Origin of the sequence: Tsuneonella deserti, from assembly GCF_014644315.1 — a bacterium.
Taxonomy (GTDB): domain Bacteria; phylum Pseudomonadota; class Alphaproteobacteria; order Sphingomonadales; family Sphingomonadaceae; genus Tsuneonella; species Tsuneonella deserti.
In genome coordinates, this window is the sequence record NZ_BMKL01000001.1 from 399,383 (window position 1) to 440,000 (window position 40,618).

Below are 40,618 nucleotides of genomic sequence, written 5' to 3' on the forward strand. Positions count from 1 at the left end.
AGTAAGGGGCCGACCTTTCGGCCAGCCCCCCCTTGGTTCAATCACTCGAATTCAGTTTCCACACGAGCCAACGCCTCTATGATTTGGTCATAAAGGTGTTCGGCGTCACCGTCCCGAGGCTTCCGGCCGAGTCTGCGGAAATACATCACCGCAGCCGTGTAGATCATCTCTTCCTCGGTCATTGGCCAGCGGTGCCCCTGCCCGCGTCTAACAGGGCCTGTAGGGCTGCTAGCTGCGCACGACGCTTAGGAGACATTTCGCCCCCCATAACCGCCTCGTAAGGTGGATCGTCACGCTCCCTGATTGCTGGGGGCAACTCAGGGTCGGAGGAATCCACCAACCAAAGTCGGTCCACCGCAGAAAGAGCGTCGCACTCCTTCCAGGCACGCTTGATGTCCTCATCGAGCGAACTTTGGATGGCATCCGCTCGGATCATGCATTCGACTATCTCGGCTTCCAACCGAGCGATTTTTCGACGGAGGGTATTGATCCGCTCTGGCGCTGTGCGTTTGTCCTTAGCTGCGAGCGCTCGCCAGTCCTTGTAGCGGTGAATGCCAGCGGACCATTGAGTGGTAGCAGCACAAGCCGCATACCCACTTTGCACCGCAACGGCGCAGAGGTTTTCATACTCGGACTCATAAACGCCGAACGCAACGGCTCCTAGTAACTCGAACATTTGCTCAGCCGACAGCAAGCCCCGCGAGTAGTCGGCCAGCTCCCGAACTAGCTGCCCCACTTGGTGGTGCTTCGTTTCAGTTAGTGCCATGCGCCTCACTCCAAAGAGTGAGCTGGGGCCGAAGCCCCAGCTCAATTATGCCTCGACAGTGCTCTTGGAGCGCGACCGGGACAGCTTTGGAGGAAGCGGCACCTCCATGTAACGCGGATCGTTCCGTACCTCTTGAACGAGCTGCTGATCGACAGGCCGGAGTTCCTCTTCCAGCATCCCGATCACCGTGTTGTGCACCGCCAATCGCTTGAAGAGGTCTTTCGAGTGTTCCTCAAACGCTTCGACTGCACCTTTACGCAAGGACGACAGCGACCTCAGCACCATGTCATTATTAGTGCTGATAAGCCCACGAATGACCCACTCCTTGCGATCGCCGTCCCAGCTTGCTGCCAAGCTGATAAGGTCGCCGCTGTCGGACTTTGGGTCGATTTCGTGGAAGGACGGAGCGGTGATCGTTCCTAGGTCCTTGCCGTTGAGGAACCACTTGAGCGCCTTGTCAGTCTCAACCTTCTCCTCGTCGACCTCCTTGTATTTGTCGCGGTCGGCGAGTTCGGCGGCTTTCAGCTTGGTGTGGACCCTTTGAGAGCTTGGGTCCGTCCAAGTGAACCTGTCCAACTCCGTTGCGATGTCTTCCTGCTTCCAGCCCTTGTCCCGCATGAGACGAAGGATGTTGCCGAACTTCCATGCACTTTTGTTAGGCTTCGTTCCGTGCTTCGTCGCGGTGCGGAACAGTGCTCGGACAATCGGGCCAAACTCATTCTGCCCTTTGCGTGCAGCGGTGATGCTGTAGCTGTTGAGCAGTTGAGCCAGAACTTCGGGCACCGCCAGCAGCGCTGACGCGATGCCGTAGGCTTCCGCAAGGAGCACGTAGTTGCGAGCGTGTGTGCTCGCTTCCAACGCGGTCCTCGAAGACTTCTTATCAGCCTTCTCTGACGACAAGGCGGTCTTGAAACCGCCGTGGTAGGCAGCAACAGCGGTCAGAGCTTCTTCTAGTGTTTTTATCTGCATGGTAATCCACTCCGTAGCAGTAGCCTGCTACACGCCCGATCCGGCCTATGCCGGTGGGTTACCGCGACAGGAATCGAACCTGACTACCTTGCGGTAGAACCAACGCGGTAAAGTGGACGGCCAACTTCAACGTGAAGCTGCCGCCACATGTAATGTGGACGCGAGTAGATGCAGAGATATCAAAGAGCCGCTGGGCTTACGGGAATTACCGCTCACCCACGACCGTCCTAGGCCAGTTTTCTGGTCCGTCCAGCGATATTAGCGGTCAACGGTTTATAGTGACGAAGCCGTCACTATAACGCGCTGAGAAGGACTCTTGCGTTTACCTATTGCGACTTAAGGTTTAGGGTTTTGCGCAGCAAAACCTGAGGGAAGAGCCGGATATCCGCTTCACTATTAGTGGCGGCGAGCCGAGCGTGAGATAGATGAAGGAAACTCGACCAGAGCGTCCTTTACTTTTTCGATTGACGCTACTCCCGACAGAACACTTCGCGGAAGCAGGTGGCCAGATAACGGTCGGCGATAATCACCCTCATCTCGTTTGAGTCTTCACCGAGGCCTTTATACTTATAGAGCATCGGTTCGTCGTCGCATGGCCAATTCGCAAATGGCCACAAGCCAGCCGTATCGGCCACGGGCTTTTCAATCCCGTCGAGGACGCGGTTGCAGAAGATGTCTACGATATCGAGTGCGCCACGGCTTATCTCGCGCACCTTTTCCAGTGAGGTCGCCCCGCTTGTGTCGGCGCGAAAACTGAAAATCGCCCCATCGCTCCGAGTTTCGAGGTATTCCGCGGCAACCTCTGATCCTGAAACCATCCATCGTCCTCCGGGGTAAGCGTCGCAGTCACAGATGAGCCGCAACTCCAACGGGACGGTGTGATAATTGGGATGGCGACAATTGCGACCTCCGCAGGGCCACGCCGTCAAAGGCGTGCGGTGATCTCAGGCTTGGTAGCTGGAGTGAATTTGAGTTGCAAAGCGCTCCCTGCATGCTTGGGCGTAGAGCCCATCTTGCTGGCGTGATCTAAGTTTGTTCCAACTAGGCCGTCGCAGCAGCTGCTCGATTGAGTACCGGGGGGAAGCATGAATTTTCGGACAAGCACGCCGATCACGTCGGGAGCCATTCCGAGACCTGGAAAGATCTCCCTGCCGGTGAAGCCGCTGCATCCGGCAATTTCTAGCGGCGCTAGCGTCGCTCTGGCACCACCTCGCGTACGAACGGGTCTATCCCGCTTGCCTCCTTCTTGAGGCGCGTCCATTCGGCCTTGAAGATACTTCGCGCCTTGGTCCGAAGTGCCAAATCTGCGACTTGAGATGCTTTTTCATCATAGCGGTCCATGGCCGACAACAAGGCGAAATGCTCATCCTCATCGTGGTTTAGCCGCATCTCAACGCGAGCTCGCAGCATCAAAAGCCTAGTCCTCAAGAGGCGTTCTTCCGCTGGGAGATGATCAGACGCTGCGCCTAGATCACGGTGGAGATTCTCTAAACCCTTGAGCTGCGACCGGACCGAAATGAACTCAGCCACATCGTCTCGGATTGCGTCTATCCATTTCTGGCGATTTGCGCTCACCACGGCTGCACGCGAGGTTCGAGCGCCTGTATTCACCATCGCCCGGATCGTGTCGGTCGCGTTGCGTCGGTTTACGAGAACGGCACCCCAGGCGCCGCCCGCTGCGAGCAAGGCTATACCGGCGGATACGGCGGCGATGATGGTAGCCATCGCTCGGCACTATCAGTCGAGGTAAACAGTGCAAACGTTTGTCGCCGCCCGCCTGCGGTTCTTATACCGCCGTTTCTCATTTTGAATGGGGGACAACCTAGTCGCAATCATGGAGGAGGCTGAGTAGCAGGAGCGAATTCCACACGGTCCTTGAGCTTGGCGCCTGCCGGCGAAAGGAGTCCGCTCCATTGAACCGGATGATGGGTAAGGACTGTCTTAACAAAGGCGGTGCCAATCCCTGTCCGTTCCAATCGGCGTCCACATGGATCGTGCGGGACTTTGAGGATGCAAGATTTCCGACGGCCTTCGAATAAACTTCCCAGACAGCATAGACGTCGCCGCCGGGACCGACTGCCACCAAGCGATAGCAGAATGGGTATCCCTCTTTCAGGGCGGCTCTGTGCTGAGAATCAGGCCACGCGCCTTCCGCCGAAGCCGTGGTAAGTGCGTCCGCCACGTCGAACCATCCGACTATCTTGAAGTCGAACAACATCCCAGCCGCAATAAATTGCCGTTGCTCGGCTGGGCTGCCGCCTCCGCAGCTCGTTCAGCGTCGCCCACAAACTTTCTGGGGGGCAGCGGAGGAATGTTCGGAACGCTCATGGTCGGCGATTAGGCAACGTGAGCCGTCCATGGAAGGAGGTTAAGGCTTGGGCACGTATCGGCGCATGCATTTGCCGAGGCCAGTGGTGACGAGGGGTGTCGCGTCCGCTTTCCACCCCTGAAGCGGACATCCGCTAAGGTAATTGAGACCTCGTCCTTTTGTCCAGCCTGAGCTACGGCGGCAGCGTGAGCGTGGTGCGTTGCCCGCTACAAACGGAGCAGGTTGTGCCCGCCGGCAGCCGCGATCTCGAGCGCGCGCTTGGCGGTTTCCTGCCCCTTCACTTGCTTCAGGTCGGGCCCGAAGCCAGGCTCAGCGACTTCACCCGGGGGCGGCTCGGGCAGACGCTGCGTACCTTTCAGATGATTGAGAAGGCTGACAAGATCGGGCGCGGCGAGCACCGGCACTCCGCTCGCCCAGCGCGCCTCGCTCCCCTGCGCGGCAGGACAGATCAGGCCGGCCTCCTGCTCGCTGGCATGGATCGCGGCGAGAAGCACGCCGGGGGAGGGCGCGATTCGGCCGTCGAGTGCCAGTTCGCCCACTGCCACCCAGTCACCGAGCTGCTCGGCATCGGTCACGCCCATGGCCGCCAGCAGCGCCAGCGCGATCGGCAAGTCGTAGTGGCTGCCTTCTTTCGGCAGGTCGGCGGGCGACAGGTTGATGGTGATCCGCTTGGGCGGAAGCGACAGGCCCATCGCCGAAAGCGCCGCCTGCACCCGCTCCTTGCTCTCGCCGACTGCCTTGTCCGGCAGGCCGACGAGGTTGAAGCGCGGAAGGCCGGGCGCGACCTGGCATTGCACCTCGACGGCGCGCGCCTCCAGACCGAGATAGGCTACCGTCCTGACCAGTGCGACCACGAAACCCCCTGCAAACAGCGGCTTGTGGCGACATTCGTTAGGCGAGTCGAGTGGCGGGGGCAGGCGTGGTGAACGAATTCGCAAGCATGTCGCTTGGGAAATCGGCAAGCCACACGGGTGCACGATCGGCACATGCGCCGCGCCGCCGCCCTGTCCGCAAGCATTTTCGCTGTGCTCGCCGTGCCCGCATCCGCACAGGGGCGGACAGTCACCACCATCGTCGAGGAATGGGTCGAGGTGGACGCGGGCGCGGAGCGGCTGTTGCCGGCCGGTCCGTCAGGGGTCATGGCAGGGCCGGCCTACGGGCCGTTCCGGGTAATCGACGAGAGGCGCGCCGCGCTGGTCGATGCGACGGATGCGTTTTCTCCGGCTCAATTCAAGGCGATGTTGCGCGAGCATCCCGGGATCGCCGCGATCGAGATGATCGAGTGTCCCGGTACCGACGACGATACCGCCAATCTGCAGCTCGGGCGCATGATCCGCGCCGCCGGCATTGCCACCCATGTTCCGGCTCGCGGATCGGTGCGCTCGGGCGCGGTCGAACTGTTCCTGGCCGGAAGCTCCCGCGTCATCGACGACGGGGCCGAGTTCGCGGTCCATGCATGGCAGGACAGCGACGGGCTGGAACCCGGAGACTTTGCCGCCGACTCGGCGGTCAACCGCGCCTATGTCGATTATTATCGCGAGATGGGGCTTGCCCGGCCGCAAGCCTTTTACGACATGACCAACGCGGTGCCCAACGATACCGCTCTCTGGCTGACGGCGCAGGACATGCGTGCGTGGCTGGGCGAGGGGCGGGATGGGGACGTGACTGTCGCCGCGCCAACCGCCGCGCTAACCGCCGCGCCCACCATCGCCTATCTTGACTTGGGGGCCAGGCTCCCCTAGTCGCGCGCCCTGTCAGGCGGTCGCCCCAACTCCAGCATTGGGCGGCGGCCCCTTTTTTGTTTTATAGCATCCGAGGTTCCGATGAAGCGGACGTTCCAGCCCAGCAATCTCGTGCGCGCCCGCCGCCACGGTTTCTTCGCCCGCAAGGCTACTCCCGGTGGCCGCAAGGTCCTGCGCGCCCGCCGCGCCCGCGGCCGCAAGAAGCTCTGCGCCTGATTTTCTGGCGCCTCGGGCGCCGGTGGCTGCCTGAGCAGCCTTGGCTCCAGGCCTAACCGACCGACGCGCGTTCGCGCTTGCGGGCTCCCGATGCGGGGGCCCGTTTGCTTGTGCGTCTTTCATATGGTGTGTTAGCCGACTATATCTCCTGAAATGAGCGTGGATACCATCCGCAAGCGGGCCGACTTTCTTGCGGCGAATCGCGGGATCCGGGTCGCGCGGCCGGGTTTCGTGCTGCTGGCCCATCCCAACGGCGGGCGCGGAGCGCGGTTTGGCGTCACCGTGACCAAGAAGATCGGCAACGCGGTTGTGCGCAACCGGATGAAGCGTCGCTTCCGCGAATTGCTGCGCGCGGTCCTGCCGGCGCGAGGGCTTGCCGATCACGATCACGTCCTGATCGGCCGCGATGGCGGCGTAGAACGCGATTTCGACAAGCTTCGCGCGGAGCTGGACGAAGCGCTCGCGCGTGCTGCGGCGGGCCAGGGCGATCCGCCGCGACGCCGCAGGCCCACCGGCCGATGAGGCAGCTCCTCGTCCTTGTCGCCCGCGCGTGGCAATGGGGGCCCAGCCGGGTGCTGCCGCCAAGCTGCCGCTACGCGCCCAGCTGCTCTGCCTACGCTATCGAGGCGCTCGAAAAGCACGGGGCATTGAGGGGTGGATGGATGGCATTGAAGCGTATAATGCGCTGCCACCCGTGGGGCGGGCACGGCTACGATCCGGTGCCGTGAAAGCAATTCGCCTCCAGATGACGACACGAACGGAATCATCCTCTTGAACAACCAGCGCAACCTTTTCCTCGCCGTGGTGCTGTGCGGCCTGCTGCTGTTCGGCTGGGAAGCCGGGATGAAGTGGTTCTATCCTGCGCCGGCCGTGCCAGCGAAGGAGAAGGTGGAAACCTCCGCAGCCCCGGCGCCGGGCGATGAGCCCGCGAAGATCAAGCGCACCCGTGAAGGCGGCCTGACCGATCCGGCGGCCGAAGCGCTCGAGCAGCGCGACCTTGCGACCGTCCTGAAGAGCCCGCAGCGCGTGCGCATCGCCGCGCCGGAGATCGCCGGCTCGATCGACCTCGTGGGCGCTCGCATCGACGACCTGACGCTGACGACCCATCGCCAGACGGTCGAAAAGAATTCGGGCCCCGTCCGCCTGTTCAGCCCATCGGGCACTCCGGCGCAGCATTTCGCGCAGTTTGGCTGGATCGGCACCGGGGTGAAGGTGCCCGACGGCAACACCGTCTGGCAGGCGACAGGCGGCCCGCTCGCCCCCGGCAAGCCGGTCATGCTGACGTGGGACAACGGCCAGGGCCAGCGTTTCGGCATCGAGTTCACGATCGACGACAAGTACCTGATTACTGCCAAGCAGACGGTCGCCAACCTCGCGCCGGGCGCGGTGGTGGTTCGGCCCTATGCGGTGATCAACCGGACCAGCGCCACAGCCAGCCTCGACCAGTGGACCATCCATTCCGGGCCGGTGGGCTATTTCGGGACCGGGGTCGATTTCGGCACCGACTATGACGACATCGCGGAAGCCGGCCGGATCACGCCCGAAGGCAAGGCCGGCTGGATCGGCTTCACCGACATCTACTGGCTTTCCGCGCTTGTCCCGCAATCCAACGCGGAGGTCGACGCCGACTTCCGCGGGCTCGGCAAGGACTTGTTCCGTGCCGACGTGATCTACGATCCGCTGACCGTCACGACCGGCCGCCAGATCGCCCGCACGACGCAGCTATTCGCCGGCGCCAAGGAAAGCGCGGTTCTCTCCTCCTATGCCGAAAACGGCATTACCGGGTTCGACAATGCGATCGACTGGGGCTGGTTCGGCATAATCGAGAAGCCAATCCTGTGGCTGCTGCGCACGCTTTACGGACTTGTCGGCAACTTCGGCCTCGCAATCATCCTGCTGACGCTGATCGTGCGCGGGGCGATGTTCCCGATCGCGCAGAAACAGTTCGCCAGCATGGCCGCGATGCGCGCGGTCCAGCCGAAAATGAAGGCGATCCAGGAACGCTACAAGGACGACAAGCCGCGCCAGCAGCAGGAGATCATGGCGCTTTACAAGACGGAAGGCGTCAATCCGCTCGCCGGGTGCCTGCCGATCCTGCTGCAAATTCCGATCTTCTTCGGCCTGTACAAGGTGCTGATGCTGGCGATCGACATGCGCCACAAGCCGTTCGCGTTGTGGATTCGCGACTTGTCGGCGCCCGATCCGGCGCACATCCTCAACTTGTTCGGTCTGCTGCCGTTCACGCCGCCCAGCTTCCTGGCGATCGGCGTGCTGGCGGTGCTCCTCGGCATCACGATGTGGGCGACCTTCCGGCTCAATCCGCAGGCGATGGACCCGATCCAGCAGCAGATGTTCTCGATCATGCCCTGGGTGCTGATGTTCGTCATGGCGCCGTTCGCGGCGGGCCTTCTGATCTACTGGATCACCTCCAACATCCTGACGCTGGCGCAGCAGAAGTACCTTTATTCGAAGCATCCGCAGCTTCGGGCGCAGGCCGACAAGGACAAGACCAACCGTGAACGCGCCGCCGCGCGCGATGCAAAGGCAAAGGGGTGACCGACGACGAAGCCGCAGCCGCCGCTGAACTTGAGGAGCGCGCGCGCAAGCTGCTGACGGGGCGGGTGGAATTCCTGCTGTCGGCCCCGCAGCTCAAGTTCCTTCCCGACCCGGTGGTGCCCGAGATCGCCTTCGCGGGCCGTTCGAACGTCGGCAAAAGCTCGCTGCTCAACGCGCTGACCGGGCGCAAGTCGCTCGCGCGCGCTTCGGTGACGCCGGGGCGCACGCAGGAGCTCAATTTCTTCGAAGTCGGCGACCCGCTCGAACTACGCCTGGTGGACATGCCAGGCTATGGGTTCGCCAAGGCACCGCTGAAAGTGGTCGATCGATGGAAGGCGCTGGTGCGCGACTACCTGCGCGGGCGCCAGGTGCTCAAGCGCACGCTGGTGCTGATCGACAGTCGCCACGGGGTGAAAGACGTCGATCGCGACATGATGAAGATGCTCGACGAAGCCGCGGTTGGCTACCGGCTGGTCCTCACCAAGACCGACAAGATCAAGGCGAGCGAGCTCGCGGAAGTCCAGGCCGCGACCGAGGCCGAGGCGAGGAAGCGTATCGCCGCATTTCCCAACGTTCACGCGACCAGCTCTGAAAAGGGCATGGGCATCGCCGAACTCCGGGCCTCGGTTCTGGCCGACGCGGAGAGCTAAGAACGGCGCCTGTTCCGGAACGAAGCGGCGGCTCGCTCGCTTCGCCCCGGAAACGATGGAGATGCCGATGACCGACCAGCGCGCCGCTACCCTATACCGCATGGTGCTGCCCGATCACACCTGCCCGTTCGGCGTGCGGGCCAAGGCCGTGCTCGAGGACAATGACTTCGCCGTCGATGACCGGATCCTGCGCACGCGCGAGGAAGTCGACTCGTTCAAGGAGGAGCAGGGTGTAGAGACGACGCCGCAGGTCTTCATCGATGGCGAACGGATCGGCGGCAGCGAGGAATTGGAAAGTTATCTCGCCGGGAACTGACTCCCCTCAGTTTTGGCACGTTAATTGCATACAGCATTCAGAAAGCCTTCGCCTGCTAGGGCGAGGGCATGGACCTGGACTTGCAACCCACCCGGCGCGCGTTCCTTGCGGGCGCCGGCCTGGCAGTGGCCGGAGCGGCCGCGCCCATTATCTCCGGACTGGCCGGACGTCTGTTGAGCCCTCCTGCGCCGGCGGTTCCCGCCGTGCCTTCGGTGCTGTCGGAACCCACGCTGCCCGATCCCAACATGCCGCGCCTGTTTCCCCGCGCAATGGCCTCGCTCGAGACGCATGCAGGCCGCATCGCGCACCGTGACGTTGTCGGGATAGTCGATTTTTCCCAGGCCTCGCGCGAACCGCGGCTGCACCTGGTGGATCTCGCTAGCGGCAAGGTGAACACGCATCTCGTCGCGCATGGCAGCGGTTCGGATCCGGACCGTAGCGGATGGCTGCAGCGGTTTTCCAACCAGCCCAGCTCGAACGCCTCTTCCCGCGGGGCCTATCTGACCGGCGAGGCCTACGTCGGCAAACATGGCCGCTCCCGCCGCCTGCACGGGCTCGATCCCGACAACAACATGGCCCAGCCGCGTGCGATCGTGATCCATGCGGCCAGCTACGTGAGCGAGGCGATGGCAGCTGCGCAAGGCCTCATCGGGCGCAGCCAGGGGTGCTTCGCGGTTTCGGACGCCGCGATCGGCGAAGTTCTCGAACGGCTCGGGCCAGGCAGGCTGATCTTCGCCTGGAAATAATTCCCGGTCAGGTGGCGAACAGGCTGTCGAGGGTGGCGAAGGCTTTCATCTCGATCGCATTCCCCGAAGGATCGCGCAGGAACATGGTCGATTGCTCGCCGGGTTCACCTTGGAAGCGGGTATAAGGCTCGATCTCAAAGGGGACCTCCGCAGCCCGCAGCCGCGCTGCGAGTGAATCGAAATCTTCCAGCGTCAGCACGACGCCGAAGTGGGGCACCGGAACGCCGTGTCCGTCCACGTGGTTGACTGCCGCGTCCGGCATCCTGGGCGGCGCGAGGTGGGCGACGATCTGGTGACCGAAGAAATCGAAATCGATCCATTTGTCCGAGCTGCGTCCTTCCGGGCAGCCGAGCAATGTCCCATAGAATTCTCGCGCGGAACCGAGATCGTGGACGGGGAAGGCGAGGTGGAAGGGGCGCAGGCTCATGCCTTGTCTCTAGCGGGGTTTTCGTTTTCCTACACCGCGCTGGTTTGCCAGCTTTGCGCAATGGACCTTGCCGAAGCCCGCCGCATCCTCGTCGATTTCGCCGCGGTGGCCCACGCCGAGGATGAAAAGAAAAGCTCAGGACTGTGGTCCAAGCGGTCCACCGTTCAGCCTCGACACTCCCGTGATGAACGCCTAGGGCGCGGGGCGGCGGGACAACAGGGCATCGACGTGAAGCTGATCATCGGCAACAGGAACTACTCGAGCTGGAGCTTGCGCGGCTGGCTCGCGTGCAAGCAATCGGGCCTCGCCTTCGAGGAACTGACGGTCAACATTTCGGGCGAAGAGTGGGAAGCCGCCAAGCGCGAGATGGGCGAGGTCCAGCCCTCCAGCGGAAAAGTGCCGGTGCTGTGGGATGGCGACAGCGTCATCTGGGACAGCCTGGCAATCCTCGAATACCTCGCCGACAAGGTCGGCCGCGACCGCTTCTGGCCCAAGGAGGACGCTGCGCGCGGCATGGCCCGCGCGATGGTCGCCGAAATGCATTCGAGCTACCTTGCGCTGCGGCGCAACTGCCCGATGAACGTTCGCCTGCGGCACGACGGCCTCGAGCTGTCGGACGCGGCGCGAGACGACATCGTCCGCATCCTGCAATTGTGGGCTGAGGCGCGCGCGCGCTTCGGCCGGGGCGGACCCTTCCTGTTCGGCACTTTTGGCGCCGCCGACGTGTTCTACGCCCCGGTGGTCAGCCGCTTCGTAACCTATGGCATCCGGGTTCCGGGCTTCGCTCAGGCCTACATGGAAGCGATGTGGGAACACGAGTGGATGCAGGCGTGGATCAGGGCGGCCGAGGACGAGCAATGGGTGATCGAACAGTGGGACAGCGTACCCGTCGCATGATGGCGCGCCTCGTCTCTGCCCTGCTGGCGCTGGCTGCGCTGCTGCAGCCCTCGCTGGCGCAGGCCTGGGGCTGGTACGGCCACCAGACCACCGCGCGCATCGCACTTGCCAACGTGCGCCCCGAGACGCGCGCCGCGATTGCCCGCCTGCTCGCGCATGACCGTGAGCTCGGCACCCCGCAGTGCCGCATCCGCGATCTGGCCGACGCCGCGACCTGGCCCGACTGTTTGCGGGGCGAGGGCTGGCGCTGGGGCTACACTTTCTCCTGGCACTATCAGACCGAACCGGTCGGTGAACCGTACGATCCGCGCAAAAACTGCGGCGGCGGCAATTGCGTGCTCGCGCAGATCGAGCGCAACCAGCGTATCCTTGCCGACGAGAGCCTGCCGGCCAATGTCCGGCTCGAAGCGCTCGCCTTCATGGTTCACTTTGCCGGCGACATCCACATGCCGCTCCATTCGGGCGACAACGACGACAAGGGCGGCAATGCGGTCGAAGCGATTTACGGCATCGCGCCGGGCCTGAACCTTCACTCGGTGTGGGACAGCGCGCTGGCCGAGCGCGCGATTTCAGGTGCCACCCCCCCGCTCGTGCGCCGCTATACTCCTCATGAACGCGCCGCGCTGGGTGGCGGTGTACCGGCTGACTGGGGCCGCGAAAGCTGGGAGTTGGCGCGCACATTCGTCTATGCAAACGCCCTCGGACGCGAACTTGCGCCGGGCGAGAAGTCTCCCGAGGAAGCAACCCTTTCGCAGGAAGCGATCGTCGCTGCCATACCGGTGGCGGAACGGCGCATCGCCCAGGCCGGGGTCAGGATAGCTTCGCTGCTCGATACAGCCTTTGCCGCGGGCCCGCTTCCCGGGACAGCGCGATGACCGACGTCGCAGAACTCGCCGAACGGTTGATCGCTTGCCCGAGCGTCACTCCGGCTTCCGGGCTGGTCTTCGATGCGCTCGAGGCGATGCTCGCCCCGCTTGGCTTCGAAGTCGACCGCTTCGTGGCGGGCGTAGGCGCCGACGCGGTGGAGAACCTGCTGGCAGTCCGTCGCGGCCCGTCCGGAAGTCGGCACTTCGCCTTTGCCGGCCATCTCGACGTGGTTCCACCGGGGGAGGGATGGTCGACTGCGCCGTTCCTGCCCGAGCGGCGCGGCGACCTCCTCTACGGGCGCGGTGCGGTCGACATGAAAGGTGCGATCGCCGCTATGGTCGCGGCCGTCGCGCAGGTCCCTCGGGAGGCGGGGACCGTCAGCTTCATCATCACCGGGGACGAGGAGGGGCCGGCTCTTCACGGCACCCGCGCGCTGATCGATCGAATTCGCGCGCGCGGAGATCTCCCCGACCTGTGCCTGGTAGGCGAGCCCACTTGCGTTACGCGGCTGGGCGACATGGCGAAAATCGGCCGCCGCGGATCGGTCAACATCTGGCTCGAGGTCGAGGGGACACAGGGGCACGTCGCGTATCCTCACCTGGCGGACAACCCGATCCCGCGGCTGGTGGCGATGCTCGCGGAACTCGACGCGTTGGTGCTCGATCAAGGGACCGAATGGTTCCAGCCTTCGAACCTGGAGATTACGGATCTCGAGGTCGGCAACCCGGCGCACAACGTGGTGCCGGCAACGGCAAAGGCGCGGATTTCGATCCGCTTCAACGCTCTCCACACCGGCGAGCAGCTGTCCGAGCTGGTTTCGGCCATCGCCGCGAAGCACGGCGGTACCGCCCGCGCGGTGGTGAGCGGAGAGGCGTTCCTGACTCCGCCGGGTGCGTTTTCCGACATGCTCGCCAGCGCGATCGAGGCCGAGACCGGGATCGTTCCCGAGCTGTCGACCACCGGCGGCACTTCCGACGCGCGCTTCCTCAAGGACCTGTGCCCGGTGATCGAATTCGGGCTGCTCAACGCCACGATGCACAAGCTGGACGAGGCGGTTGCGGTCGCGGACCTCGACCAGCTCGCCCGAATCTATGCCAGGATCGTCCAGGACGCGCTGATTGTGCCCGCCACGGGCGGCTGATAGCAGCGGGCACGAACAGGGGAGAAGATATCGCAATGGTCGCCACCACCATGCCTGACACGACGCCGCGCCGGGGGCCGCTCGGCTGGATGCTCTATGCGCTCAGCCGCCACCTCACCGCGTCTATCATGGTCGGCATGGTGCTGGGCGTAGTCGTCGGATGGTTGGTCAACCAGCAACTGCTCACCGGCATCATGGATGCCGAACACTGGGCGCGCAGCTTTCAGATGCTGTCGACCATCTTCCTGAATCTGATCAAGATGCTGGTCGCCCCCCTCGTGCTGGCGACGATCGTGTCCGGTCTTGCGCACATGGGCGATAGCAGCGCCGTCGGCCGGATCGGCTTCCGCGCGATCCTGTGGTTCATCGTCGCCAGCCTGATCTCGATCAGCCTCGGCCTTGTGATGGTCAACCTGTTCCAGCCCGGGGCCGGGGTCGACGTCACAGCCCCGGCGCAGGCCATCGGAGAGGTCAAGAAGCTCGATTTCTACGAGTTCATCGAGCACGTCTTCCCCAAGAACGTGGTCGGGGCGATGGCGGACAACAACGTCCTGCAGATACTGGTCTTCGCGCTGTTCGCAGGCGTGGGGCTGACGGCCCTTGGCGAGCGCGGCCTGCCGCTGGTGAGGGCCGCCGACACGCTTGCCGAACTGATGCTGGAGATTACCGGCTACGTCATGCGCTTCGCGCCGTTCGCGGTGTTCGGCGCACTTGCCAATGTCGTGGCCAAGAACGGGCTCGGCATTCTTGGTACGTATGCCCGGCTGCTCGGCGAATTCTACTTCGCGCTGGCGATCCTGTGGGTGATCCTGCTGCTTGCCGGCTGGGTGGTACTGCGCGGCCGCGCTTTCCAGCTCGTCCGCTACATCCGCCAGCCGGTGCTGATCGCGTTCAGCACGGCATCGAGCGAGGCGGCGATGCCGCGTTTGTTCGAGCAGCTCGACCGGTTCGGCATTCCCCGGCGCATCTCGGGCCTGATGATCCCGCTTGGCTACAGCTTCAACCTCGACGGTTCGATGATGTATGCCAGCTTCGCGACGATCTTCATCGCGCAGGCCTACGGGGTCGACCTCTCGATCGGAACGCAGATCGCCATCCTCCTCACGCTGATGATCAGCTCGAAGGGCATTGCCGCGGTCCCCCGCGCGAGCCTGGTCGTTATCGCGGCTACCCTGGTGATGTTCGACCTGCCGGCAGAAGGCATCGCGCTGGTGCTGGCGATCGACCAGTTCCTCGACATGGGCCGCACCGCCACCAACGTGTTCGGCAACGCGGTCGCGACCAGCGTCATCACCAAGTGGGAAGGTATGCTCCAGCCGATGCGCGATCCCGATGCGGACGAGGACGTTGCGCCGAGTCGTACATCGTCGGAAGGGCGGCAGGGCTTGAACCTGGATCCGGACGCGAACCTCTAGGAACCGGTCTTGGCAGCGGGCGCGGGCGTCTTGGGGCGATAGGCGCACAAGTCCGCCACCGCGCAGCGCCAGCACTCGGGCACGCGCGCCTTGCAGGTATAGCGGCCGTGCAGGATCAGCCAGTGGTGGGCGTGGCGTCGGAAAGGCTGGGGTACGCGTTTGTCGAGCTTCGCCTCGACCTCTTCGGGCGTCTTGCCGCGAGCCAGGCCGGTGCGGTTTCCGACGCGGAACACGTGAGTGTCCACCGCGAACGTTTCCTCCCCGAAGGCGCAGTTGAGCACGACGTTCGCTGTTTTGCGTCCGACGCCGGGCAGGCGCACCAGTTCCTCGCGGGTCGCCGGCACCTGGCCGCCGAATTCGTCGACCAGCATCCGGCTGAGCGCGATGACGTTCTTCGCCTTGGTGTTGAATAGGCCGATCGTCTTGATGTGCTCCTTGAGCCCCTCTTCCCCCAGCGCGATCATCTCCTGGGGCGTGCGGACCTCGGCGAACAACCGCCGGGTCGCCTTGTTCACGCCGACGTCGGTGGATTGCGCGCTCAACGCGACGGCCACGACCAACTGAAACGGACTGCCGAACTCGAGCTCTGTCTCCGGGGATGGGTTATCTTCGGCTAGACGGCGGAAAAACTCGAAAATCTCTGCCTTCGTCAAAGACCAAGCACCTGTGGCATCTCGTAACGGCCGGGACGGCGCCCGAGGAGCCAGGCAGCGCCCGTGACCGCGCCCCTGGCGAAGATCATGCGATCCTCGGCAGAGTGCGAAAGAGTGATCCGCTCCTGATCGCCCAACAGCAACACGCTGTGTTCCCCCGCTACCGTGCCGCCTCTCAGTGAGCCGAAGCCGATCGCTCCCCGTTCGCGTGCGCCGGTGTGCCCGTCGCGCCCGCGTTCGCTGTGCGCCGAAAGCTCAATCCCGCGGCCTTGCGCCGCCGCCTCTCCAAGCAGCAGCGCGGTGCCCGAGGGGGCGTCCACCTTCATCCGGTGATGCGTCTCGACCACTTCGATATCCCAGGCCGGCCCCAGCCGGGCGGCCGCCTCGCGCACCAGATGGGCCAGCAGGGTCACGCCAAGGGACGTGTTGCCCGTCTGCAGGACAGCAATGGCACCGGATGCCGAATCCAGCGCGGCCTGGTGCCGCTCGTCTAGGCCGGTCGTGCCGACGAGGATCGGAACGCCGGCGCCGATGGCGGCATGAAGATTGGTCTCGAGCGCCGCGGGTGAAGAGAAATCGACCAGCACTTCGCTCGCTTCGGCAAGAATGGCGGTGTTGCCGCCCTGGTCGACCCCGCCAGCGCATTCGTGGCCGGCCTCGGTGATCGCCCTGACGAGCGCATGGCCCATGCGTCCCTCGCTGCCGATTATGCCGATACGCGCCATTGCCACTCCCAGATCGCCATGCTTCATGCGCGACATGGGCACCATCCGCAACATCGTCATCCTCACCGGGGCCGGCATCAGCGCGGAGAGCGGGATCGACACTTTCCGTGCCGAAGGCGGATTGTGGGAGCAACATCGGATCGAGGACGTGGCGACGCCGGAGGCATTCGAGCGCGATCCCGACCTCGTGCTGCGATTTTACGACATGCGGCGGGAGTCGATCCAGACGAAGGAGCCCAACGCAGCGCACCTCGCCTTGGCGCGGCTCGACCGGGAATGGGCTGGTGAGCTCCTGATCGTCACCCAGAACGTCGATGATTTACACGAGCGGGCCGGAGCGCAGCGGGTCCTTCATATGCACGGGGAACACCTGAACGCATGGTGCACGGACTGCGACGCGCGTAGCCGCTGGACTGGCCCCTTGAAACAGCGCCCCGCCTGTCCCGGTTGCGGGGCGCGCGCGTTGCGGCCCGATGTCGTGTGGTTCGGCGAGATGCCCTACGGAATGGACAAGATCTACTCCGCGTTGCGCACGGCGGACCTGTTTGTATCGATCGGCACGAGCGGCGCGGTCTATCCCGCTGCCGGTTTCGTGCGCGATGCGAGGGAGCTTGGAGCCGCAACGCTCGAACTCAACCTGGAACGCAGCCAGGGATCCGGGTGGTTCGATGAAAGCCGTCTTGGTCAGGCGAGCGAACTTGTACCTGCGTGGGTGGACGAGCTTCTAGCCCCCCGGTGAGCCGCACCGGCCGCATTCGAGGTCCGGTGCAATGGTCATGGCGCGCATGCTAGCGGCGAGCCCATCAAGCAGGTAAAGCTTGCCCCACGGGGGCGCACCCAATCCACCGGTCCGTTGGAGGAGCACGCGGATCGCTTGCAGGGCCGCGAAAGTCCCGACCCACCCGGCCATTGCACCCAGCATACCGTCGTCGGCACAAGTGTCGCAGTCGTCGGCATCGAAGGCGTCGCCAACGAAACAGCGATAGCATGCCTCGCCCCCAAGGTGCCCGGCAAAGGCGCCGACTTGGCCCTGGAAGCGGCCAACCGCGGCAGACAGCAAGGGAATGCCACTTGCCACGCAGGCGTCAGACACCGCGAGCCGGGTTGCAAAATTGTCGGTTCCGTCGAGCACGAGGTCGGCGCCGTCGATTGCTTCGGTCGCGTTGTCCCGATCGATCCGCCGGTCGTTCAAAGCAACCTCGATCTCGCTGTCGAAGTTCGCCAGCCAGCGGCGGGCGGAAACCGCTTTTCCGTGGCCGATGTCGCGTTCGGCGTAAATCGTCTGGCGTTGAAGGTTGGAAAGCTCGACCTTGCCATCGTCGATCAGTGTCAAACGGCCGATCCCCGCGCCTGCGAGATACTGTAGCGCCGGGCTGCCGATCCCGCCCAGGCCGACGAGTGCAACATGTGCTTCGGCGAGTGTGAACTGCCCCGCGCCGCCAACCTCCGGCAGGACGATGTGGCGCGCGAACCGGTCGAGCCTCTCGGGCGAAAAGGTCGTCACGATCCGCGTCGTTCCTTGTGGAAACCCTGCATCCCCAGCCACCACTGCATGGCGATTACGGCGCCCTTGATCGGTTGGAGTCCTGCAATCACCATGGCAGTCGCGAGGGGCAAGACGAGGGCGCCGGCCACCAGCGGACGCATCTCCAAGTCCCCGGCAAGGTAGATAATCAGCGGCGCCAGAATGTGACCGGTGAGCAATATTGCGATGTAGGCCGGAATGTCATCGGCGCGTGCGAGCGACCAGTCCTGCCCGCAGGCCCGGCAGCGTTCGACCGGCTTGAGCCACTTGCGGAACAATTCCGCGCAACCGCACCGAGGACACCTGCCGGCCGCCGCGCGGCGGGCTGCTTGCAGGAACGTCGCCGGAAGCGTCTCGCAGGCCGGTTCAACTGGATGCATTGCGCCCCATAGCAGGGCCGGGTCAGCTTTCCAGCTGGCGCAGCAGGCTGCGCACGTCGCCGTCCATGTCGGCATCGCGCTGCCGCAGGTCTTCGATCAAGCGCACCGCGTGGATCACCGTCGAGTGGTCGCGACCGCCAAACTTGCGGCCGATTTCCGGGTAGCTGCGCGGAGTCAGCACCTTGGCAAGGTACATTGCCACCTGCCGCGGCCGGACCACCGCTCGTGCGCGGCGCTTGGAGCCCATCTCGGCGCGGTCGATGCGGTAGAACTGGCACACTGTGCGCTGGATCTCGTCGATGGTGATCCGGCGACGGTTGGCCGAAAGAATGTCGGTCAACTGCTCTTCGGCGAGCTGCAGCGCGACCTGCTGGCCGGTCAGCTGGGCATAGGCGATCAGCTTGTTGAGGCCGCCCACCAGTTCACGCACGTTGCGGGTGATCGTGCGGGCGAGGAAGTCGATGACGTCCTCGGGCACTTCGAGCGGAGCAAAGCGCACGAGCTTTGACTGCAGGATCGAACGACGCAGCTCGATGTCGGCGGCCTGGATATCGGCGACTAGTCCCATCGACAGCCGGCTCAAGAGGCGCGGCTCGACCCCGTCCAGTGCTTGCGGCGCTCGGTCGGCGGCGAACACCAGTCGCTTGCCTTCGGCGAGCAGAGCGTCGATCGTGTAGAGCAGCTCTTCCTGTGCGCTCGCCTTGCCGATGATGAACTGGATGTCGTCCACCAGCAACAGGTCGAAGCTGCGCAGCCTCGCCTTGAACTCGATCGTCTGATTCGATTTCAGCGCCTGGACGAACTCGACCATGAAGCGTTCGGCGCTGCAGTAGAAGATACGTGCGCGCGGGTGGGCCAGGAGGTACGCATGGCCGATCGCGTGAAGGAGGTGCGTCTTGCCCTGACCGGTGGCGCCCTTGAGGTAGAGGGGGGAGAACTGCGGAGCCTGGCTCGCGGCCATCCGCTGCGCCGCGTTGCAGGCGAGCACGTTGGCCTCGCCGGTGACGAAGGCGGCGAAAGTCAGGGAAGGGTCCAGCCCGACCGAAGAGGTGAAGCCGCGATCGCCGATGGTGCCCGCGGCTACCGCGATCATGCTGGTGTCGCCATCGTTCGCCGGGCGGCGGCCGTCAGCCAGGCTCAGCTCGGGGAGCTTGCGGCGACCGGGGTGCACCGTGATGCGCAGCTGGCGCACTTCGCTGCGAGCGATCTTCCAGGCGAGACTCAGCCGATCGTGGAAGCGGTCGTTGACCCAGTTCGCGGAGAACTCGGTAGGGAGGTATAGCTCTAGAGTACCCGTTTCTTCGCACAGGCTGCCGACCTGGATCGGCTTGATCCACTGGCTGTGGATTTGCTGGCCGAGATCCTTGCGCAGTCCCTGGCTGATGTCGGACCAATCCGCCGCAAGGTTGATCGCCTCCAGATCCTCCATGCCGTCCCCGCTGTTGCGCCGAGCAGCTTGGTTGCCGCTACTGATGCTATCCATTTCCAATCGCCGCCCGTTCATCTGAGCCTTGCTCTCGCCAGGCCCGTTTCCCCCGTGGACACAGCTTCGCAACACCGCGAAACCATTACGGAATCGAGGGCGCCAAGGCGATCCAGTCCTGCAAGAGCCCGGGCCATCCAGCCCCGGGCGAGACACTTCTTTTCATCTTCGGCAGCAGGCTGGCAAGGGAGAGCCCGCAAAAAAAGTGAAATAATGGCGGTTGACTCGAGCAAACCCGCACGGTTTCATTCAAGTCTCTGAAAACGCACGGTAAACTGGAATTGTGACATGCGAATCGCGGGATTCCCGCGATTCTGCAAAAACCCGCCAGCACAAACGAAGACGCCGGCGCGTTTCCGCGCCGGCGTCGTTCGCTTTTGTTCTGGTAGCCGCTGCGAACGAACGCAGCGAAGTTGCGAATCAGAGACCCGCGACGCGCTTCGAAAGCCGGCTCATCTTGCGACTGGCGGTGTTCTTGTGCAGCACGCCGCGCGCCACACCGCGCGCCAGCTCGGGCTGGGCGGCCTTGAGGGCGTCTGCGGCGGCCTGCTTGTCGCCGCCGGCAATCGCCGTTTCGACCTTCTTCAGGAAGCTGCGGATGCGGCTGACGCGGTTGGTGTTGATCTCCGCACGACGATCGTTGCGGCGGATGCGCTTCTTGGCTTGCGGCGTATTGGCCATATCTGTCCTCGATGGGCCGCGGTTGTTACGGCCGAAATCCTGGCGTTTGCGTGGGCTATCGCGGCGAGCGGACCCGCCGGGAAAGGCGCGCCCCTAGCCGAGGAGCGGCGAATCGTCAAGCTAGCGCTGGCAGCGCGGACAAAACCAGGTGCTTCGCCCACCCTGGGGCAGGCGCCGAATGGTGCCGCAGTCCGGTCGCATGCAGGGCTCCCCCTCGCGCCCGTAGACGGCGAAGGAGCTGGCGAAATACCCCAGCTGGCCGTCCGGGCGCGCATAATCGCGCAGCGTCGATCCACCATCGACGAGGGAGCGTTCAAGCACGTCGCGGATGGCGGGGACCAGCCGCTCGAGCGCGGGCAGGGAGACCTTGCCGGCGGCCTTTCGGGGGTCGATCCGCGCGTGCCACAGGGCCTCGCACACGTATATGTTGCCAAGTCCGGCGACGATGCCCTGGTCCAGCAGGAGCAGCTTTACCGCCTGCTTTCGGCTCGCGAACGCTTCCTTGAGGTGGCGGGCGGTGAGATCCTCGCCAAGCGGTTCCGGACCCATTCCGGCGAAGGCCGGCCACTGGTCGAGCGCAGCTGTGTCGACCACATCGACGAATCCGAACCGCCTGGCGTCGTTCAGTGCGTATCGATGGTTCTCCGTCTCGAGAACCAGGTGGTCGTGCTTGTCGAGGTCTTCGGGATCGATCCGCCACCGTCCGCTCATGCCAAGATGGAAGATAAGCGTCGCCTCACGGTCGGTATGGATAAGGCCATACTTCGCGCGCCTGCCGAGACCGGTGACCCTTGCACCGGTGAGTCGCTGGACGAGGTCGGGGGGAAAAGGGCGGCGCATGTCCGGCCGGTTGACCGACACTCTCTCGATGCGCGCACCGTCGAGCGAGGCGGCCAGTCCGCGCACGGTGGTCTCTACCTCGGGAAGCTCGGGCATGGAGCGCGTCTAACACCCTTTGCGCCCTTCGCAATTGCTCCTAAGGCGCCTTCCATGAGCGAGACGGTTTCTTTCGGCTATCAAGAGGTTCTCCCGGAGGAGAAGACCCGCCGGGTGGGCCAGGTATTTTCGGGCGTCGCGGCGAAGTACGACGTGATGAACGACGCGATGAGCGCGGGCCTCCACCGGCTGTGGAAGGATACGTTCGTGCGCCGGGTGAAACCGCGGGCAGGGGAAGCCATCCTCGACATGGCCGGGGGCACCGGCGACATCGCCTTCCGCCTTGCCGACCGCGGTGCCAGCGTGACGGTAGCGGACATCAACCAGGAGATGCTCGACGTCGGCGTGGAGCGCGCGCTCGAGCGCGGCATCGACGGTCTCGTCTGGAGCCGCCAGAATGCCGAAAGCCTGAGTTATCCCGCACGTGTGTTCGACGCCTATACGATCGCCTTCGGCATCCGCAACGTGACGCACATCGACCGTGCCTTGGCGGAAGCGCACCGCGTTCTGAAGTACGGGGGCCGGTTCTTCTGCCTGGAGTTCTCGACCACCCAGTGGCCGGGCTTCGGGGACGTCTACGATTTCTACTCGCACAAGGTCGTGCCCCAAATCGGGCAGGCGATCGCGGGAGATGCGGAAAGCTATCGTTATCTGGTGGAATCGATCCGCCGCTTCCCCTCGATGCCCGAATTCGAACGAATGATCCGTCAGGCAGGATTCGTGCGCACGAAGGTTGAACCGATCCTTGGCGGCCTGGTCGCGATCCATTCGGGGTGGAAAGTCTAGCGTGACCCGTCCCGCGACGCACATCTGGCGCCTCCTCAGGTGGGGTCGCGCACTGGCGCGGCACGGCGCGTTGCGCGGCATCGAAAACGATCCCAACACGCCCACTCCGGTCAAGCGTCTGGCGCGCGTCGCGCGGATAGGCACGATCCAGCCGCGCGAGCCCGATTATGCCACCGCGTTCCAGGACATCGGCCCCGCGGCGATCAAGCTCGGCCAGTCGCTCGCGACCCGCCCCGATCTCGTGGGGGACGCGGCGACGCACAACCTCATGCTGTTGCAGGACAGCCTGCCTCCGGTGGCCTTTGCCGAGATAGAGGCAGAGATCGCGCGCAGCTTCGACCGACCCGTAACTGACCTCTTCGCGTCGATCGATCCCGAACCGGTCGGGTCGGCCTCGATCGCCCAGGTGCACCGCGCGGTGACCACCGACGGGCGCCAGGTAGCGATCAAGGTGCTCCGGCCGGGCATCCGGGAGCGGTTCGCGGACGACATCGCGACCTATGAATGGGCCGCCGCTCACCTGGAGGCATTCGGTGGCGAAGCGGCTCGCCTGCGTCCCCGGCTGACGATCGCCAACTTCAAGCGATGGACCAACAGCGAGCTCGACCTCCGGCGCGAAGCGGCTTCGGCAAGCGAACTCGCCGAAGCGATGAAGGGATTTGCGGGATATTGCGTCCCCTCGGTCGACTGGGACCGAACCAATGGCCGGGTGATGACCATCGAATGGATCGATGGGGTCAAGATTTCCGACCGGGCCGCGCTCATCGCCGCCGGGCACGACCTGCCCGAACTTGCCCGCCGACTGGTGCTCGCTTTTCTCCAGCAGGCAATCAGCGCAGGGTTCTTCCACGCCGACATGCACCAGGGGAACCTGTTCGTGCGCGGCGATGGGACCATCGTGGCGATCGACTTCGGCATCATGGGCCGGATCGACCGCCGTGCGCGCCAGTGGCTGGCCGAAATCCTCTACGGTCTGATTACTGGAAACTACCGCCGCGTGGCGGAAATCCATTTCGAGGCCCAGTACGTGCCGAGCTACCACTCGGTGGCGGAGTTCGCGACGGCGCTGCGTGCAGTGGGCGAGCCGATGCGCGGAAGGCCCGTGAGCGAGCTGTCGGTCGGGCAGATGCTCGACGGCTTGTTCGCGATCACCCGTGACTTCGACATGCAGACCCAACCGCACCTGCTGCTGCTGCAAAAGACCATGGTGATGGTGGAGGGCCTTGCCACGAGCCTCGACCCCAAGATTAACATGTGGGACGTCTCGGCTCCCTTCGTCCGCGAATGGATTCGTGACGAACTAGGGCCGGAGGCCGCCCTAGCAAACCGCCTGCGAACCGATTTCGAGACACTTTTGCGACTGCCCGAACTGGTCCGCCGGATCGAGGACCGCTATCCTGCGCGTGGGGGCGCTCCCGATCCGCAGCCATTGCCCGTCATTCCCCTGATGTGGGAGCGAAAAGGCTCCGACCGGCGTTGGCCCGGCTACCTGGCAGCGGCAGTGGCTGGTGCCGGGATCGTCGCAGCCGCGTTCGCGGCAGGATTGTTCTAGGTCAGCCGGTGAGGCAGCAGGCGGCTGCCGAAAAGCGACAGGACCACCGCCAACGCTTCTACAAGCATCGGCGGGAAGAAGCCCGGGTAGGTCCCGTCCGCAACCACGCTCACAATCCTGCCGAAGAGGGCGACGCCGAAGATGGCGGCCGGGACCAGCAGCAGGTCGCCGTTGCGCTTCCATGCGCCCCAGATCATCGCCCCTCCGCCGACGAAGAAAAGGGCGGGAAAATCCGCACGAAGAACGGCGAGGCCGCCGGCGCCGTCTGGCGAGAGGTGGAAGCTGGTTACCGTGCTCGCCGGCATGAACAGAAAACCCAGGCCCATGACGAGGAAGAACAGGCCTTCGACGAAGATCAAAGCAGTCAGGATCAGGCGCATTTTTCCGTGTTTCCCCCAAATGTCCCTGCACCCCTGTTAACCCAATGGTCTGGGCGCGCTAGGGCAATCTTAACCAGCGCCCTCCTAGGACTGGCGCGAATTGTGGGCGGCGGCTAGTCTGCCGCGATGGTGGCGCGAGGGGTTTCATGCACGAGCTGGTCGGCAGGCGGCCGCAGCAGGAGCCGCTCCGGATGAGCGGGCCCAAGGTCCTGCTCGTCGTCGGCGGGGGCATCGCGGCTTACAAATCGTGCGAACTGGTGCGCCTGATCCGCCGCGGCGGTGGCGAGGTGACCTGCGTGCTTACCGAAGGTGGCAGCCAGTTCGTGACGCCGCTTGCACTGGCGGCGCTCAGCGAGAACAAGGTCTATACCAGCTTGTTCGATCTCAAGGACGAGGTCGAGATGGGACACATCCAGTTGTCCCGGGCGGCTGACCTCGTCGTGGTTTGCCCCGCGACGGCAGACTTGCTCGCCAAGATGGCCGCAGGCATCGCCGATGATCTGGCCACCACGCTGATCCTGGCTACCGACAAACCCGTTCTCGCGGTTCCGGCGATGAACGTGAAGATGTGGCTCAACGACGCCACTCGCCGCAATGTCGCCTGGCTGCGGGAAGTGGGCGTCGATGTGATGGAACCCGACGAAGGCCCGATGGCCTGCGGTGAGTTCGGTCCTGGCCGCCTGCCCGATCCCGAAATCGTCTGGGCCGAGATTGCGGCGCGGTTCGGCCTCGTCGCCGAATGCGAGCCCGAAGTGTCTTCGCAGGACCTGGCTGAAGAAGCGCTCGAGCCGGAGGCCGAAGTCGAAAGCTATGGTCGCTTGGGCAGTCTCTTGTCCTCGCTGATCCCGCGCAAGACTCCACGTCACGCCCCGGTCGAGCATGAAGAAGAATTCTCCTTCGATGAATTCGCGGTGGATCCCGCTCCACCGGAGCCTGAGGTTGTTCCCGATCTTGCCGGGCCATTGATGGCGAAGAAGGGCAAGGCGAAGGCCGCTCCGCCGACCGACGCTCAGGCTCTCAATCATATGGTCGTGACCGGTGCGGGCGACCAGCCGCCCGAACTGATCGGCGATCCACTCGCCGGCCAAACCGATTTCGCTATCGATCCGGCGCACCGGCCGCTGTTCGGCCGACACGTGCTGGTCACCGCCGGGCCCACTCACGAGCCGATCGACCCGGTCCGATATATCGCCAACCGGTCGAGCGGTAAGCAGGGTTTTGCCATCGCTGCCGCTGCTGCGGCGCTTGGTGCGCGGGTGACGCTGGTCGCCGGGCCGGTCACCTTGCCCACGCCCCCGGGGGTTGATCGAATAGATGTCGAGTCCGCCCGCGAGATGGCCGATGTCGTCAAGAAAACGCTGCCGGTCGATGCGGCGATAATGGTCGCGGCGGTAGCCGACTGGCGCAGCAAGGATTACGCGCCGGAAAAGATGAAGAAGCGCGGCTCCGCCCCGCCGGCGCTTCTGCTTACGGAGAATCCGGATATCCTCGCGCAGGTCGCTGCCGGTAAGCAGCGCCCCAAACTCCTGGTCGGCTTTGCTGCCGAGACAGAGGATGTCGTCGAAAACGCCAAGACGAAGCGCAAGCGCAAGGCGGCCGACTGGATCGTCGCCAACGACGTCTCCGGGGATGTGATGGGGGGCGACGCCAACGCGGTGCACATCGTCACAGGCGAGGGCGTTGAGGACTTGCCCGAAATGCCCAAGGACCAGGTCGCGCTGGAGCTTGCGGAACGCATTGCGGTGGCCCTAGACAGGATCGATCCGCGCGATGAGTGACGGTTCAAGCACCGTCGCGGTGCGACTGAAACGCCTGCCGCATGGCGAAGGTCTGGCGCTACCGGATTACGCGACCGATGGCGCGGCGGGCATGGACGTGCTCTCGGCCGAAGATGTGACGATTAGCCCGGGAGCGCGCCACGCCGTCGCGACAGGGCTGACCCTGGCCATTCCCGATGGTTATGAAATCCAGGTCCGTCCTCGATCCGGCCTGGCGCTCAAGCATGGGATCAGCGTCCCTAATGCACCGGGTACGATCGATTCCGATTATCGGGGTGAGTTGAAGATTATCCTCATCAACCACGGCGGCGAGCCGTTCGCGATCGCGCGGGGGGATCGGGTGGCCCAACTCGTGCTCGCCCCGGTGGTGCGCGCCGCATGGGATGAGGTCGCCTCGCTCGACGAGACGGATCGCGGGGCTGGCGGCTTCGGGTCGACTGGCGGGCACGCGCGCCTCGGTTAGGCGACGCGCAGGCTTTCGAGACGCTGCAGATAGCGGGCCACGGTATCGATCTCGAGGTTCACCTGCGCGCCTTGGCCAAGCTCGCCAAGCGTGGTCACCTCGGCCGTGTGGGGAATGATGTTCAATCCGAAGCGAACCGAGCCGTCGGCTTGGTCTTCCACCGAATTGACGGTTAGCGAAACGCCGTCGACGGTGATCGATCCCTTGGCGGCGATGAACGGGGAAAGTTCGGGCGGCGCGATGATCGCTACCCTTGAGGAGTCGCCTTCCGGCTCCCAGTCCTCGACAGTTCCCACGGCGTCCACGTGACCCGAAACGATGTGCCCGCCAAGCTCGTCGCCGACCTTCAGCGAGCCTTCGAGATTGATGCGCTTGCCTTCGCTCCACATCCCGCTGGCCGTCCGGCTCACTGTTTCCGCGGAGACATCCACGGCGAACCAGGCATCGCCAGCGGTCCCGCCCCGCTCGACCACCGTAAGGCAAACGCCTGCGCAGGCGATCGATGCGCCGATGGCAATCCGTTCGGGATCCCACGAACACGCGATCCGCACGCGCAGATCACCGCGCTGCTCGACGCTCTCGATGGTGCCGATTGCGGTAACGATCCCGGTAAACATGCCAGCCTCCCTTAGCGCAAGCGGCGATAGGCGGTGAACGTATCACTGCCAAGCTGCGCCTGCTCGGCCAGTTCCCAACGTCCATGCGCCCCGTCCAGCTCATCGAGGCCGATGTCTCCAACCGCGCGCAGGCCCGCACCGATCAGGACCGGGGCGCGGTAGATTTCCAGCCGATCAACGAGGTCGGCGGCCAGGAACGATGCGGCTGTCTGCGCGCCGCCCTCAACGTAGAGATATTGGACCTCGGCCATTTCCATCACCGCATCAGGAAAGGCGATGGCGCGGAATCCGTCAGGGCAGGGCTCGCTGGTGAGCAGCCAACGCTCCGGGGAGCGGTCTTCCAGTCCCGGCAGTCGAACGTCGAGTCTGGGTGCATCGGCACGCCAGGTGCCCCCGCCGACGAGGATCGCATCGGCCTTTGCCCGGCGCGAGTGGACATGCGCGCGAGCGACCGCTCCGGTCACCCATTGGCTGGTGCCATCGGCGAGCGCGATGCACCCGTCGAGCGACATGGCGAGCTTGAGCGTAACGTGGGGTCGACCCAGCCTCTTGCGCGCCAGGTAGCCGGCGAGGCTCTCGCGCGCCTCGGTGGAGGGAAGGATGTCGGCGCGGATTCCCGCCTGACTCAACCGGGCAAGACCGCTTCCAGCCGTGCGTGGATCGGGGTCTTCGACCCCAACCACAACCCGCGCGGGCCGCGCCTCGACGAGCAGGTCGGCGCAGGCGGGGCCTCTGTGCGAGGAATGCGCACACGGTTCGAGGGTAACGTAGACGGTGGCCCCCGCCACATCCCCGGCGGCTTCCAGAGCAACTGCTTCCGCATGGGGGCGTCCGCCAGCCATCGTCCATCCGCGTGCGACCATCTTCCCGTCACGCACCACGACGCAGGCAACCGCAGGGTTCGGTCGGCTCAAAGGGCGTCCCCGTCCGGCGAGGCGCGCTGCCGCCGCCAGCCAGTCAGCATCAGACGGCAAAGTCCTAGCGGGGCTGGGCGGCAACCCCGGATCCCGGCTTTGCCTCGCGCGCCCTGTCGCGAGCAATCTGGCGCTCCATCGCGTCAACGTCGATTCCGGTGGCCCGCCCGAGCGCGCGATACGCGTTCTTCGCTTCTTCCTCGCGGCGGGCCTGCTCAGCCCTCAACCGCTCCTGTACCTTCTGGTTGGCAAGGTTGGACGCCGCAATCTCGGCATCGCTTCGGCCCTCCGCAAATGTCGAAATGAACGTTACCTGCGGCGGACGTGGAGGAACGATGACCCGTTCCTTGGTGAACTGATACAGCAGCACCGTCGTCAACACGGCAGCGGAGAGAAGGACGCCGAAGCGGATGCGCACTCGCTCGGCAATGACGGCCGCGAGCGCGACGCCAGCGATGAGCGCGAGGACGCCGCCCACGATCCAGTTCAGGCTCACCGCGTGATCAGTGAGGAGGAACAGCAGCGAGCCGGTAAGCAGCGCCGAGCCGCCGAGTATAGGCCAGCGATAGGGGTTGGGCCGTTTGAATTCGGTCCAGAAATCGACCAGGCCGGGGCCCGGGTTAAGGCGCTGGATCATCCGCATGGGTGGCAATGTAGGACCGCAGCCCGCATTCGGCTAGCCGAAGCTCGCATAGAGGGTACGCCCGTGCGCCTTGATCCAGGCGTCAGCCTCGCCGACGTCTCCTTCGAACAGTTCTTTCAATGCGGCGTGGAAGGCCGGGCTGTGATCGAAATGGAGGCAATGCGCGACCTCATGCGCGACTACCGAACGGCGGACATGGTCGGGAGCCTGGACCAGTCGCCAGTTGATCCTCACCGTGCCTCCTGTGGAGCAGCTGCCCCAGCGCCGCTGAGCCCGGCTGAGCAGCAAGCGTGGCACAGCGATGCCCGCCCGCTCGCTGTAGAACTCCAGGTCTTTAGTAAGCAGCGCATGCGCCTCACCCTCGAGCCAGCGCTGGAGGCGACCCGCGACCTGTTCAAGTGGCCCACCGAGGATGACGCTCCCGCGCTCCGTTCTAGGTGTGCGCGGGAACCCTTCGCGCCAGTCGATCTGCAGTTCCTGTCCCCTGTAGAGCAGCGTGCCGCCTGCCCCCGGCGCGCGACGCTCCGGCACGCGGGCGAGCTGGCCGGCAATCCACTCCGCCCGCGAGCGTGCGAACGCCAGCGCTTCGGATTCGGGACACCAGCGGGGCAGGGTGAGGCGAACCTCGCTGCCGTCCGGCGCCACCCGTAACGTGAGCCGCCGCGCCCGGGGATTGCGCCGAAGAGCGACCGGCAAGGACCGGCCACCCGCCTCGACCACGGGCTCGGCATCGCCGCGCCGCAGCCAGTCGATCACGCGGCCCGGCCTCTCGTGCCGCCAAGCTCTTCATCTTCGTCCGGCCACTCGACAATGTGATGCTCGAGCGGGCCGGCGTCGATTTCACTTACTACCCGTCCCGCGATACCGGGGCCGTCGCTATGAACGGTCTCGCGGTTGCCGGAGATCAGGTAGTGCCACCGGGGCAACGGCCTTCCGTCGCCTCGCAGGCGGTAGGCGCAAGTATCCGGAAGCCAGCTCACCTGCCGCACCAGTCGGGGCGTCAGCCGCAGGCAATCGGGGACGAATGCCTTGCGATGACGATAGTCGCGGCACAGGGCTGTCCCGGTATCGAGCAGCTTGCAGGCGACATTCGTGTGGGCGATTTCGCCCGTGTCCTCGTCTTCCAGTTTATGAAGGCAGCAGCGGCCGCAGCCGTCGCACAGCGCCTCCCACTCTTCACGGGTGAGCTCGCTCAGCGGGAGCTCCCAGAACTTGTCTCTCAACTCACCCATTTCGCGAGTTCCCCGGCCACCGCATTGGCTCCCTGGTCGGTCGGCAGCGTGGCGAGCGGCTTGCCCTGTGGGTCGAAAAGATAGGTGATCGCGGAGTGGTCGACGAGATACGCGCCTCCCCCTTCATCGCGCCCTTTCGAAAAATAAACCTTGAAGGCATCGCCCGCCGCCTTGAGCTGTTCCGGCGTGCCGGTGAGGCCAACGATCTTCGGATCAAACGCTGATACGAATTGGCCGATCACCTGCGGAGTGTCACGCGTAGGATCAACGCTGATGAAGATTTGCTGCACCTTCGCGCCGAGATCGGGGTGAGCCTTGCGGAATTCGCGAAGTCCTTGCGCTGTGCGCTGCACGTCGGTCGGGCAGATATCCGGGCAAAAAGTGTAGCCGAAATAGACGATTGCGTACTTGCCGCGGAAATCTTTCCACTCGCGGGTCTGGCCATGCTGGTCCGTCAGGGTGAAATCACCACCGATTGCCGCTCCGGCAAGCGGTGGTTCTTCTGCCGGCCCCGACGCGACCTGGCATGCGGCGAGGAGGAACAGGGCGGCAATTGCGACGAGGCGGGGCATGGCGTCGCGGTTCATGGTCTGCTAACCGGCTGGCGGCAAGGGCGACCGATCATTTCGTCACTCGCTTTCCGGTTTTTGCAAAGGGGCAGAATGATGTTGCCGGGCGTTTTCCGCAAAGTGGCCTTCGCCTTGGTCGCTGGCCTTTCGCTGACTGCGGTGCCCGCCGCTGCGCAGTTCACCGACGGCTACAACTTCCTGCAGGCAGTCAAGGACCGGAACGGAACGAAAGCGATCGAACTGCTGAGTGAACCGGGCAGCACCCTTATCGTCACGCGCGACCAGACCACGGGCGAGACCGCTCTGCACATCACGGTGCGGCGCCGCGACGAGACCTGGACCAAGTTTCTGCTGGATCGGGGAGCCAATCCCAACCTCGCCGACAAGAAAGGCGTCACGCCGCTCGCCCTCGCGGCCAGCCTGGGCTTCGTCGAAGGGGTCGAACTGCTGGTCAAGAACGGCGCGCGAGTAGATGTGCCCAATTCGGCCGGTGAAACCCCGCTGATCTCGGCGGTTCACCGGCGCGACATGGCCATGATCCGGCTGCTTCTGAAGAATGGAGCAAATGCCGACCGGACAGACAATTCCGGACGATCCGCGCGAGATTACGCGAAGCTCATGGGCGCGGCATCCGGCGTGCTCGACGAAATCGCGCGGATCGAGGCGGAGCGCAAGACTGCACCTGCCGCTGACGCCTACGGGCCGGATATCTGAGCATGGCTCACTCTGCTGCCAGGGACGACCTGACCCTCGACGAGGTCCGGCTGCTGCTTGCGCCCGGTATCGCCGATGCCGCGGTATTCGACGGTTGGACCGACGCGGCGCTCGGTTCCGCAGCCGAGATGGATGGGGTAGATCCCGATGTGGCGAGGCTGGCCTTTCCGGGCGGGGCAATGGACCTGATCGCCGCGTGGATCGCCAGCATAGATCTGGCGATGGCGGAGGCGCTGCCGCCCGCGACAATCGCATCGATGAAGATCCGCGATCGCATTCGCTCGCTGATCGAGGCGCGGCTTACGGCGGTCGCCGGGCGTGAGGAAGCCTTGCGCCGCGCGCTGGCAATCATGGCGATGCCGCAGAATGTCGTTCGCGCGGGCAAATTGGGCTGGGCCAGCGCCGACGCGATGTGGCGGCTCGCTGGCGACACTGCGACCGACTACAACCACTACACCAAGCGGGCGATCCTCGCTTCGATATACGCCGCCACCCTCGCCGTGTTTGCAACCGATGATAGCGAGGGCAAGGCCGAGACCCGGGCCTTCCTCGACCGGCGGATCGATGGCGTCATGCGGTTCGAAAAGCTCAAGGCGCAGATGTTGAGGCCGAGCGAGGAACGCTTCAGCGTGGCGCGGTTTCTTGGCCGGCTGCGCTATCCGGCGCGTTGAATCACTATTGCAAGTCAGTTGCAATTAAGGCCGCGGAGGCCTAGCTGTCGGCCATGACCCTCGAGGGACTCGAACGTGGCCATCGCGCGCGGATTGTCGCGGTGGACTGGAGCCGGCTTGCACCGGAGGACGGCACGCGGCTTCGCGCGCTCGGTCTCGACGCGGGGGCGCGCGTGGCGATCGCCCATCGCGGGGTATTTGGCGGACGGGATCCCATCGCGGTGATGATCGGGCGCATGACCGTCGCGGTCCGCAGGGTCCACGCAGCGGCGATGGAGATTGAGCCGCTATGAGCCGCCTGCGCACCGCGGCGCTGGTCGGAAATCCCAACGCCGGCAAGAGCGCGCTGTTCAACGCGCTCACCGGCGCGCGGCAGAAAATCGCGAATTATCCGGGTGTTACCGTCGAGCGGAAAGCTGGGCGAATGATCCTGCCGAGCGGCGAGCCGGTCGAGCTGGTCGACCTGCCGGGAGCCTATTCCTTCGATCCCTCTAGTCCCGACGAGGAAGTCACCCGCAAGGTCGTGCACGGCGAATTTGCGGGCGAGGCGACGCCGGAAGTGCTCATCGTCGTGCTCGACGCCGCCAATCTCGAGCAACACCTTGTCTTCGCACAGGAAGTGATTGCGCTGGGCCGCCCGACCGTGGTGGCGCTGAACATGATCGACCTTGCCGAGCGGGACGGGCTGGTCCTCGACCCGGCGGCTTTGTCGGAGGCTCTCGGCGTTCCCGTGGTGCCGACCGTCGCGGTCCGGCGGCGCGGGCTCGAGGAGCTGACCGCCGCGATCGCCAGCGCGGAGGAGCGCGCGCTTGTCAATGAAGCGCTTCATCAGCCGCGGCGAACACTCGCCGAACGGCGTTTCACGGCAGCGAGCATCGCGCGGGGCGCGATTCTGTCCGAGTCGGCCCAGCACCGGCTCCACGCGGGCCTGGACCGGGTGCTGCTGCATCCCTGGTTCGGCCCGCTGATCCTGTTCGGGTTCCTGTTCGTAATGTTCCAGGCCGTTTTCGCCTGGGCCACCCCGTTCGCCGATGCGCTGGAGTCGCTCGCCGGCATGATGGCCGACACGATCAACGACACCATGGGCGCGGGCTTCCTGCGCGACCTCATAACGCAAGGGGTGATCGCAGGCGTGGGCTCGGTGGTGGTGTTCCTGCCGCAGATCGTCATCCTGTTCGCCTTCATCCTGGCGATGGAGGCATCGGGCTACATGGCCCGCGCGGCGTTCCTGATGGACCGGATGATGCAGGGAGTGGGCCTGTCGGGACGCAGCTTCATCCCGCTTCTGTCCAGCTTCGCGTGCGCCATTCCGGGGATCATGGCGACCCGTTCGATCGCCGATCCGAAGGACCGGCTGACGACGATCCTGATCGCCCCGCTGATGACCTGCTCGGCGCGCCTGCCGGTCTATGCCGTCATCATCGCGGCGTTCATTCCGCACACCACCGTGGGTCCCAAGGGCTTCGAAGTCATCGGGCTCCAGGGGCTGGTGCTGTTCGGGCTCTACGTCGCCGGCATCATCGGTGCGATGGGCGCGGCGCTCGTCCTGCGGCGGACGGTGACGAAAGGCGGCGCTTCGGGCTTCATCATGGAACTGCCGCGCTACCAGATGCCGCTGCTCAAGGATCTTGCCATCGGTTTGTGGCAGCGGGCGTGGATCTTCCTGCGCCGGGCGGGCACGATCATCTTTACGGTGACTGTCGCGCTGTGGGTGCTGCTGAGCTTCCCCCGCGCCGCTCCGGGGGAGAGCCAGGTCGAGGCGTCGATCGCAGGCCAGCTTTCCAAGGGACTGGCCGTGGTGGTCGAGCCGATCGGCTTCAATCGCGAGATCGCGCTCGCGCTGATCCCCGCGATGGCGGCGCGCGAAGTGGCGGTGAGCAGCCTGGCGACGACCTATGCGGTGGACGCGCCCGACGAGGATGCCGCGGCGCAGGGGCTTGCCACCCAGCTGTCGTCGAAGTGGAGCCTGCCGACCGCGCTCGCCTTCCTCGCCTGGTTCGTATTCGCGCCGCAGTGCCTTTCGACCATCGCGGTTACCCGCCGCGAGACGAACGGGTGGAAATGGCCCCTGTTCATGTTGGCTTACCTGTTCGCGCTGGCTTACGTCTTCGCCGGACTGACCTTCTGGATAGCGACCGCGCTGGGGCTCTAGAAGGCTTGGGCATAAAGGTCGGCCGGCAGGTTGAGGGCGGGCCGGCCGGGCCCTACATCTTCGCGGGAATCATTTACGAGGCGCCTCGGATACTCGCCGGAGCGCCCGGGCTTTAGCGAAGGAACGAGTCAATGGCGGGCAGCCTCAACAAGGTCATGCTGATCGGAAACCTGGGGGCAGACCCGGAAGTCCGCAGCTTTCAGAACGGCGGCAAGGTGTGCAACCTGCGCATCGCCACTTCGGAAAACTGGAAGGACCGCAACACCGGCGAGCGCAAGGAAAAGACCGAGTGGCACACCGTCGCGATCTTTTCCGAAGGCCTGGTGGGCGTTGCAGAGCAGTACCTGCGCAAGGGCAGCAAGGTCTACATTGAGGGAAAGCTGCAGACCCGCAAGTGGCAGGACCAGTCGGGTAACGACCGCTATTCGACCGAGATCGTCCTGCAGGGTCCCGGCGCGGTGATGACGATGCTCGACGGTGCTCCCGGCGCTGGTGGAGGCGGCGGCGGTCAGCGCGGCGGGGGCGGCAACGACTGGAACCGCGGCCAGGGCGGGGGGTCCGGCGGCGGTTCGCAGGGCGGCGGCTGGAACCAGGGCGGCGGCTCGGGCGGCAGCGGCGGATCGAACTTCGACGACCTCGACGACGACATTCCGTTCTGAGCGCGGAAACGCCGCGCAGGCTCAGTTCGGCTTGAGACCCTTCAGCAATTCGGCGAGCGGGCCTTCCGCCTCGCCCTCCTGCGCGATTCCCGCTTCACGCCGCGCCGCATCGGCGTTGGGCCCTTCGGCGTAAGGGTCGATCGCCAGTCCCAGGCTCTGCGCGACCGCTTCTCCCAAGTCGAAGGCGTCGCCACCGAACTCGATCTCGTCGGGCTCGTCGGCGGGAAGCTCGGCTTCCTCCTCGGGATCGACGGCGCGAGCCTCGCGGACGAAACGCAGGATGAGCGGCTCTTGGATGCGGACCGGAAAATTCTCGTCCGACACTGCGCAGAGCTGGACGAGGTCGGCCCTCATTGTGCCACGCGCCAGCACGGCCTCTCCCTCGGGCTCGAACTCGAACTCGGCGCTCAGCGAGTCGACCGACACAATATCGAACCGCCGGGCGAGCGCGGAACGCTCCGCCTCGTTTGCCTCGATGGCGAGACGCTCGGGCGGTGCGGGCCGGACCCGGACCATGCGCGAGAATTCGGGCGGCGGGAAACCGGGCGTGTTCATTCGGCCACCTCTCCCGCCAGCAACCCGGCGTCCCCGGTGCGCTGGAGCCGTGCGAACCAGTGCGCCAGCCCTTCCGCCACGGCCGCCGCATCGCCGCCTTCGCGCAAGGTAAGGTTGCGGCGCGCCGCGTCTGCCAGCGCCGCGGGGCTTCCCTGCAGGCCCTCGCGGTAGGCCGCCAGCCTTCCGCCCATCGCGCCCATCAACTTGCCTACCCGCTTGCCGACGATCACGTCGCCCACCCCGAACTCGCGCAGCTGCCCGTCCATGTCCTCGACGAACAGCTCGGTCAGCAGGACCGACGGGGCGGCGAGGTCGGGGCTTGCCTCCATCCGCACCAGGACCGCCGACAGCACGGCGGTGACCATGTCGAACCGGCCCGCGACGGAGTCCGCCGCGCCGCAGTCCGAGTACCATTCGCGGCGGCGCGCCTCGTCGACGATGGCCCGCCACAGCGGGCGCAGGTCTTCGCGAGGATCGGGCTTCGGCGTCAGCAATCTTTTCAGCAAGCTCATGAGCGCCATCTCGCGCGCATTCAGCGGCAATTCAAGCGCGGGGGTACAGGCCGCGCCGACGCGCGATTGCCAGCGGCCCCCGGCGGCCCTAAGGCGGCCCTACGCGGCCCCCGGGGCGGCGCACGTAGGCGAGACCTCGATGGACGAGACGAAGAGGAATTCGATGAAGGCTGTTCGGTTTCTGGGCGCGGGCGCGCTGATGGCTTGCCTTCTGGCGGCAGGCGGCTGCGCTTCCATTACGGAGAACCGGGGCTTCATTGTTGACCGGACGCTGACCTCCTCGATCCAGCCCGGGATCGACAACAAGCAGTCCGTCCAGGGGACGCTCGGTCATCCCAGTTTCGAAAGCCAGTTCGGCCCGCCGACGTGGTATTACGTGTCGAGCGTCACTCACCGGAAGCCGTTCGTGAAGCCCCGCATCGCCCAGCACCAGGTGCTTGCGGTGCGCTTCGACCCGGCGGGCAATGTCGCCAGCGTGGAGACCAGCGGGGTCGACAAGGTCGTTTACCTTTCGCCGGATGGCGACGAGACGCCGACCGTCGGCCGCGAGCGCGGGTTCTTCGAGGACCTGTTCGGCAATATCGGCGCGGTGGGTGCGCCCGGAACCGGCGCGCCGGCCAGCACGGGTCCTTGATCCGGGCTGCTTGAAGCGCACGGGCCGCGCCCCATATCGCGCGGCATGGACGAGAGACATTCTGCCCACGGACTGGTTCCGTGGCACGGCACCACCATCATCGGCGTGAAGCGCGGTGACCGCACGGTCATCGCCGGCGACGGCCAGGTATCGATGGGCAATACCGTGATGAAGCCCAATGCCCGCAAGGTGCGGAGGCTGGGCAAGGACGGCAAGGTGATCGCCGGTTTCGCCGGGGCGACTGCCGACGCCTTCACCCTGTTCGAGCGGCTCGAGAAGAAGCTCGAGCAGTACAGCGGCCAGCTGATGCGCGCCGCGGTCGAGCTGGCCAAGGACTGGCGGACCGACAAGTACCTGCGCAACCTCGAAGCGCTGATGATCGTCGCCGACAAGGACGTGTTGCTGGTGCTGACCGGCAACGGCGACGTGCTTGAGCCCGAAGGCGGGATCGCGGCGATCGGTTCGGGTGGCAATTACGCGCTGGCGGCGGCTCGCGCGCTGTCCGATTACGAGCAGGATCCCGAAAAGATCGCCCGCCGCGCCATGGCGGTGGCCGCCGAAGTCTGCGTGTTCACCAACGACCGCGTCACGCTCGAAGAAGTCTGATCAGATGGATAACCTGACCCAAGCCCTTACGCCCCGGGCGATCGTCGCCGCGCTCGACGAGCACATCATCGGCCAGGCCGATGCGAAGCGCGCCGTCGCCGTGGCCTTGCGCAACCGCTGGCGCAGGCAGCGGCTTTCGCCCGAGCTGCGAGACGAGGTGAGCCCCAAGAACATCCTGATGATCGGCCCGACCGGCTGCGGCAAGACCGAGATCAGCCGCCGCCTGGCCAAGCTCGCCGAAGCGCCGTTCGTGAAGGTGGAGGCGACCAAGTTCACCGAGGTCGGTTACGTCGGGCGCGACGTCGACCAGATTGCCCGCGACCTTGTCGAGGATGCGATCCGGCTGGAAAAGGACCGCCGCCGCGAGGCCGTGCGGGAGGCCGCGTCGAAAGCGGCGATGGACCGGCTGCTGAAGGCGCTGGTCGGAGAAAACGCGAGCGAGGCCACGCGGGAGAGCTTCCGCCAGCGGGTCACCCAGAACGCCATGAACGACGTGGAGGTCGAGATCGAGGTCGAGGAGGCGCCTTCGATGCCCTTCGACCTCGGCGGGATGGGCGGCAACGTCGGCATGATCAACCTGTCCGACATGATGAGCAAGGCGATGGGCAAGGCGCCCCGGAAGCGCCGCAAGCTCAAGGTGCCCGACGCCTGGGACAAGCTGGTCGATGAGGAATCCGAAAAGCGGATGGACCAGGACGATGTCGCCCGCGTCGCCCTCGCCAATGCCGAAGCGAACGGGATCGTCTTCCTCGACGAGATCGACAAGATCGCGGTCAGCGACGTGCGCGGCGGATCGGTCAGCCGCGAAGGCGTCCAGCGCGACCTGCTGCCGTTGATCGAGGGCACGACCGTTTCAACCAAGTACGGTCCGATGAAGACCGACCACGTGCTGTTCATCGCGTCGGGCGCGTTCCACGTCGCCAAGCCTTCGGACATGCTGCCCGAACTGCAGGGCCGCCTGCCGATCCGGGTCGAACTGCAGTCGCTGAGCGAGGAGGACTTCGTCCGCATCCTCAGCGAAACCCGCGCGAACCTGGTGGCGCAGTACAAGGCGCTGCTCGGCACCGAGGACGTGACGCTTGAACTGGGCGAGGGCGCGGTGCGCGAAATCGCCCGCATCGCCGCGCAGGTGAATGAAAGCGTGGAGAATATCGGCGCCCGCCGGCTTCAGACGGTGATGGAAAAGCTGCTCGAGGAGCTCAGCTTCGAGGCCGAGGACCGCAAGGGCGAAACGGTGACGATCGACGCCGCCTACGTGCGCGAACGGCTGGGAGCGCTGGCGGGCGACAGCGACCTGTCTAAGTATATCCTCTAGCGGGCGGCACCGGGTTTCGGCCGGCTGTCGGCGAATCCGACGAGCCGCCTATTCGGCCGCCTCGGTCAGGTCGTCCCGTTCGGCCTGCTGACGGTTCCACATCTCGGCGTAGAGACCGTCGCGCCGGAGGAGCCCCGCGTGAGTGCCTTGCTCTGCCAGGCGACCGTGATCGAGGACGAGGATCTGGTCGGCGTCGGCAATCGTCGACAGGCGGTGCGCGATGCTGAGCGAGGTGCGATGCTCGCTCACGCGGTGGAGCGTGGCAAGGATGTCCTGCTCGGTGCGCGAATCGAGGGCGCTCGTCGCTTCGTCGAGGAGAAGGATCGGCGGATCCTTCACCAGCGTGCGGGCAATCGCCACGCGCTGCTTCTCGCCGCCCGAGAGTTTCAGCCCGCGCTCGCCCACCTCGGTGTCGAAGCCCTGCGGCAGGCGCTCGATGAACGGCATGATCGCCGCCCCTTGCGCCGCGCGCACGATGTCTTCGCGGGTAGCCCCGTCGCGGCCATAGGCGATGTTGTAGCCGATGGTGTCGTTGAACAGCACGCTGTCCTGCGGAACGATGCCGATCGCCGCGCGCAGGCTGGCCTGCGTCACCTGCGAGATGTCCTGGCCGTCGATGAGGACCCTGCCGGACCATGGATCGTAGAAGCGGAACAGCAACCGCGCGATCGTGCTCTTGCCGGCGCCCGAAGGACCGACGATCGCGACCTGCGCGCCGGCGGACACTTCGAAACTGAGGCCGTGGAGGATCGTGCGTTCCGGCTCGTATCCGAACACCACGTTGTCGAACGCGACCGTGGGCCGGCGGATCACCAGCGCGGGCGCCCCCGGCGCGTCGGCGACTTCGAGGTCGGTATCGATCAGCTTGAACATCGCCGCCATGTCGATCAACCCCTGGCGGATCGTGCGGTAGACCATTCCCAGCATGTCGAGCGGGCGGAAAAGCTGGGTGAGATAGGTCTGCACAGCGACAAGGTCGCCAACCGAAAGCCGCCCCTTGCTCCACTGCCAGACGGTAAAGCCCAGCGCGAACAGCATCAGCGCGTTCATGATCAGCGCCTGCGCCATGTTCAACAGGCCGAGCGAGTTCTCCGACTTGATCGCCGCCTCGGCATAGGCGCCGGCGGCCCGCCCGTAACGGTCGCGCTCGCGCGCCTCGGCGCCGAAGTACTTCACCGTCTCGTAGTTGAGCAGCGAGTCGACCGCGCGGGCGAGGGCGGTGCCATCGAGATCGTTCATCTGCTTGCGCAGGGCCGTGCGCCACTCGGTGATCCAGCGCGTGGTGGCAATGTAGATCGCGACCGTGATCGCGGTGGCGATCACCAGTGGCAGGCCGAACATCGTATAGAAGATCAGCCCCACCGCGATCAGCTCGATGATCGTCGGCGCGATGTTGAACAGCAGGAAGTAGAGCATCGCGTCGATGCTCTTGGTGCCGCGCTCGATCGTCTTGGTAATTTCGCCGGTGCGGCGCGAAAGGTGGAAACGCAGGGAAAGCTGGTGCAGCCGGGCGAAGGTATCCTCGGCGAGATGCTGGGTTGCCTCCTGCCCGACGCGCTCGAACACGATGTTGCGGGTATTGTCGAACGCGGTGCCGAGGAAGCGGGCCGCGACGAAGGCGATCACGAAGCTCAAGGCGACCCACAGCAGCGGGTTGCCCTGCGCCGCCATCGTATCGACCACCTTCTTCATCGCGAGCGGCGTCGCCAGGGTGACCGCCTTGGCCAGAAGCACCAGCATGAGCGCGCCCGCTATGCGGACGCGCAGGTCCCTGCGATCCTTGGGCCACAGATACGGCAGGAAGCGCTTGAGCGTCGCCCAGCCATCGTATTCGGGGCGGGCGGCGGGCGGGGCGTCAGGTGGCATCGCCGGCAGATGTGGGCGGCGCCCCCGCCTTAGGCAATGGCGGAGCGGCGATCCGGCTAGCCGGGATCGACCGCCTGCCGCGCGCTGCCCGGCGGCAAATCGAACAGGACGGTGCGGTGGGCAAAGTCGATCGCGACCCGGTCGAACAGTCTGAGGTCGCCTATTCCGAGCACCATCGCCGGTTTCCGGGAAAGGCCGAGGGCGGCAAAGGCCGGCGCGTCGGCGAAGGCGACGGAAAGATCGGACAAGCGCATCCGTCCGATGTCCACCGTGCGCACAAGGCCGGCCTCGCTCGTGATGGTGGCGCCGGTCACGTCGGTGGTGGTGACGTCCCCTCCGCGGCGGGCGCGCAGGCGCCGCTGCAGCGCGAGGTTGCCCATCGATCCCTGCGCACCCGTGTCGATGATGACCGCAGTGCGTACGCCATCGACCTGGGCGCTGGTGATGATCAGGCGGCCCAGCTTGTTCCGGGCGCGCACGACGATCTCGTAGCCGCGGTCTCCCCCCAGTGCACTCGAATCGTCCACCGCGATCGTCTGCTCTTTGAAGTCGACCAGAACCCGCAGGTCCTGCAGCAGGT

At 65.2% G+C, this 40,618-nt stretch carries 49 protein-coding genes and 1 pseudogene (1 of these 50 only partly in view); 25 read left to right on the forward strand and 25 right to left on the reverse strand.

What is annotated here, in order from left to right:
• Positions 1-41 precede the first annotated feature (41 nt).
• The 6 genes and pseudogenes from IEW58_RS01700 to IEW58_RS01725 all read right to left on the reverse strand — a co-directional run.
• Entirely contained in the window at positions 42-182 is a 141-nt protein-coding gene (locus IEW58_RS01700; protein ID WP_188643547.1) for a hypothetical protein, read from the reverse strand.
• A complete protein-coding gene (locus tag IEW58_RS01705; RefSeq protein ID WP_188643548.1) occupies positions 179-766 on the reverse strand; it encodes a hypothetical protein in 588 nt (195 codons plus the stop codon). The genes IEW58_RS01700 and IEW58_RS01705 overlap by 4 nt, the downstream gene beginning before the upstream one ends.
• A 45-nt stretch (positions 767-811) precedes the next feature.
• Positions 812-1,735: a hypothetical protein gene (locus tag IEW58_RS01710; RefSeq protein ID WP_188643549.1), complete on the reverse strand. Its 924-nt coding sequence runs from the start codon at positions 1,733-1,735 to the stop codon at positions 812-814.
• 470 nt (positions 1,736-2,205) lie between these two features.
• Positions 2,206-2,553 carry a hypothetical protein gene (locus tag IEW58_RS01715; RefSeq protein ID WP_188643550.1) on the reverse strand — a complete coding sequence of 116 codons (348 nt, stop codon included), beginning with the start codon at positions 2,551-2,553 and terminating at the stop codon, positions 2,206-2,208.
• 370 nt (positions 2,554-2,923) lie between these two features.
• On the reverse strand, positions 2,924-3,460 hold the full coding sequence (locus tag IEW58_RS01720) for a hypothetical protein (RefSeq protein WP_188643551.1): 537 nt from the start codon (positions 3,458-3,460) through the stop codon (positions 2,924-2,926).
• Between the two features lie 819 nt (positions 3,461-4,279).
• A pseudogene (locus IEW58_RS01725) lies at positions 4,280-4,918 on the reverse strand (magnesium chelatase domain-containing protein); the annotation flags it as partial.
• Positions 4,919-5,050: 132 nt separating this feature from the next.
• Here IEW58_RS01725 and IEW58_RS01730 point away from each other — a divergent pair.
• The 8 genes from IEW58_RS01730 to IEW58_RS01765 all read left to right on the forward strand — a co-directional run bounded on the left by IEW58_RS01730 (position 5,051) and on the right by IEW58_RS01765 (position 10,290).
• Entirely contained in the window at positions 5,051-5,806 is a 756-nt protein-coding gene (locus tag IEW58_RS01730) for an alpha/beta hydrolase (RefSeq protein WP_188643552.1), read from the forward strand.
• Between the two features lie 81 nt (positions 5,807-5,887).
• A complete protein-coding gene (gene rpmH, locus IEW58_RS01735) occupies positions 5,888-6,022 on the forward strand; it encodes a 50S ribosomal protein L34 (protein ID WP_057884309.1) in 135 nt (44 codons plus the stop codon).
• A gap of 153 nt (positions 6,023-6,175) precedes the next feature.
• The gene (rnpA, locus tag IEW58_RS01740; RefSeq protein ID WP_188643553.1) at positions 6,176-6,544 is read left to right on the forward strand and encodes a ribonuclease P protein component; all 369 of its coding nucleotides are present in this window, start codon (positions 6,176-6,178) and stop codon (positions 6,542-6,544) included.
• On the forward strand, positions 6,541-6,750 hold the full coding sequence (yidD, locus tag IEW58_RS01745; RefSeq protein WP_188643554.1) for a membrane protein insertion efficiency factor YidD: 210 nt from the start codon (positions 6,541-6,543) through the stop codon (positions 6,748-6,750). Before rnpA ends, yidD begins: the two co-directional genes overlap by 4 nt.
• Positions 6,751-6,793: 43 nt before the next feature.
• Positions 6,794-8,578, forward strand: a complete 1,785-nt coding sequence (gene yidC / locus IEW58_RS01750; protein ID WP_188643555.1) for a membrane protein insertase YidC — start codon at positions 6,794-6,796, stop codon at positions 8,576-8,578.
• Positions 8,575-9,228, forward strand: coding sequence for a ribosome biogenesis GTP-binding protein YihA/YsxC (gene yihA, locus IEW58_RS01755; protein ID WP_188643556.1), 654 nt, complete (start codon positions 8,575-8,577; stop codon positions 9,226-9,228). Before yidC ends, yihA begins: the two co-directional genes overlap by 4 nt.
• Before the next feature lie 67 nt (positions 9,229-9,295).
• Entirely contained in the window at positions 9,296-9,544 is a 249-nt protein-coding gene (locus tag IEW58_RS01760) for a glutaredoxin domain-containing protein (protein WP_188643557.1), read from the forward strand.
• 68 nt (positions 9,545-9,612) lie between these two features.
• Positions 9,613-10,290 (forward strand): murein L,D-transpeptidase catalytic domain family protein, encoded by a 678-nt coding sequence (locus IEW58_RS01765; protein ID WP_188643558.1) that lies wholly within the window; start codon positions 9,613-9,615, stop codon positions 10,288-10,290.
• Positions 10,291-10,297: 7 nt separating this feature from the next.
• On the opposite strand, the gene IEW58_RS01770 is transcribed toward IEW58_RS01765, so the two are convergent.
• Positions 10,298-10,717 (reverse strand): VOC family protein, encoded by a 420-nt coding sequence (locus IEW58_RS01770; protein ID WP_188643559.1) that lies wholly within the window; start codon positions 10,715-10,717, stop codon positions 10,298-10,300.
• A 228-nt stretch (positions 10,718-10,945) separates the two neighbouring features.
• Here IEW58_RS01770 and IEW58_RS01775 point away from each other — a divergent pair, with 228 nt between their 5' ends.
• The 4 genes from IEW58_RS01775 to IEW58_RS01790 all read left to right on the forward strand — a co-directional run bounded on the left by IEW58_RS01775 (position 10,946) and on the right by IEW58_RS01790 (position 15,037).
• Complete coding sequence (locus IEW58_RS01775) at positions 10,946-11,614, forward strand: glutathione S-transferase family protein (protein ID WP_188645617.1); 669 nt, start codon at positions 10,946-10,948, stop codon at positions 11,612-11,614.
• On the forward strand, positions 11,575-12,489 hold the full coding sequence (locus IEW58_RS01780; protein WP_229658387.1) for a S1/P1 nuclease: 915 nt from the start codon (positions 11,575-11,577) through the stop codon (positions 12,487-12,489). The genes IEW58_RS01775 and IEW58_RS01780 overlap by 40 nt, the downstream gene beginning before the upstream one ends.
• The gene (gene dapE / locus IEW58_RS01785; protein ID WP_188643560.1) at positions 12,486-13,622 is read left to right on the forward strand and encodes a succinyl-diaminopimelate desuccinylase; all 1,137 of its coding nucleotides are present in this window, start codon (positions 12,486-12,488) and stop codon (positions 13,620-13,622) included. Before IEW58_RS01780 ends, dapE begins: the two co-directional genes overlap by 4 nt.
• Positions 13,623-13,711: 89 nt before the next feature.
• The gene (locus tag IEW58_RS01790) at positions 13,712-15,037 is read left to right on the forward strand and encodes a dicarboxylate/amino acid:cation symporter (protein WP_188645619.1); all 1,326 of its coding nucleotides are present in this window, start codon (positions 13,712-13,714) and stop codon (positions 15,035-15,037) included.
• On the opposite strand, the gene nth is transcribed toward IEW58_RS01790, so the two are convergent.
• Both nth and dapB read right to left on the reverse strand, forming a co-directional pair.
• On the reverse strand, positions 15,034-15,690 hold the full coding sequence (gene nth / locus IEW58_RS01795) for an endonuclease III (protein ID WP_188643561.1): 657 nt from the start codon (positions 15,688-15,690) through the stop codon (positions 15,034-15,036). The genes IEW58_RS01790 and nth overlap by 4 nt on opposite strands.
• Positions 15,687-16,415: a 4-hydroxy-tetrahydrodipicolinate reductase gene (gene dapB / locus IEW58_RS01800; protein ID WP_188645620.1), complete on the reverse strand. Its 729-nt coding sequence runs from the start codon at positions 16,413-16,415 to the stop codon at positions 15,687-15,689. The genes nth and dapB overlap by 4 nt, the downstream gene beginning before the upstream one ends.
• Positions 16,416-16,449: 34 nt before the next feature.
• On the opposite strand from dapB, the gene IEW58_RS01805 reads away from it, so the two are divergent.
• Complete coding sequence (locus IEW58_RS01805) at positions 16,450-17,154, forward strand: NAD-dependent deacylase (protein ID WP_188643562.1); 705 nt, start codon at positions 16,450-16,452, stop codon at positions 17,152-17,154.
• Here IEW58_RS01805 and IEW58_RS01810 read toward each other — a convergent pair.
• The 5 genes from IEW58_RS01810 to mutM all read right to left on the reverse strand — a co-directional run bounded on the left by IEW58_RS01810 (position 17,140) and on the right by mutM (position 21,420).
• Complete coding sequence (locus IEW58_RS01810; protein ID WP_188643563.1) at positions 17,140-17,919, reverse strand: HesA/MoeB/ThiF family protein; 780 nt, start codon at positions 17,917-17,919, stop codon at positions 17,140-17,142. The two genes, IEW58_RS01805 and IEW58_RS01810, sit on opposite strands and share 15 nt — an antisense overlap.
• Complete coding sequence (locus IEW58_RS01815; RefSeq protein ID WP_308419247.1) at positions 17,916-18,218, reverse strand: DUF983 domain-containing protein; 303 nt, start codon at positions 18,216-18,218, stop codon at positions 17,916-17,918. The genes IEW58_RS01810 and IEW58_RS01815 overlap by 4 nt, the downstream gene beginning before the upstream one ends.
• Positions 18,219-18,342: 124 nt before the next feature.
• Positions 18,343-19,803: a chromosomal replication initiator protein DnaA gene (gene dnaA / locus IEW58_RS01820; protein ID WP_188643565.1), complete on the reverse strand. Its 1,461-nt coding sequence runs from the start codon at positions 19,801-19,803 to the stop codon at positions 18,343-18,345.
• A 420-nt stretch (positions 19,804-20,223) separates the two neighbouring features.
• Complete coding sequence (gene rpsT, locus IEW58_RS01825) at positions 20,224-20,484, reverse strand: 30S ribosomal protein S20 (protein WP_188643566.1); 261 nt, start codon at positions 20,482-20,484, stop codon at positions 20,224-20,226.
• 120 nt (positions 20,485-20,604) lie between these two features.
• Entirely contained in the window at positions 20,605-21,420 is an 816-nt protein-coding gene (mutM, locus tag IEW58_RS01830) for a bifunctional DNA-formamidopyrimidine glycosylase/DNA-(apurinic or apyrimidinic site) lyase (RefSeq protein WP_188643567.1), read from the reverse strand.
• Between the two features lie 54 nt (positions 21,421-21,474).
• On the opposite strand from mutM, the gene IEW58_RS01835 reads away from it, so the two are divergent.
• The gene (locus tag IEW58_RS01835) at positions 21,475-22,206 is read left to right on the forward strand and encodes a class I SAM-dependent methyltransferase (RefSeq protein WP_188643568.1); all 732 of its coding nucleotides are present in this window, start codon (positions 21,475-21,477) and stop codon (positions 22,204-22,206) included.
• Position 22,207: 1 nt separating this feature from the next.
• Positions 22,208-23,758, forward strand: a complete 1,551-nt coding sequence (gene ubiB, locus IEW58_RS01840; RefSeq protein WP_188643569.1) for a 2-polyprenylphenol 6-hydroxylase — start codon at positions 22,208-22,210, stop codon at positions 23,756-23,758.
• On the opposite strand, the gene IEW58_RS01845 is transcribed toward ubiB, so the two are convergent.
• Positions 23,755-24,138: a DUF4345 family protein gene (locus tag IEW58_RS01845; protein WP_188643570.1), complete on the reverse strand. Its 384-nt coding sequence runs from the start codon at positions 24,136-24,138 to the stop codon at positions 23,755-23,757. The two genes, ubiB and IEW58_RS01845, sit on opposite strands and share 4 nt — an antisense overlap.
• Before the next feature lie 191 nt (positions 24,139-24,329).
• Between IEW58_RS01845 and IEW58_RS01850 the strand changes: the two genes are divergently transcribed.
• Both IEW58_RS01850 and dut read left to right on the forward strand, forming a co-directional pair.
• The gene (locus tag IEW58_RS01850) at positions 24,330-25,916 is read left to right on the forward strand and encodes a bifunctional phosphopantothenoylcysteine decarboxylase/phosphopantothenate synthase (protein WP_188643571.1); all 1,587 of its coding nucleotides are present in this window, start codon (positions 24,330-24,332) and stop codon (positions 25,914-25,916) included.
• Positions 25,909-26,379 carry a dUTP diphosphatase gene (gene dut / locus IEW58_RS01855; RefSeq protein ID WP_188643572.1) on the forward strand — a complete coding sequence of 157 codons (471 nt, stop codon included), beginning with the start codon at positions 25,909-25,911 and terminating at the stop codon, positions 26,377-26,379. Before IEW58_RS01850 ends, dut begins: the two co-directional genes overlap by 8 nt.
• On the opposite strand, the gene IEW58_RS01860 is transcribed toward dut, so the two are convergent.
• The 6 genes from IEW58_RS01860 to IEW58_RS01885 are packed head-to-tail and all read right to left on the reverse strand — an operon-like array spanning position 26,376 to position 30,372.
• Complete coding sequence (locus IEW58_RS01860) at positions 26,376-26,996, reverse strand: riboflavin synthase (protein WP_188643573.1); 621 nt, start codon at positions 26,994-26,996, stop codon at positions 26,376-26,378. The two genes, dut and IEW58_RS01860, sit on opposite strands and share 4 nt — an antisense overlap.
• Positions 26,997-27,007: 11 nt before the next feature.
• Positions 27,008-27,970: a bifunctional diaminohydroxyphosphoribosylaminopyrimidine deaminase/5-amino-6-(5-phosphoribosylamino)uracil reductase RibD gene (ribD, locus tag IEW58_RS01865; RefSeq protein WP_188643574.1), complete on the reverse strand. Its 963-nt coding sequence runs from the start codon at positions 27,968-27,970 to the stop codon at positions 27,008-27,010.
• 4 nt (positions 27,971-27,974) lie between these two features.
• The gene (locus tag IEW58_RS01870) at positions 27,975-28,547 is read right to left on the reverse strand and encodes a hypothetical protein (protein WP_188643575.1); all 573 of its coding nucleotides are present in this window, start codon (positions 28,545-28,547) and stop codon (positions 27,975-27,977) included.
• A gap of 39 nt (positions 28,548-28,586) precedes the next feature.
• Positions 28,587-29,309 carry a M48 family metallopeptidase gene (locus tag IEW58_RS01875; RefSeq protein WP_188643576.1) on the reverse strand — a complete coding sequence of 241 codons (723 nt, stop codon included), beginning with the start codon at positions 29,307-29,309 and terminating at the stop codon, positions 28,587-28,589.
• Positions 29,306-29,785 carry a YcgN family cysteine cluster protein gene (locus IEW58_RS01880; RefSeq protein WP_188643577.1) on the reverse strand — a complete coding sequence of 160 codons (480 nt, stop codon included), beginning with the start codon at positions 29,783-29,785 and terminating at the stop codon, positions 29,306-29,308. Before IEW58_RS01880 ends, IEW58_RS01875 begins: the two co-directional genes overlap by 4 nt.
• The gene (locus IEW58_RS01885; RefSeq protein WP_188643578.1) at positions 29,773-30,372 is read right to left on the reverse strand and encodes an SCO family protein; all 600 of its coding nucleotides are present in this window, start codon (positions 30,370-30,372) and stop codon (positions 29,773-29,775) included. The genes IEW58_RS01880 and IEW58_RS01885 overlap by 13 nt, the downstream gene beginning before the upstream one ends.
• 75 nt (positions 30,373-30,447) lie before the next feature.
• On the opposite strand from IEW58_RS01885, the gene IEW58_RS01890 reads away from it, so the two are divergent.
• From IEW58_RS01890 to ssb, 5 genes are all read left to right on the forward strand, one after another.
• A complete protein-coding gene (locus tag IEW58_RS01890; protein WP_308419248.1) occupies positions 30,448-31,068 on the forward strand; it encodes an ankyrin repeat domain-containing protein in 621 nt (206 codons plus the stop codon).
• A gap of 2 nt (positions 31,069-31,070) precedes the next feature.
• Positions 31,071-31,739 carry a COQ9 family protein gene (locus IEW58_RS01895; protein WP_188643579.1) on the forward strand — a complete coding sequence of 223 codons (669 nt, stop codon included), beginning with the start codon at positions 31,071-31,073 and terminating at the stop codon, positions 31,737-31,739.
• Positions 31,740-31,792: 53 nt separating this feature from the next.
• Positions 31,793-32,032 (forward strand): FeoA family protein, encoded by a 240-nt coding sequence (locus IEW58_RS01900; protein ID WP_188643580.1) that lies wholly within the window; start codon positions 31,793-31,795, stop codon positions 32,030-32,032.
• On the forward strand, positions 32,029-33,891 hold the full coding sequence (gene feoB / locus IEW58_RS01905; protein WP_188643581.1) for a ferrous iron transporter B: 1,863 nt from the start codon (positions 32,029-32,031) through the stop codon (positions 33,889-33,891). The genes IEW58_RS01900 and feoB overlap by 4 nt, the downstream gene beginning before the upstream one ends.
• A 131-nt stretch (positions 33,892-34,022) precedes the next feature.
• Complete coding sequence (gene ssb / locus IEW58_RS01910) at positions 34,023-34,550, forward strand: single-stranded DNA-binding protein (protein ID WP_188643582.1); 528 nt, start codon at positions 34,023-34,025, stop codon at positions 34,548-34,550.
• A gap of 21 nt (positions 34,551-34,571) precedes the next feature.
• On the opposite strand, the gene IEW58_RS01915 is transcribed toward ssb, so the two are convergent.
• A complete protein-coding gene (locus IEW58_RS01915; protein WP_188643583.1) occupies positions 34,572-35,105 on the reverse strand; it encodes a YceD family protein in 534 nt (177 codons plus the stop codon).
• On the reverse strand, positions 35,102-35,617 hold the full coding sequence (locus IEW58_RS01920; RefSeq protein WP_188643584.1) for a ubiquinol-cytochrome C chaperone family protein: 516 nt from the start codon (positions 35,615-35,617) through the stop codon (positions 35,102-35,104). Before IEW58_RS01920 ends, IEW58_RS01915 begins: the two co-directional genes overlap by 4 nt.
• 139 nt (positions 35,618-35,756) lie before the next feature.
• On the opposite strand from IEW58_RS01920, the gene IEW58_RS01925 reads away from it, so the two are divergent.
• The 3 genes from IEW58_RS01925 to hslU are packed head-to-tail and all read left to right on the forward strand — an operon-like array spanning position 35,757 to position 38,172.
• Entirely contained in the window at positions 35,757-36,251 is a 495-nt protein-coding gene (locus IEW58_RS01925; protein ID WP_229658388.1) for an outer membrane protein assembly factor BamE, read from the forward strand.
• Between the two features lie 45 nt (positions 36,252-36,296).
• A complete protein-coding gene (gene hslV / locus IEW58_RS01930; protein ID WP_308419249.1) occupies positions 36,297-36,857 on the forward strand; it encodes an ATP-dependent protease subunit HslV in 561 nt (186 codons plus the stop codon).
• A 13-nt stretch (positions 36,858-36,870) separates the two neighbouring features.
• Complete coding sequence (hslU, locus tag IEW58_RS01935; RefSeq protein ID WP_188645624.1) at positions 36,871-38,172, forward strand: ATP-dependent protease ATPase subunit HslU; 1,302 nt, start codon at positions 36,871-36,873, stop codon at positions 38,170-38,172.
• A 48-nt stretch (positions 38,173-38,220) separates the two neighbouring features.
• Here the strand turns inward: hslU and IEW58_RS01940 are convergent, their stop codons facing one another.
• Positions 38,221-40,038 (reverse strand): ABCB family ABC transporter ATP-binding protein/permease, encoded by a 1,818-nt coding sequence (locus tag IEW58_RS01940; protein WP_188643585.1) that lies wholly within the window; start codon positions 40,036-40,038, stop codon positions 38,221-38,223.
• 56 nt (positions 40,039-40,094) lie between these two features.
• A protein-coding gene (locus IEW58_RS01945) for a retropepsin-like aspartic protease (protein WP_188643586.1) crosses the window boundary here: on the reverse strand, positions 40,095-40,618 show its 3' portion. Its footprint extends 412 nt past the window's final position; 524 of the gene's 936 nt are visible here — the last part of the coding sequence; its start codon lies beyond the right edge, outside the window; its stop codon occupies positions 40,095-40,097.

Bases quoted from the DNA above. Each gene is read 5' to 3' on its own strand.
- IEW58_RS01700 (WP_188643547.1), bottom strand. From the start codon at position 182: ATGACCGAGGAAGAGATGATCTACACGGCTGCGGTGATGTATTTCCGC.
- IEW58_RS01705 (WP_188643548.1), bottom strand. From the start codon at position 766: ATGGCACTAACTGAAACGAAGCACCACCAAGTGGGGCAGCTAGTTCGG.
- IEW58_RS01710 (WP_188643549.1), bottom strand. From the start codon at position 1,735: ATGCAGATAAAAACACTAGAAGAAGCTCTGACCGCTGTTGCTGCCTAC.
- IEW58_RS01715 (WP_188643550.1), bottom strand. From the start codon at position 2,553: ATGGTTTCAGGATCAGAGGTTGCCGCGGAATACCTCGAAACTCGGAGC.
- IEW58_RS01720 (WP_188643551.1), bottom strand. From the start codon at position 3,460: ATGGCTACCATCATCGCCGCCGTATCCGCCGGTATAGCCTTGCTCGCA.
- IEW58_RS01730 (WP_188643552.1), top strand. From the start codon at position 5,051: ATGCGCCGCGCCGCCGCCCTGTCCGCAAGCATTTTCGCTGTGCTCGCC.
- rpmH (WP_057884309.1), top strand. From the start codon at position 5,888: ATGAAGCGGACGTTCCAGCCCAGCAATCTCGTGCGCGCCCGCCGCCAC.
- rnpA (WP_188643553.1), top strand. From the start codon at position 6,176: ATGAGCGTGGATACCATCCGCAAGCGGGCCGACTTTCTTGCGGCGAAT.
- yidD (WP_188643554.1), top strand. From the start codon at position 6,541: ATGAGGCAGCTCCTCGTCCTTGTCGCCCGCGCGTGGCAATGGGGGCCC.
- IEW58_RS01760 (WP_188643557.1), top strand. From the start codon at position 9,296: ATGACCGACCAGCGCGCCGCTACCCTATACCGCATGGTGCTGCCCGAT.
- IEW58_RS01765 (WP_188643558.1), top strand. From the start codon at position 9,613: ATGGACCTGGACTTGCAACCCACCCGGCGCGCGTTCCTTGCGGGCGCC.
- IEW58_RS01770 (WP_188643559.1), bottom strand. From the start codon at position 10,717: ATGAGCCTGCGCCCCTTCCACCTCGCCTTCCCCGTCCACGATCTCGGT.
- IEW58_RS01780 (WP_229658387.1), top strand. From the start codon at position 11,575: ATGGGTGATCGAACAGTGGGACAGCGTACCCGTCGCATGATGGCGCGC.
- dapE (WP_188643560.1), top strand. From the start codon at position 12,486: ATGACCGACGTCGCAGAACTCGCCGAACGGTTGATCGCTTGCCCGAGC.
- IEW58_RS01790 (WP_188645619.1), top strand. From the start codon at position 13,712: ATGCTCTATGCGCTCAGCCGCCACCTCACCGCGTCTATCATGGTCGGC.
- dapB (WP_188645620.1), bottom strand. From the start codon at position 16,415: ATGGCGCGTATCGGCATAATCGGCAGCGAGGGACGCATGGGCCATGCG.
- IEW58_RS01805 (WP_188643562.1), top strand. From the start codon at position 16,450: ATGGGCACCATCCGCAACATCGTCATCCTCACCGGGGCCGGCATCAGC.
- dnaA (WP_188643565.1), bottom strand. From the start codon at position 19,803: ATGGATAGCATCAGTAGCGGCAACCAAGCTGCTCGGCGCAACAGCGGG.
- rpsT (WP_188643566.1), bottom strand. From the start codon at position 20,484: ATGGCCAATACGCCGCAAGCCAAGAAGCGCATCCGCCGCAACGATCGT.
- mutM (WP_188643567.1), bottom strand. From the start codon at position 21,420: ATGCCCGAGCTTCCCGAGGTAGAGACCACCGTGCGCGGACTGGCCGCC.
- IEW58_RS01835 (WP_188643568.1), top strand. From the start codon at position 21,475: ATGAGCGAGACGGTTTCTTTCGGCTATCAAGAGGTTCTCCCGGAGGAG.
- IEW58_RS01845 (WP_188643570.1), bottom strand. From the start codon at position 24,138: ATGCGCCTGATCCTGACTGCTTTGATCTTCGTCGAAGGCCTGTTCTTC.
- IEW58_RS01850 (WP_188643571.1), top strand. From the start codon at position 24,330: ATGAGCGGGCCCAAGGTCCTGCTCGTCGTCGGCGGGGGCATCGCGGCT.
- dut (WP_188643572.1), top strand. From the start codon at position 25,909: ATGAGTGACGGTTCAAGCACCGTCGCGGTGCGACTGAAACGCCTGCCG.
- IEW58_RS01860 (WP_188643573.1), bottom strand. From the start codon at position 26,996: ATGTTTACCGGGATCGTTACCGCAATCGGCACCATCGAGAGCGTCGAG.
- IEW58_RS01870 (WP_188643575.1), bottom strand. From the start codon at position 28,547: ATGATCCAGCGCCTTAACCCGGGCCCCGGCCTGGTCGATTTCTGGACC.
- IEW58_RS01880 (WP_188643577.1), bottom strand. From the start codon at position 29,785: ATGGGTGAGTTGAGAGACAAGTTCTGGGAGCTCCCGCTGAGCGAGCTC.
- IEW58_RS01885 (WP_188643578.1), bottom strand. From the start codon at position 30,372: ATGAACCGCGACGCCATGCCCCGCCTCGTCGCAATTGCCGCCCTGTTC.
- IEW58_RS01890 (WP_308419248.1), top strand. From the start codon at position 30,448: ATGATGTTGCCGGGCGTTTTCCGCAAAGTGGCCTTCGCCTTGGTCGCT.
- IEW58_RS01895 (WP_188643579.1), top strand. From the start codon at position 31,071: ATGGCTCACTCTGCTGCCAGGGACGACCTGACCCTCGACGAGGTCCGG.
- IEW58_RS01900 (WP_188643580.1), top strand. From the start codon at position 31,793: ATGACCCTCGAGGGACTCGAACGTGGCCATCGCGCGCGGATTGTCGCG.
- feoB (WP_188643581.1), top strand. From the start codon at position 32,029: ATGAGCCGCCTGCGCACCGCGGCGCTGGTCGGAAATCCCAACGCCGGC.
- ssb (WP_188643582.1), top strand. From the start codon at position 34,023: ATGGCGGGCAGCCTCAACAAGGTCATGCTGATCGGAAACCTGGGGGCA.
- IEW58_RS01915 (WP_188643583.1), bottom strand. From the start codon at position 35,105: ATGAACACGCCCGGTTTCCCGCCGCCCGAATTCTCGCGCATGGTCCGG.
- IEW58_RS01920 (WP_188643584.1), bottom strand. From the start codon at position 35,617: ATGAGCTTGCTGAAAAGATTGCTGACGCCGAAGCCCGATCCTCGCGAA.
- IEW58_RS01925 (WP_229658388.1), top strand. From the start codon at position 35,757: ATGGACGAGACGAAGAGGAATTCGATGAAGGCTGTTCGGTTTCTGGGC.
- hslV (WP_308419249.1), top strand. From the start codon at position 36,297: ATGGACGAGAGACATTCTGCCCACGGACTGGTTCCGTGGCACGGCACC.
- IEW58_RS01940 (WP_188643585.1), bottom strand. From the start codon at position 40,038: ATGCCACCTGACGCCCCGCCCGCCGCCCGCCCCGAATACGATGGCTGG.